Genomic DNA, 55,008 nt, shown 5'->3' with positions numbered 1-55,008 from the left:
GCCGCGGTTTTCTGCGGGCGAGTCGGGGCGAACCAGGTCAGATAGAACAGGATCGCCAGGGCGGCGAGCAGGCCGAGGAGGCCGAGCCCGGACACGAAGGGGTGGTCGGCCATCGTCGGAGCGAGGTAGCGGACGGACAGGAGGGTCGTCGCGAAGGTGACGATGCCCAGGGCGACCACGCGGATGCGGTAGTGATCCCAGCCCCGGTCCGGGTCGCGCAGTGCGGATTCCACGGTCAGGCACAGCGCGGCACCCGCGACCAGGTCGACGCCGTAGTGCGCGCCGAGACCGAGCGTCGCGATGAGGGTGCAGACCAGCCAGAACGCGCCACCGATGCGCAGCCACAGCGGCCCGCGGCGGGAGTGGATGAACAGCGACAGCGCCCAGGCCGTGTGCAGCGACGGCATGCAGTTGCGCGGGGTGATGCCGTCGAAGGGCATCGGTTCGACGGAGAACGGCAGCGGCGGAACGATACTCGGCCAGACGTCGGCGAGTTCCATGCCGTGTCCCTGCGGTCCGAAGGCGAGAATCGGGCCGACCACCGGGAAGACCACGTAGAAGAGCGGGCCGATCAGGCCGAGCGTCAGGAAGGTGCGCACCAGGTGGTGCCGGGGCCAGCGGCCGCTGGTCACGCCGCGCAACTGCCAGACGGCGACGACGATCGCCGCGACCGGGAGCTCGAAATACACCCAGCGCACCAGGCCGAACGGCACCGGCCCCGCCACGTCGAGCAGATGTCCGATGAACCAGGACGGATTGCCTAGCGCGTGGTCGGCGAGCTCGGCGTACGGATCGAGAACCGTCGGGCAGGCCCACGCGGTCACGTCCAGCCAGATCTCGCCGATCTTCGTCGCGAGGATCAGCAGTGCACCGAATGCGATGGCGCGCAGCGCGGTTCGGCGTCGCTCGCCGGACCAACGCCAAGCGGCGATCACCGCGAGCGCGGTCAGCACGATGGTCGGACCGTTGCCGACGGTGAACAGCCTGCCCTCGACCGCCCGGATCACCACGAAGATCAGGTCGATGGCGATCGCCGCCGCCAGCGCGGTCACCCGGACGCGGGTGGTGACGCCGACCAGCGCGAGCAGGAAGCCCGCCCACGAGGTGGTCGCCGACTTCGGCCTGCCGACATAGTCGCGGAACAGGCTCGTCAGCGGGCCGAGTGCGTGAATGTGCGCGGCCATGAGTTCACCGGCCACCAGCACGAGCACCGCGGCGGCGATACCGCACCAGACCATCGACGGTCGAACGCGACGTTCCTGGAGCCGCGCAGCACCCGTTTGCTCTGCGGGTGGAGGCTGGCTACCCGGTTCGTCGTGAATAAGCATTCGGACATCGTAAACACGATGTGAACATGACCATGCGACGTGGTGAACACGGGCCGCTCACGCGAGGGGCGGAGCCTACCGTGTCATAGCACCAGGACCAGTGCCGAGACGATGCCGAGGGTCGCCGTCGCGGCCGCGCCGACCGAGTTGATGATCACTACCCCGGCGGTGACGAGCGCGCAGAGTAGCGACTCGAGCCATGCTGTGTCCCGCTCCGAACGCGGCCCCTGGGCGCGATGCGTCGTTCTCGCAGTCATGGCCCCCGAGCTACCCCGCGAATTCGCGCTCAAACAGGGCAACGGCAGGGCGCACCGTGGCGCGCCCTGCCGTTGCCGGAATTGTCAGGCTTTGTCTTGGGCCGAGGAGCGGGCGGGATTCGCCTGCTTCGCGGCCTTGGGATCGAGCTCGTCCTTCTTGGCCTGCACGCCCGCCTCGATGCGGTCGCCGAGTCCCTTGTCGACGTTGCGCCAGTACTCGAACGCGCGGCCCAGTACCGGCGGTGTGACGCCGTTGAGCAGATGCCCGACGATGTTGTCCACCAATCGATCCCGGGCCGCGTCGTCGAGCACCTCGCGGACCATGGTGCCCGCCTGGCCCCAGTCGTCGTCGTCCTTGCGCAATGTGTAAGCGGTGCGGACCATTTCGCCGTCGGTATGCCAGCCGACGACCGGGCCGGAGACGGTGGCGTCGGCGTGCGGGCCGCCCTTCGAATTCGGCACGTACACCGGATCGCCCGGGTTGTGGTGGCGCATCGCGCCATCCTTCGAATACGACCGCACCGTCGTCGCATGGGCCGAATTGACCGGCAGCTCTTTGTAATTGACGCCGATCCGGTAGCGATGCGCGTCCGGGTAGGAGAACCACCGGCCGAGCAACATCTTGTCCGGACTCGGGCCGGTGCCCGGCACCGAGCTGCTCGGTTCGAACGCGGCCTGTTCGATCTCGGTGTGATAGTCGGCCGGATTCCGATTCAAGGTCATCTTGCCGACCTCGATGAGCGGATAGTCGCCGTGCGGCCAGACCTTGGTGAGGTCAAAGGGGTTGTACCGGTAGGTCTTCGCGTCCTCGAACGGCATGATCTGCATGTGCAGCGTCCAGCTCGGGAAGTCGCCGCCGTCGATCGCCTCCCACAGGTCGCGGGTGTGGTAATCGGTGTCCATCGAGGCCATCTGGTCGCCCTCGTCCTGAGTGAAGAACTCGACGCCCTGATCGCACTTGAAATGGTATTTGACCCAGAACCTTTCGCCCGCGGCGTTGTACCAGAGGTAGGTATGACTGGAGTAGCCGTTCATGTGCCGCCAGGTGCGCGGAATGCCGCGATCGCCCATCAACCAGGTGACCTGGTGCGCGGATTCCGGTGACAGCGTCCAGAAATCCCACTGCATATCGTGATCGCGCAGATTGTTGTCGGCGCGGCGCTTCTGCGAGCGGATGAAATCCTGGAACTTCATCGGATCCCGCACGAAGAACACCGGGGTGTTGTTGCCGACCATGTCGAAGTTGCCCTGTTCGGTATAGAACTTCAGGGCGAACCCGCGCGGATCCCGCCAGGTGTCCGGGCTGCCGCGCTCGCCCGCCACGGTGGAGAAGCGGGCGAGCACTTCGGTTTTCTTGCCGGGCTGGAAGACATCGGCCCTGGTGTAGGCGCTGACATCGTTGGTGACCTCGAAGGTGCCGAACGCGCCGCCGCCTTTGGCGTGCGGCTGCCGCTCGGGCACCCGTTCCCGGTTGAACGCCGCCATCTTCTCGATCAGGTATGCGTCATTGAGCAGAATCGGGCCGTCGGCGCCGACCGTCAGCGAATGTTCGTCACTGGGCACCGGGATTCCGGCGTCATCGGTGGTGTAGTTCGGATCAGACATGTCTCTCCTCTTCTACCAGCGGTAAGGAGCGCCCTGCGGCGAGCCGGTCGTGATGTCCCGACGACGGTCGAAGGCTGTTCGGTGTCCGTCTCGGTTCTCCCGATCGACTTCCCAGGTGCCTGAAGGTCAAACGTATCGCGAAGTGCTGGTTTCGTGTCCGAAATGCGCTCGCGCGGGCGGCTCAACGCGGACTCAGGCCCTGTTCGATGGCCTGTAGGGCGGCGGCCACCGCGTGCAACGCGAGTCCCTGACCCCAGGGTTGAATGCGGTCGTTTCGGATGACGCTGTAGCCGAAGGGGACGAGTTGCAGCACGGTTCCGGCGCTGACCCTGGTGAGGGTGCCGGTGGGGTCGACGTAGCCGAGTGCGCCTGCCACCGCGCGCCAGCCCGCGGGCGCGATCTCGGGCGGGCAGTCCGCGAGTACCGCTGCGGCGCGCAGCATGGCTGCGCCGAGGCCTGCGGCGGCCGATGGTTCGAGGATGCCTGCGTTTTCGGGTTGTTCGTCGACGAGCACGCTCCAGACGCCGTGTTCGGGTTGCCGTGCCGCCAGGGCGGACAGTTGCCGGGTCAGCAGGTCGATGATCCGGTTGAGCTGGTCGTTGTCGACGGAGACGTTGCCGCGTGCGGCCAGTTCGAGGAACTCGACCGCGCTGAGCGCGCACCAGGCGTTGCCGCGTCCCCAGTAGTTCCAGATTGTTTGTCCGCGGTGCGAACCGTGTGCGAAGAGTCCGGTGTCCGGGTGCTGCAGTATTTCGGCGTGGGCGATGAGCTGGTTGCCGAAGGCGGCGACCAGGTCGGGGTCGCGGCGGTATTCGCCGAGATGGCCGAGGAAGACTCCGGCCATGAATGTGGTGTCGGCCCAGACTCCGTCGGGCCAGTGTTCGAGTGCGCCGTTGGCCGCGCGGGTGGTCGAGGACGGTTCATGGAACCACTGTGCGAGTTGGTCCGCGGTGGCCGCGAGGTCGGGATGGTCGGTGGCGGCGATCAGGGCGGCGGTGCCGGGGGCGAGGTTGTTGACGTGGGTGACGCTGATGCCCGCCGAGTGTTGTCGGCGCAGCCAAGTGACGACCTCCGCCGGTATCGGGAGGTGTCTGGCCTGGGTGTAGCGGAGCATGCCGAGTAGGCAGACGCCTTCGCCCCAGAACCAGGACGGCAGGCCGGTCTGCCAGGTGCGGGTCATCAGGCGCTCGCCGGTCACGATCAAGGCGGCGAGGGACAGGTCGGTGATCGGTGGGAGCGGGGGAGCGGCGTGCTGTGCGGAGGTGAGATCGTCAGCCGACATGGTGGTCTTCCGGCGCGGTGGGTACGGCGCTCGGCGGTTCGATCCGGCGGCCTTGGGCGAGATCGAGGACGAGCCGGTGGCCGCGCCAGGTGGCCGTCAGCCGGTCGGCGCCGAAGGGAACGTGCACGGCCGGGTTGTCCAGGTGCGGTGGGTCGGTCGGTCGACCGTCGGCTGAATCGATTGCCGCACTGCCGTTTACGGTGAACGCGCCGGGCCACGACAAGGCGAGAGTGCGTCCGTCGCTGGTGTGCCACGACACCGAGTCGGGCGTGAAAACCGGTTCGGTGAGGGCGGATACGAAGTCGGCGAAGGTCGCATCGGTCGCCGCCCGGCCGACCGTCGCGACGTAGGCCAGGCCGTCACCCGCGGGTAGCCAGGTCTGGCCGCACTCGTCGCCCGTAGTGCGGGGACGGAAACCACCGGTGGTGGCGACCGCGACATAACCGTCGCCGACGCGACCGGCCAGCCAGGAACCGTGGGCCGCCCATTCGTCCATATGCGGTGTGGGGAACCACAAGTGCGTCGAACCGAACCAGTCGGGCTCCGGAATTCGGTGCAGCACTAGTACGGTGTCGCGGTGCTGGTGTGCCCTCGGCAAGATCCGTTGTCCCGCCCAGGCATTGGGGCGGGCCGACGACGAGGTGCTGTCCGCGGCGGGATGCGTCGCGAACACCTGCACCTCCGGGCCGAGTGTTGCGCCCCAGATGTGCTCCTGCAATCCGGGTAGTCCGGAGCGGTAGTCCTGAACGCTGGACAGCATCGCATCCGGTGTTCGCCATACCCGTAGATCGGATCGGTACGGTCGGTCCAGCAGATCGTGGTGCGGGCGGTACTTGCCGGAGTAGACCTGCCGACCATCCCATTCCTCGGGCAGGTCGGTGGCGACGGCTCGGATGAGCTCGGGCAGACGGTAGTGCGTCGCGGTCGCGAGCGCGGTGGCGGGCAGGACCGCTGTGTTCAATGAGCCTGCGCCCCATAGGGTCCACATGATCGGCGCGGTTTCCTCGAATCGCGACGATCGCAGCGTCGGTACGTAGGAGCGTCCGTGTGCTGCGCCGTGAATGCCGTGCCACGAGTTGCCTGCGAGGGTGAGCAGCGCCTTGTCCAGCAGGGCCTCGGCGAGCTGCCGCAGGGCATCGTTGTGGGCGAATTCGATCCAAGAGATCAGGGCGAGCGAATCGATAGCCAGATAGGCGTTGGAATCGAATTCGCTGAAACCACCCGCGATCTTGTGTCGCATCCACTCCTCGGCGAGGTGCTGCCCGTGGTCGGCGTGGACACAACCGGTCCAACCGGTGTTGGCGAATCGATCGTCTGGAAACAGTTCGCCGATAAGTGTTTCGGCCGTGTGCCAGACGAACTGGTGGTTCTCGGTGAAGTAGCACATGGCGTCCAGGCCGGGCTGGTCGATCCAGTACTTGAAGCCGAGCAGCGCGTCTCGAACCCGGTCGCGCTGTGCCGGTGACCATGCGTCGTCGCCGAGTCGCCGCCACAGGTGGACCAATCCGACCGCCTCGAAATCGGCACAGTCGGAGCGGGATTCGATCATCTGCAGTGCGGGCGCGAGATCGTCGTCGGGGAGCCTTGTGGTCGGGTCGACGGTATGCCTGGCGAGGGCGCGAGCCACGCCGGGGACGCCGTTTGCGACATGGTGCAGCAGCTCGCCCTGCCAGATTGCCGGGTCGCCAACGGGATGTGCGCGGTATACGGCAGGTACCCGTGCTGCGCGCAACTGGCGGACCACCGGCGCGGCCGGGTCGTCGACGCGGACGATCAGCACCGTCTCACCCGTGTGCAGCATGGAGGCCGTGGCGTCGGCTGTGTCGGTGAGCTCGCCCGGTAATGTAAAGCGAGCGGTCCCGTCTGTGAGTACTACTGGGGTCGCAGCGTTTCCGTCTGCCGAGACCAGGTATCGCCCACCCGCCGGACCTGTGAGCGTGACGGTGCCATCGGTACTCGCCCACGGAGTGAGTCCGACCGCGTCGAGCATGGATTCGGCCGCCGCCGAACGGGATTCGTCCGCACCGGGCACCGGGATCACGACGCGGACCGGCAGTCCCGACACCCGCAGGCAGGCGACGTGCCTGCATTCCCGGAACGCGACTTGCCAGGTGACGAGGTGCACAGCGGTCAGCCCGGAGCACAACCGCAACCGCAGCTGCATCCGGTGCGGCTCCATATAGGTGAATTCTGTTGTCAGCAAGGCCAATTCGCCGTCTACGAAGACGGCAATCGGACCCGTGCAGCCCACCTCGAACGTGCGATACTCGGCCTGGTCGACTTCGAACACCGTCGCGGCGACCGCCTGCCGATATTCCGGCGTGAAACAGAACTCGCTCCAGTCGAGCAGCCCGTCCGCGCCGGTGTACCTGCGCTCCCACTCGGCTTGCCGCGCATCACCGGGTGTCACCTGCCACGCAAACCGCCAGCTCTCCTGCACTGCGGGCAGCAGTGGATCGGTGGCAAGCGGATGGTGTTGGTAGAGAATCTGTTTCAACGGTGCCACGTCGGGACCGTTGGTGAGCATCCATCGGCCGTCTGGGCCCCACGGGCTGCCGTCCGGTTCGAGTACCTCGTGCAGATCCGTGCACGGTGTCGCGAAGGCCGCCGTGCTGAGCCAATCTCGCACATATCCGTTCCGGTCAAGGCTGTGCACTGTCCGGTCGCTCGTGGCGAACTCTGGGATGGCGTTGTTCATCGCACCGCTGCTCCTTGCGGGGGCGGCTCCCTTGCCACGGTCTTGCTTCGTACGGGATACTCCTCCGGCTTTCTCTGTGCGGGAAAGCACTTTCCGTCAGACGGGAAAGATGAGGTGGCGCCATGACCGACGTCCGTTACGCGACCAGCCCAGGGGAAATGGCAAGGCTCTCGCCGGAGGAACTGCGGGAACGATTTCTGGTCACGAATCTGTTTGCCACCGGCGAGGTTCGGTTCACGCTGTCCCAGCAGGACCGGCTGCTGATCGGCGGTGCCATGCCCGACGGTGCGGAGCTCGAGCTTACCCCGCCCGCGGAGCTGCGCGCCGAAAACCTTTGTGACCGACGCGAACTCGGCATTGTGTGTCTGGACGGAACAGGTTCCGTGCACGCCGATGAGCAGACCCATTCGGTGTCTGCCGAGGACATCGTCTACGTCGGTCAGGGCACCCGGCGCGTGACGGTGGCGGGCGACGCGGTCTTCTACATCGTCTCCGCCCCAGCGCATCTGGCGCACCCCACGACCTTGATCACCCGCGAATCCGCCGACAGCGTGCGGATCGGCGAGGCGCACAAGGCAAGTGAGCGGACGCTCCGCAAATACGTGCACGAGGACGGCGCTCATTCCTGCGAACTGGCCCTTGGTATCACGACACTCGAGCCGGGCAGCGTATGGAACACCATGCCCTGCCACACCCACGACCGGCGCACCGAAATCTATCTGTACTTCGGCCTCGACCCGGCCGAACGCGTCGTGCACCTGTGCGGCGAACCCACCCGCACCCGCAGCATCATCGTCGCCGACCGGCAGGCGGTGATCAGCCCGCCGTGGTCGGTGCACACCGGCGCGGGCACCGCGCCCTACCGGTTCGTCTGGTCGACCGCAGGCGAGAACCTCGCCTACAACGATATGGATCTGGTTGCGACGGAGTCGCTTTCGTGACCGACCCGTTCCGTTTGGACGGACAGCGCGCGCTCGTCACCGGCGCGCGCACCGGCATCGGCCGGGCCGCCGCGCTCGCGTTGGCCACTGCCGGCGCCGACCTCGTGCTGTGGGGTCGCGACCGAGACGGCTTGGCAACCGTGGCCGCCGAGATCGAGGCGCTGGGTCGCGAATGTGTCACCGTTGGAGCCGACCTCGCCGATCCGGCGGCGGTCGAGGCCGTCGCGACTTCCGTTGCCGCCGAACACCGTATCGATCTGCTGGTGAACAACGCGGGCATCATCAGCCGCGGCCCGGCGACCACGGTGTCGCTCGCCGACTGGCGACGGGTGCTCGACGTGAATCTCGATGCCGCGTTCCTGCTGGCCCGCTGCCTCGGGGCGCCGATGCTCGAACGCGGCGCGGGACGGATCGTGAATATCGCGTCGCTGCTGTCCTTTCAGGCCGGTGTCAATGTCGGCTCATATGCCGCAAGCAAACACGCGGTCGTGGGACTGACGAAAGCCCTGTCCACCGAATGGGCGGGGCTCGGCGTTGGCGTCAACGCGGTCGCCCCCGGCTACGTCGCCACCGCCAACACCGCGGCACTGCGCGCCGACGCGGCCCGCAATCACGCCATCACCGAACGCATTCCGATCGGCCGCTGGGCCGAGCCCGCGGACATCACCGGCGCCATCGTCTTCCTCTGCTCGCCCGCCGCGGCCTACGTGCACGGCCACGTTCTGGTGGTCGACGGGGGATGGCTGGCCCGGTGAACCCCGACTCCTCGCCGAGTGCGGTCGCCAAGGTGGTGCTCGTGCTCGAGGCGCTGCCGAGCTGCCGGGGAGTCACCGAAATCAGCAGGAGCACCGGGCTTTCCACCTCGACGGTGCATCGGATCCTGCAGGAGCTGGCCGCCGTCGGCTGGGTCCGCATCGACCCGGACCACCGCTATCTGCCCGGCGTGCGCCTGCTGTCGCTGGCCGGACAGACCGCAGGCATCACGCACCTGGTGCGGCCCATCCTGCAGCGGCTCTGCGCGGCCACCGGGCACACCGTGCACTTCGCGTTGCGTTCCGGCGACGAGGCCATCTATGTCGACAAGCTGGAGGGCGACCGCGCGTACGCGATGCGCTCGCGGGTCGGTTTGTCGATCCCGTTGCACTGCACCGCAATCGGCAAGGCGGTGCTGGCAGGACTGTCCCGCGCGGAGTTACGAGAGTTGCTCACCCGGATCCCGCTCACCGCCATGACACCGCGCACGATCACCGACCCCGACCTGCTGATCGCGCATGTCGGCGCGGTGGCTGCCCGCGGCTACGCCGTCGACGACGAGGAGAACGAGACGCAAACCCGATGCCTCGGCGCCGCGGTGCTCGATCACCACGGCGTGCCGATCGGCGGCATCAGCGTGTCGGCGCTGGCGTTCGATCTCGACCGCGCGAAGGTCCGAACCTGCGCGCCATTGCTCATCGCCGCCGCCCATGATGCCTCGCACGCACTCGGGCTACCCAATGCCGCCCACCCGCTGCCCGGCCCGGCAGACCGCAGACGCCGCCCAGGCGACACCGCCAAGCAGGTTCGAGACCGCTGACGCCCAACTGGGGACAACTGGGGATCGTCCTTCCCTGTGGTCCCCGCCGTCCGCGCATGGCTATCCTGACCTGGTTCAAGGCTTGATGATCAAGGTGGGTAGATATGCGGAGTAGGGACATTGAGCTGGCGGCTCGATGGTGGCAGTGGGCCTCGGCGATTCCCACCGCCACGAATCCGGTCAGCGACGAAACCGGAAAGTTCGCGGACGTCGACCAGTCCGCGGATGTCTGGTTCCTCGCCGGCACGTTCGGCGGCAAGGTGAGCCGGAAATGCTCCGTGCCGTATGGTCGCCCGATCTTCTTCCCCGCCTTCAATTACCTGCAGCGCGCGTCGCTGTTCGGCAGGCGCGTTCCGGTGGTGCCGACGGCGAGCGGTCACGCGGAACTCAACGGCGTCTCCCTGCCGCTGCGCGAAGTCGCCAACCGCAGCCCGTTCCTCATCGATGCGCATCCCGATGGACCGTTCGGCCCACCCGGCCGCTACCGGGCGAATGCCTGGGGCCTGTGGTGCAGCCTGGACGAGCTCAGCCGCGGCGACTACATCCTCACCCTCGGCGGCGAGTACGAGCCGGGCGGGTTCTGGACCGAGGTCACCTACGACCTCGAAGTTGTGTGAGGTAGTCGCAGGTTTCGTACCGCGCCCGGGGGTATCCGAGGCGTAGGAGGTGCGACATGCGAGCAAACCGAGACGACCCGTCGAAGACGGCGAACGAAGACGGGTCGGACATCGATCGGCGCCGCATCACCCTCGCCTCGGACGGTCCCGCGCTCATCGAAGGTCCGGTCGAGTTGGTGCGCCCGGACGGAACCGTGGTGTGCTCGGACCGTTTCCTCGTCGCGGTGTGTATGTGCCGGCGCAGCAAGAACTTTCCGTTCTGCGACACCAGCCATCGCAAGCGGTCGCGGCGGACGGACTGAGCTCAGCGCAATGAGCTGCGGCCCGCCCGCCAGCTGCCGAGCACGTGGTCGGTGAACCGATCCTCCAGCAGGTTCGTCACCTGGATGCCGAAGACCACGGACTCGGTGAGTGCGGGTTCGCGCGCGAGCAAACCCGCGATGACGTCGTGCCGCATCACCTGTTCGTGCACGGCGTCGGCCTCCACGTGTTCGGTGTAGAACAGTCGGCATTGCGCTGGTGCATCGAACTTGTCGAGTGCGGCGCCCATTCGGCGGGCAGCGGGCGAGGAGGTGATCTCGGCGGTGGCGAGCTGGCCGACCAGTGCGCCGCGCAGGTCTCGGTGTAATCCGAAGAGCGACATCATGTTCACGAGGGCGAGCATCGGCGCAGGTACCACGTCGACATAGTGCAGGTAGCCGTCGTCCAGCCCGGCGGCGGTGAGTAGATCGGCATACAGGCGCGCATGCATTCGGTCGCCGCGACCGCCGCCGAACTCGTCGTATTCGACCGCGACCAGCGACGCTTTCTCCTGCCCGAACAGGCGTGGGATCACCCAGGCATGGGGATCGCCCTCTTTGTGGTGATAGATCGAGCGCTGTACGAAGTACTCGCGCAGCTGCCACCACTCGCCCTCGTCGTGCAGATACTGCGCGACATCGTTCGGTTCGATCGGCTCGACCAGCAGCTCCGCCAGCTCCTGCGTCACGTCGTCGCCACCCTTGACGTCGTTGCGCAATGCTTGGCGGAACAACCGCTCCATGTTTCCGCGCAGCCGAAGCAGTTCCGGGTCCCACTCCCACCCGGGATCGACGGCCTCGAAGCCGTGATAGTGCAGTTCGTAGCAGGTGTGCAGCGCCAGTTGCAGGTCGTCACCGTACGGATCGGCCGCACCGATCTCCGGGAACCGGGTCTGTGCGGACGGTGCCGCCAGCAGGATTTCGATGACCGCTGCGGAGAGTTCGCCGCGCGGTTCGGGGAGCGCAATCGATCCGCTCGTCATCAGGCGTGGTGCTCGGAGGTCTGTCATCGATGGTCACGCTCCCTTCACGCCCCGCATACCCGCTGCCAGACGCACCAACCCGGTTGCGACGTTGCTCACCTGGCGGGATCGTGCCTGTTCAGACCCGTCGTACGGTGACGCCCTCGGCTTCGAGCGCGGCGATGTCGTCGGGCGTGGCGGACGCGTCGGTGACGACGGCGTGCAGCGCGGCGGCCGGGGCGGCGAAGGCGAGGGCGGTGCGGGAGAGTTTCGCGGCTTCCGCGACAGCGATGACTCGGCGGGATGAGGCGATCGCTGCGCGTTTGATGGCGGCGTCGTCGAGGTCGTAGGCGGTGAGTCCGTCGGTCGCGTTCAGTCCGCAGCAGCCGAGTACCGCGGTGTCGAAACGCAAGGCGGACAACGAGGCCAGGGTCAGTGGACCGGTCAACGCCAGCTCGCCAGGGCGTGGCTTGCCGCCGGGGACCAACAGGGTGAGCAGCGGTGCGCCGGTGAGTGCGTTCACCGCGTGCAGTGACAGGGGGAGCACGGTCAGGCGGCGGTGTTCGAGTGCGCGGGCCACCTCGAGGCAGGTGGTGCCGCTGTCGAGGACGACCGACTCGCCATCGGCGATCAGCCCGGCGACCTCGGCGGCGATGCGTCGCTTGATCTCCAGTCCCTCGTGGGCGCGCATGCCGAAGGGTGGTTCGTCGCCGCGCAGCAGCAGGGTGCGCGCGCCGCCGCGGTAGCGCTCCAGGACGCCCTGACCGGCCAGGGTCTCGAGGTCGCGCCGGATGGTCATCTCCGAGGCGCCGGTGCGTTCGGCTAGTTCCGCTACTCCGAGCTGGCCTGCTTCGCGCACGGCATCGGCGATCTGCTTCAGTCGGTCTACGCTCGCCACACCCGCAATAGAACATCTTTTGTGTTTGAAAGTCAATGTTTCGAACATCGAATCTGTCCGATATGTTCGGAAGCATGCACAGTTCGTTGCGGGCCGCTCGACTGGCCACGTTCGCCTATTTCGCGTTGAACGGCTTTCTGATCGGGATGTGGGTCGTGCATATCCCGGCCGTCGAGCGTCGGGTCGGGATCGGTCATCCGACGCTCGGCTGGCTGTTGTTGCTGCTCGGCGCGGGTGCGTTCGTCGGCATGCGGCTGGTGGGTCCGTTGTCCGATCGGTTCGGCGCGCGCCTCGTCGTTCCGGTCGGCGGGGCGCTGTGTGCGGCCGCGGTCGTGCTGCCCGGGTTGTCCGCGAGTGTCTGGACGCTCGGGGTTTCGCTGCTCGTGCTCGGCTTTGGGAACGGCTGCTTGGACGTTGCGATGAACGCGCACGCCGTCCAGGTCGAGCACGGTTATCAGCGGTCGGTCATGTCCGCATTCCACGCCACCTATTCGCTCGGCGGTGTCCTCGCGGCGCTGGTCGGTGCGCGCACGCTCAGTTGGGGTTGGAGCCCGGCGACCGCGCTCGGTATGGCGGCGCTGCTCGGTCTGGTCGTCGCGGCGCTGGGCGCGCCCGCGTTGCTGCGGCCCGAAAAACCGCATCCTGCTGAGGGTTTCGAGAAAGGGACGCGGCAGGCGACACCGCGACGCATCTGGTTGCTTGCCGGAATCGCGCTGCTGCTGATGCTGTGCGAAGGCGTCGCCAACGATTGGAGCGCGCTGCACCTGCGCGATGTGCTCACGGCACCGGCTGCCACCGCGGCCTTGGCCTATGGCGCTTTTGCCACCGCGATGACCGTCGGCCGGCTGGTCGCCGACCGGGTCGCGACCCGCTTCGGGCCGGTGGCCATCCTCCGCTACGGGGCGGGGGTGGGGGCGCTCGGCCTGACGATCGCCGCGCTGTCCCCGTGGGTTCCGCTTGCGCTGGTCGGCTGGACCGTGTTCGGCGCCGGACTGTCCGGATGTGTCCCGCAGCTGTTCAGTGCCGCGGGCCACACGGACCGAAATGCCGCGGGCGCCAACGTCGCTCGCGTCGCCGGGCTCGGCTACCTCGGTGTGCTCGCCGGGCCCGCGATCATCGGACCGCTGACCCACCTGGCTCCGCTGAACATCGTCCTCCTGCTGCCCGTGGCATTCTGTGTCGTCGCCGCGGGTGCAGCCAGCGTGCTACGCCCACAGTCTTCCTCGACTGCCACACCGGCCACGCAATCCGGCAGTGCCGACGGTCGTGGTGCGCTACGGTCGTGACCATCGCTGTTATCTGTAACTCGTGGTGACTCATTCCCGTTCGGCCACAACGATCATGCCGACCAGCCGCGTCGTCGCCACTGGATCACGAAGGGCTGATTTCCCATGGGCAGCAACGACATCGACGTGACCGGCAAACGGATCGTCATCACCGGCGCCACCAACGGCATCGGCAAGGAGATCGCGCGGGCGCTGGCTCGGCGCGGCGCGAACCTGACACTGGTGGCCCGCAACGACACCAAAGCGGCGGCGACCGCTGCGGAACTCGAATCAGAACCAGGCGCGCAGGGCCGCCCCGATATCGTCAACGGCGATCTGTCCGACCTCGCCTCGGTCCGGCGCGCGGGCGAGGAGATCCGTAATCGCTACGCCAGCATCGACGTGCTCATCAACAACGCGGGCATTCACGCGCTGTTCGCGCGCACGACCGTGGACGGCTTCGAATCCATGACGGCGACAAACCATCTCGGGCCGTTCCTGCTGACCAACCTGCTGCTGGATCAACTCATCGCCGCCGCACCGTCCCGAATCGTCATCACCGCCTCCGAGGCCCACCGCAACGGCGGCCGCCCCGACCTCGACCATCTCGGCGAGCCACGCAATTTCGGACCGATCGGCTCCTTTCGCGCCTACGGACAGTCCAAATTGATGAACATCCTGTTCACCCAGGAACTCGCCCGGCGACTCGACGGCACCGGCGTCACCGTGAACAGCTTCTGCCCGGGTGCCAACGCCACCGGCCTCATCAGCGACGACCGCCTCATCTCGGTCCCGTTGAAGGCGCTGGCGCGTACCCGGATTATCAGACGACCTGAGGTGGGCGCCCGCACCGGCATCGATCTGAGCACCGATCCGAAGCTGGAAACCACGACAGGCCAATTCATTACCTCGACGCCCGGCCTGCATCTGCTCCCTCCCGTTGCATCCCGTCGTGACACCGACTACCAGCACAGCCTGTGGCTCCGCAGTGCCGAACTGGTCGGCCTATAACGGACTTCGGTCAGGCGGCGAGCAACGCGCGGGCATTGCGCACCTCCGGTATTCCGATTGCCTTGGCGGCCAAGAGGAATGCCGTGACACCGATCAGCGTCCCCGCCGCGAGCGTGACGAGGTGTTCGACGCCCGGATCGGGCACCAGGTGGCGGGTGATGGCCATGATCGCCAGGCAGGCCCAGCCCGCGGTGGCGGTGGCCCAGATGACGCGCGTGAATGTCACTGCGACGTCGGAGAATCCGAGCAGGCCGTAGCGGCGGCGCAGCAGCGCGTATCCCATGATCGCGCCGACCACGTAGGACAGCGAGCTGGAGACGCTGAGCATCACCACGACGACATGGTCGGGAAAGACGTTGACGGAGAAGGCGACCACGGCGACCTTCGTGGCCACCATGGCGACGTTGATGATGGTCGGCGTGCGAGTGTTGTTGTTCGCGTAGAAGACTCGCATCTGCAGCATCACCAGCGCGAACGGCGCCAAGCCGAACGCGGACGATGCGATCGCCGTGCCGATCAATCCGGCCGCGTGCGCGTCCACGCGACCGGTGAATACGACGGCGGCCAGCACCGGGCCGAGCAGGCCCATGGCCATGGTCATCGGTACCAGCGCGACGGTGAGATAGCGTGCGCCGCGCCCGAGATCGGCGATCACGGCGGCCTGATCGCCCGCCGCGGCCGACCGGGAGATGCGCGGCATCAGCACCGTCAGCAGCGAGGCGGCGAGGATGCCGTACGGAACTTGGAACAGCAGATCCGCATAGGTGTAGATGGATACTCCGTTGTGGGAGAACGCGACTCGCATCGTCACGGCGACACCCACCTGGCTGATCGCGGCGTAGGTCAGGATCCATCCGAGCACGGGCATACCCGCGCGCACCGGACGCCAGGTGTACGGGAACGGCCGAACCCGCCATTTCCACTGGAACCCATTGCGGCGCAACGCGAAAACGACCCACACGGCCTGCCCGACGATTCCTAGGGTGGTGCCGATCCCGATCGTGAGCACCTGCGCGGACGTCATCGAGGTAGGCGTCAGCGTGACCGGCCCGGGCAGCAGTACGAAGATCCCGCACGTCAGCAACACGATCACGTTGTTGACGACCGGTGCCCATGCGGCCGCGGCGAAGCTGTCGCGGACATTGAGCACGGCCGTCAGCAAGACGGTCACGCCGTAGAAAAAGATCTCTGGCAGTAGGAGATAGGCGAACAAGGTGGTGAGCTGCCGCTGATCGGAATCGCCCACGAAAACACGCACGATCAGCGGCGCGCAGAGCACGGTGACCACCGTGACCGCGCCGAGCCCGAGCACCGCGGCCACCATCACTCGTTGGGTGAACTCCCGAGAGTGCTTGCGCCCGTGCCTTCTTGCTCTAGTCAGCAGGGGCACAACGGCACTGGCGAACACGCTGCCGAGCAGCAACTCGTAGACCATGTTCGGCAAGTTGTTCGCCCCGGTGTAGGCGTCGCCGACCGCCGCGGTGCCGAGCAACGCCGCCAGCAGGATCGTGCGGGTGAACCCGGTCAATCGGCTCACCACACCGGCCAACGCGACGTGACCACCGGCCCGCGCGAGCGCACCGCCCGACGAACGCCGCCCACCCGGCTGCATCCCTTTCAGCTGGGGCGTTTCCCGGCTGGCCGCTGGCTGCCAGTTCGTCCCCAGTGGCAGCGGTTGCGTCGGTAAATTGCCGTAGTCCGTCATGGTCCCCTTGCTTGCGCTAGTCGATGGCAGCTCGGATGCCGTCCCCCTGGACAGGCCTTCGCCATGCTGCCAGAGGGCCTGAACACGCTGGTGTACAACGTGATTGGGCACGCTGTGGGTCGAGAGTGGGTGGAGCTCGGTGGGCCGCGCGAGTGTCGGTTAGCTCACATAGTTGGACATTTCGTAGGGATTGCCAGCGATCTGTGACATGGTGGTCCAGTGAGATCAAGCTTATCGACGTGATTCGTTTGGCTCATCTACAGAAAAGAAGAAGTAAAAGTAATGGCTCAAGGCAGTGTGAAGTGGTTCAACAGCGAAAAGGGCTTCGGCTTTATCGCTCAAGATGGTGGCGGCGCTGACGTGTTCGTTCACTACTCCGCCGTGTCCGGCTCGGGATTCAAGTCCCTTGAAGAAGGACAGCGCGTGGAGTTCGAGGTCGGACAGGGACAGAAGGGGCCGCAGGCCCAGGACGTCCGCGCTATCTGATCGACATAGCGTGAAAGAGCCCCGCACCCTTTGGGTGCGGGGCTCTTGCGTTGTCCGGGACCGTCAATTCCCTTGCGCGGCAGCGGAGATCGGCTGCCACCTACGCCACAGCTCGAGCCGGGACTCGTAGTCCCTGGTGGCCATCGCGAGCGGCGCCTCGCCGAGGAAGATCCGCAACGGCGGCTCATCCGCGTCGACCACGGCCAGAATCGCGTCGCGGGTAGCGGCCGGGTCACCGCTGCGTACTGCCGAACGCTGCGCGTTCCGCGCTTCCCTTGCCGAGTCGTACGCCGGATTCGGGGTGGCATGCTTCGACGACGGGCCGGCCCAATCGGTGCCGAACCCGCCGGGCTCGACCAGCGTCACGTGCACACCGAACGGCGCGACCTCCTGCGACAGCGACTGCGAGAACCCCTCCAGCGCCCACTTCGACGCGTGGTAAGCGCCCAGGTTCCGGAACGCGGAGATACCGCCGATGCTGGAGACCTGGATGATGTGGCCGCTGCCCTGCTCGCGCAGAATCGGCACCGCCGCCTGCGTCACCCACAGCGCGCCGAACACGTTGGTCTCGAATTGCGCCCGCAACTCTGCTTCGGTGAGCTCCTCGATCATGCCGAACTGCCCGTAGCCCGCGTTGTTGATGACCACATCGAGCCGCCCGAACCGGTCGACCGTCTGCTGTACCGCGGCGAAATCGCCCGCCCGGTCGGTGACGTCGAGCCGGATCGGCTGAAAGGTGTTGGGGTACTTGGCGACCAGGTCGTCGAGCGTGCTCAGGTCGCGCGCCGTGCCTGCGACACTGTCGCCGCGCTCCAGCGCGGCCAGTGCCCATTCGCGGCCGAATCCTCGGGAAACACCGGTGATGAACCAAACTTTGCTCATGCCTTCGCCTCGCTGGCGCTCGGCTCCGGCATGCGCAAAGCGCGCTGGCACATGATTCGCTCTCTTCGTTCGCTCATGCAACAACCGTAGTCACCTGGAGTGCACTCCAAGCAAGCATTATGGTGCGAATTTCCCGCTGAGTGAAGCAGTCCACGCGATTCGCGTCCGCGCCGCGTGACGCGCCGGTATCGTCCCTGACCTGAGGCTAAGCCCCCTGCTCAGACCCGTTTTCTCCGTCGAGGAGGTCGCAATGCGGCGACGCATCTCACTCCACTCGCTGTGGCGCCACGTGCTGGGCGGCCTGATCCTGTGCGGCGCGTGCGTCGGCGGATCGGCCCGCTGCTACGTCGAGTGGGAGCGCGAAAACCCGGTCGACCGACCGTCGACGGACTGCTGGGACTGGTCCGTGCCGCACCAGTGGTACGACACGGCGCATCGCCACTGAGATCACCGCCGTCATGCGGCCGAGCCGCTCCGGTGGAAGAATCTTGTTGTCCCGGTGGCTGTCTCGCTGAGTACGCCAACACGCCGTTCGCCAGTGCGCAGAGTGCCGTGTCTCGGCGTCCACGCGCGGGGACGGTAGCGCGCGAGAGGAGTCTCCATGACCGACCCCGCCGACCTACCTGCCACCGCCTTACTGGCGGGCTACCGCGATCGGACGCTCACGCCGGTCGAGGTCATCGATGCGGTGCTGACGCGGATCGAGCAGTGGGAACCGCAGCTCAACGCCCTCTACATCCGCTACGCCGAGCAGGCCCGCGCCGAGGCGGTCGCGAGCACCGAGCGCTGGCGGCGCGGGGAACCGGCGGGCGCACTCGACGGCATCCCGCTCACTGTGAAGGAGAACATCGCCACGGCGGGTTGTCCGACGCCGCTCGGTAGCGCGGCCACGGATCTCGCGCCAGCGATAGCGAACAGTCCCACTGCCGACCGGATCCGCGAGGCGGCAGGCATCTTGGTCGGCAAGACCACGATGCCCGACTACGGAATGTCGTCCAGCGGTCTGTCGAGTTTCCATGGCATCACCCGCAATCCGTGGAATCTCGCCCGCAATCCGGGCGGCTCGAGCTCCGGCGCGGGCGCGGCGGCCGCGGCAGGCTATGGACCGATCCACTACGGCACCGATATCGGCGGGTCGATCCGGCTGCCCGCGAGCTGGTGCGGCGTGGTCGGCTTCAAGCCGAGCTTCGGGCGCATCCCTGTCGTTCCGCCATACCTCGGCCGCACCATCGGACCGCTGACCAGGACGGTGGCCGACGCGGCGCTCGCGACGGCGGCGGTGGCGATACCGGACCGCCGCGATCACACCGCCGCCCCGGAACTCCCCACCGATTGGGCGGCCGCGGCCAGGCCGCTCGCGCTCTCCGGCGTCCGGATCGGCCTGATGTCCGAGGCAGGCACCGGGTGGCCGGTGGAGCCGATGGTCAGCGCGGCGATCAGCGGGGTCGCCGAACTGCTGGAATCCTTGGGCGCCCAGGTCGAAAAGGTCGAGCCGATCATGACCGACGAAATGCTCGCCGGGCTGAACGATTTCTGGCGGGTCCGGCTGTGGTCCGACGTCCGATCGTTGCCCGAGGCGCGCAGCGAGCAGATCCTGCCGTACATCCACGAATGGATCGCCGGTGCCGAAAAATTGAGCGGTGCAGCGGTTTTCGACGGCTACTCGCAGTTCGACGCCATGTCCATCGCCGCCGACCGCAGGCTCGACACGGTCGACTTCCTCGTCTCGCCGACCTCCCCGGTCACGGCGTGGCCGATGGAACAGACCGCGCCGGACGGCGACCCGACGCTGCCGTTCCGGCACATCGGATTCACGGTCCCCTTCAACGCGGGCGGACATCCGGCGATCTCGATGAACTGCGGCCAGGCCGCCGACGGCACCGCGATCGGCGTCCAATTGATCGGCCGCCGATTCGACGATGTCCGGCTGCTGCAGCTGGCCGCAGCGTTCGAGGAGGCGCGACCGGAACAGGCACCCTGGCCGGTCGCGCCATAGCTCAACCGGTGACGCTCGGCTGACCGTTCTCGATGTGGCCACGGAAGTGGCGCTGGTAGGTCGTGTCGATGTCGACGGTCAGCGACAGGTCGTACCAGCCCTTGCCGTAGCTGAGCGCGTTCCAGGTGTCAGTGGTGGTTTTTCCCGGTGCGATCTTGTAGGTCCACGGGCCGTCGGTGCGGTAGCTGTTCGCTTTTACCGTGACGACGGCGGGTGCCGTGCCCTTGTTCGTCATCGACAGCTGCAGTTTGTTGTCGGTGGAATAGGAGGCGGTCACTTCGAGCGGGGACGTCGAGGTGCCCGTCATCCGCCAGAGGAAACGGTTCGGGCCGTGGATGGCGATGCCGTATTTCTTGTCGGGATAGCTCTGCACGTTCCAGGTATCGGAGACCGTGGCCCCCGATTTCACGTCGTAGCGCCACGGTCCATCGGTTCGCCCGTCGTTCCGGTACGCCGCCAATTGAATATCGGCGGAGCCGGTGTTCCGGAAGGTGGTGGTCAGCGCGCCACCGGCTGCCAGTGTTGCGTTCGCCACGGGGGCGTAGGGCAGGGGACGGGCGGGCCTGGTGCCCGCTTCCTGCTCCGGCGGGTGCTGGCTACCGGTGGCGGGCGGTGCGGGCCGGGGCAGTTTGCTCTGGGTCGCATCCGCTTGGGCCCGAAGGGCATTGGCGTCGGGCAGCGTCGGCACCGTGGTGTTGGCCTTGCCGAAATCGAAGCAGCCGGTCAGGTCACCGCAGATGGAGCGGCGCCAGGCGGAGATGTTGGGTTCGTTGACGCCGGTCCACTTCTCCAGGAAGCGGATCACCGAAGTGTGGTCGTGCACTTGCGAATTCACCCAGCCGCCGCGGCTCCACGGCGAGATCACCAGCATGGGCACCCGCGGGCCGAGGCCGATGGGCTGGCCGTTGACGTACTCGCCCGGCGTGCCAGGCGGTGCCATCGGCGGCGGCACATGGTCGAAGAAGCCGTCGTTCTCGTCGAAGTTGATCAGCAGGGCGGTCGAGTTCCACAGGTTCTGATTGCCCCACAACGCTTTCAGCACGGCCTGGGTGTAGGCGGCACCGTCGACCGGGCGGGCGGCCGGGTGCTCGGAGTAGCCGTAGGGGGCCACCACCCAGGAGACCTGGGGGAGGCGGTTACCGGCGCAGTCGGCGATGAAGTCGGCGAGGACGTGGTCGACCTTCTTGCCCTGCCCGGAGTCGGGCTTCCAGTTCCCGGCACCGAATACCTTTGCCCGTGAGGAGAGTTCGGTGTTCTTCGGATCGTGATAGGCGTCGAACAGCCACAGCGGGTTGTCGCCGTAGTCGCCGACGAAGGGGTGGCCGCCGTCGTCGCCCACCTCGTCGTTGGCGTAGACCTTCCAGCTGATCCCCTTGTCCAGCAAGCGTTCCGGGTAGGTGGTCCAGCGATAGACGGGCTTGTAGTCGGCCGGGTTGCTGATCGCCGGACCGCCGTATTGTCCTGCGGCATCGATGGTTCCGGTCCAGTGATAGAGCCGGTTGGGTGTGGTCGGACCGAGGACCGAACAGTAGTAGTGGTCGCAGACGGTGAACGCGTCGGCGAGGGCGCGATGGAACGGGATGTCGGCCTCGGTGAAATAGCCCATGGCCATCTCGCCTTTCGCCGCCGTCCAGCCGTCGCTCCAGCCGCCGCGCACCGCGCGATGCTGGTCGTCCCAGCCGTGCGGCAGATCGCCGAGGTCTTGGCCGTCGACCACCTTGGTGTCGACGTGGAAGGGCAGCAGGTAGCCGCCGTCGGATCGGCCCGGATCCGGCTGGTAGTAGACGTTGCGGCCGTCCGCCTTGACCACGGCGCTCGCGTCCGCGAGCCCGCGCACCCCGCGCATCGTGCCGAAATAGTGGTCGAACGAGCGGTTCTCCTGCATCAGGATCACCACATGTTCGACATCGCTCAAGGTGCCCTTGCGGCTCGGCGCCGCGAGGGATTCGGCCATGCCGGCGGGCAACAACTGCAGCCCACCACCCAATGCCGCCGCGCCGAGCGCCCCACCGATGAATCGTCGCCTTGGAAAACCAGAATCTACGTCGGGCACAGCATTCCTCTCGAGACGACATATAGCTGACGTGCAGAGTGAAAATGTTCGCTTGCTATAACCATCTGCGATGTTTTCGCTCGGAGGCAACTGGGCAATGAACATCCCGCAACTGGGAACCGAACTGGCGGGAGCCAGGCAGTACAGGTGATCGAATCGGTCCGCAGCGGTCGGGTCCGGCCCGGCCTATTCGGACAGAGTTGACGTCGAAGGGAGGCCCGATGATCTCGGCACTCAACCGGCTCGTCGACCTGGTCGAGCAGCACCTCACCGAGGAGCTCGACGTCAGCGGATTGGCAAAGGCGCTCGGCACCACCGAATACCACCTCCGGCGGATGTTCTCGTCGTTGGCCGGTATGCCGCTGTCGGAGTACGTGCGCAGACGACGGATGACCGTCGCCGCCGCGGACGTCGTGCGCAGCGCCGACGATCTGCTGAGCATCGCCGTCCGATACGGCTAAGGCTCGACCGAGGCGTTCGGGCGGGCGTTCCGGGCGGTGCACGGCGCCGGTCCCGGTGACGTCCGGCGCGACGGCGGCCCCCTTCGCACACAACCGCACGTCAGGTTTCGCCTGACTGTCGAAGGGAGCAAACCCATGGACACCCGCATCATCGAGCGACCCGCGTTCCGGCTCATCGGCCACGCGGCCCGGGTTCCACTCATCCACCAGGGCATCAATCCGCACATCCAGCAGCACATCACCGCGCTGCCGCAGGAGGAGCATCTGCGGCTGAAGGCGCTGGGAGATGTTGAACCCGAGGGCCTGCTGCAGGTCTGCGACGACCTCGATCCGGACGGCACCGAGGGCAGCGAATTGACCTATTTGCACGGAGTCGCCGTCTCCCGGGATACGCCCGTCGCCGACGACCTCGACGCCATCGAGGTACCGACCGGGACCTGGGCGGTCTTCCGCACCGCCGGGCCTTATCCGCAGTCGCTGCAGCAGGTGTGGGCCGCGACCGCGACCGAGTGGTTCCCGGCCAATCCGTGGCGGTCGCGGCCTGGTCCGGCAATTGTCACGGTGCTCGAACGCACGGACGACTTCAGTACCGCGACGTGTGAGCTGTGGCTACCCGTCGAACCCGCGTAACCGGTTACCGGGCAGAAAGGTAGCTATCGGCGACCTTCGCGAATTCGTCCAGCTTTTCCAGGGTTTCCGATTCGGGGAGGGTTGGCAGGGAGAGGGTGAGGCGCTGGACGCCGGCCTCGGCGTAGGCGTCGAAGATCGCCGGGTCCGGTGCGGCGCCGACTACCGAGATCGGCAGGTCGTTGCCGTCGAGTTCGGCCAGCTGGGCCGGTATCGCGGCGGGGTCGGCGAGGGCGAGCGGGATCCAGCCGACGCCGTGCCGGATCGCGCGCTGTGCGGCGGCCGCGCCGCCACCGACGAAGATCGGCGGGTGCGGCTGCTGCACGGGCTTGGGCCAGGCGTAGATCGGGTCGAAATCGATGAAGCGGCCGTGGTATTCGGCGAGGTCCTTGGTCCAGATCTCGCGGATGGCGGCGATCTGCTCGTCGAGCAGTGCGCCGCGGGTGCGCGGATCGGTGCCGTGATTGGCCATCTCCTCGCGATTCCAGCCCGCGCCGACACCGAACAGCAAGCGGCCGTTGGAAATTCGGTCCAGCGTCGCGGCCTGCTTGGCGGTGTGGATGATGTCGCGCTGGATCAACAGCGTGACGCCGGTGCCGACGATCAGCGTCTGGGTGACGGCCGCGACGGCGGCGAGGGTGACGAACGGATCCTCCGTGCGGTAATAGAACCGCGGCAGGTCGCCGCCGGCCGGGTAGGGGGTTTCCCGGCTCGCGGGAATGTGCGAATGCTCGGCCAGCAGTAGCGACTCGAACCCCCGCTCCTCCAGTGCTACACCGAGCTTCGGACCGCTGATGCCTTCGTCGGTAACGAAGGTGTTGATTCCGATCTTCATGTGCTGAGCAACTGTCGATCTGCCGCCGGATATTCCGGTCCGAGGGACTTGACGTGGCGAGTCAGCGCAGCTGCATTGTTCTCACCTTTCGTCAGGTTTCCAGCAGCCAGCATGGGCCGGTGGTCGGCCATCGGACAGGGCGTACGGCCCTACCTCGGTCGGGAACCTTTCCCGAACGGCTGGGAAGTCGGCCGCACTGCCGAGGTTCGGTCAGCGGTCCGGAATCTTCCCATTCGTCCCTGGTCAGAGGATTCTCAGCGGGATAGCCGTCGGGTGCGATGCGCGAATCCTGCGGCCTCGAAACCAGGACTGTGCCAGGGGGTTTGATGAGTGCGCTGCCGAAGCCTGTTCCCCAGCGGCGAACCTTCGGGGAGCTTTCGGTCATCGACGGTATCGGCGCGATGTTGACCGGGACGCACCCGCTGACCGTGGTGCTCGCCGATGACCACGCGGTGGTCCGGGCCGGGCTGCGGTCGCTGCTCACCTCCGTCGACTGGATCACCGTGGTCGCCGAGACGGGCTGCGACGGCGCGCTGCGCGAGGCGGTGCTGAACCGGCCGGACGTGCTGATCCTCGGCCAGTGGCGACAACCCGAAAGCGGTGCCGTCATCAGCGAATTGGCGCGTTGTGCGCCGGGCGTCGCGGTATTGGTGTTCAGCGTCGCCGAGGACGACGAGTCGGTATTCGCCGCGATCCGGGCAGGCGCGGGCGGTTACCTGCGCAATGCCGCAGACCGCGACGACCTGCTGCGCGCGATTTGCGCGGTCTCCGCAGGCTGGGTGGTGCTCAGCCCGCACATCGCCGGCAGGCTCGCCACCATGCTGGCCACCCCCAACCGGCACACCCGCCCGTTCCCGGAGCTGACCACCCGCGAATTCGACGTGCTCACCCTGGTCGCCGCTGGACTGCCGAATGCCGCCATCGCAGCCGAACTCAACTTGGCGCCCAAAACAATCAGCAACTACCTGTCCCGCATCTTCACCAAACTGGGTGTCGCAGACCGCGCCAACGCAATCGTCCGCGCCAGAGACGCGGGCCTGGGGTGAGTACTCGACCGGCGCGGGCGGCGTTGCCGGCTGTCGGTTGTTCGACCGACATGCGTACCTGCGGTATGTATTCCGGTGTAGAGTTCAACTACTTTCCTCGGGTCCCGAAGCGCGGCTCGCTGCGTATTGGTGCCGTCTCTGGAGTTGTGCATGCCGATGAGTAGCGATAAGACCGATTTGCGCTCGGCGCGCAAACGTTCCGAATACCGGCCGATTACGGCCGCGCCCAGCCTGGGCAGCGGGTCGGGCAAGCTGGAACCGGATCTGGTGTGGCAGTGGGTGAAGTCCATGACGGCCAGTCGGGTCACCGCGCAGCGGCTCGGCGGGGAATTCCCGACGGTGTCGCCGAATGTGATCCAGGCCGCCGTCGCGCAGGCTCGCGCCGAACTACACCCGCTTCTGGCCGACTCGCTCACCGAAATGACCGAATTGCTTGCGCGCGAACGAATCCGGCGCGTTACCCGCGCGGTGAACGGTCGACGGAGCTGAGAAAGCCGCGGGCTCGGCAGGGCAGATCCAGGTCTGCACGGCCGAGCCCGACTCGGCGCTTCTGGTGGAGTTACATGCTCGCCTTCTTGTAGGCGTCCACCACCTCGGCCGAAATCCGCCCGCGGCTCGATACATCAATACCCTTCTGGCGTGCCCATTCACGGATGACACCCGTCTGCTCCCGCCCGGCCGACGGCTGCGAGCGAGTGCTCGTACCGCGCGGCGCGCGACCGACCTTGCGGGCGGTCGGCGTCCACTCCGCGAAAATGCCGCGGAGTTGCTTGGCGTTCAATGCCGACAGATCCATCTCGTAGGCCACGCCGTCCAAGGTGAAGTGCACTGTTTCTTCGGCCTGGGACTTGCCGTCATAGTCGTCGACCAGTGTCACAACGACCTTGCGTGCCATGGAGTTTCCCCTTCGTAGATGCTCGAATGTGTAGAAGCGACAATCGTAGACCTTCCGAACAACGCGTGGACTTCGCGGTATCCGGGTACGAACAATCGAACTGATAGGAACCTCTCTGTGGCCGACACGCCGACGACCGACGCCGTCCGTAGGCACGACCCCGCCGTGCGCGGATTCGCCAGCGACAACAACGCTGGGATACACCCCGAGGTGCTCGCCGCGCTGGCGCTGGCCAACGGCGGTCACCAGATCGCCTACGGCGGGGACGATTACACCGCCCACCTCCAAGACGTCTTCGCCGGGCACTTCGGCGAGCGCGCGACGGCCTATCCGGTCTTCAACGGCACCGGCGCAAATGTCGTTGCGCTGCAGGCCCTGCTGCCGCGGTGGGGTGCGGTGATCGCGGCCGAATCCGCGCATATCACCATGGACGAATGCGGTGCGCCGGAGAAACTCGCCGGAATCAAGATTCACACCGTGCCGACCCCGGACGGCAAATTGACCCCCGAACTGATCGACCGCCAGGCCTACGGGTGGGGTGACGAACATCGCGCCCAGCCGTTGGCCGTGTCGATCACGCAGAGCACCGAACTCGGCACCGTGTACACCGCCGACGAGATCCGCGCGATCTGCGAGCACGCCCACGAGCGCGGCATGCTCGTGCACGTCGACGGCTCCCGGCTGGCCAACGCGGCCGCCTCGCTCGGCGTGCCGTTGCGCGAGATCACCACGGATGTGGGGGTGGATGTGCTGTCGTTCGGCGGCACCAAAAATGGTCTGCTGCTTGGTGAGTGCGTCGTCGTGCTCAACCCGGATGCCGTCCGCGACCTCGTCTACCTGCGCAAGATGTCGATGCAGCTGGCCTCGAAGATGCGTTTCGTCTCGGTGCAGTTCGAGGCGCTGCTCGGTGGTGATCTCTGGCTGCGCGGCGCCGCGCACGCCAACGCCATGGCCAAGCGGCTCGAGGCGGTCGTGCGCGGCATCGATGGGGTGCGGCTGGTGCGTCCGGTCCAGGCCAACGCGGTCTTCGCGATCCTGCCGCGCCCGGTGACCGAGCGGCTGCAGAAGCGGTATCGGTTCTACCTCTGGGACGAGCACACCGGCGAGGTCCGCTGGATGTGTGCGTTCGACACCACCGAGGACGATATCGACGGTTTCGCCGAGGCGATCGCCGGCGAGATGAGCCGGGGCTGAGCGCCTAGCTGCGGGTGGGCGCGACGTCGGCTGGGGCGGTGCGCCGCTGAGCGTGGCTGGGCAACAGGGCGTCCAGCGCGAAGGCGCCGGGGCCGAGGATGGCGACGAGGAAGAACGACCAGCAGAACATCACGGCCGCCTCGCCGCCATTCTGGATCGGCAAGATACCGCTCTTGAGGTGCACGAACAGGAACGCGTACGCCATCGACCCCGAGCAGATCAGCGCGGCGATCCTGGTGCCGATGCCGAGCGTGACGAGCCCGCCCGCGACGAGTTGGATCAGCGACGCCCACCAACTCGGCCAGCTGCCGATCGCCGCGACATGGCCACCGTGCGGCGCGACCGGCCAGGCGAACAGCCCGGAAAGCCCGTGGATGGTGAACGAGAGGCCGACGAGAATACGAAACAAGCCGAGCACCACCGCACCACGACCACCCGGCGCGGGCCCGGCGTTCGGTTCGGAAGACAACAGATGCATGACACAACCTCGAATCCGGAGGGTTTCGGATGATCGGAAGCGCCACCCGTATTCATGACTACGATCCGCAGCGGCGAATTGTTCAGCAACTGGCGACCGAGGCTATCCTTAGCTAACGGGGTCCCCACTTGGTTCGCTGCCCTCGGGTACACCCGTTCTGAGGTCTACATGGGTTGTACCGGCGTCGCTATAGTCGGAAATCGTGCTGCACCCGGACTATCCGATCGTTACCGAGCGACTCCTGCTTCGCCCCGCGACCGCGGCGGATACCGACGCCATGTTCGCCTACAAATCGCAGCCGGATGTGTGCCGGTATCTGCCGTATGAGCCGATGTCCCGCGAGACGGTGGCCGAGCGCATCGCGGGGGTGTGGGGCAGGACTGAACTGACCGAGGTGGGGCAGGGGCTCTATCTGTGTGTCGAGGAGAAGGCGTCCGGCCGGTTGCTCGGCGACGTCGTCCTGTTCTGGCGTAACGCCGAAAACCGTACCGGTGAAATCGGATACGTGTTCTCGCCCGATGCCGTGGGTCATGGCTACGCGACCGAGGCGGCCAGTGTGCTGCTGCGGTTGGGCTTCGAAGGACTGTCGCTGCACCGGATCATCGCCAATCTCGACCCGCGTAACCACGCCTCCGCCCGCGTCCTGGAGCGGCTCGGGATGCGTCGCGAGGCGCTGCACCTGCAAGACCTGTGGTTCAAGGGCGAGTGGGGCGACACCTTGATCTATGCGATGTTGGAACAGGAATGGCGTGGCCAGAGTGTGCGGCAGCTGGAGTCGGACTCGCTGACAACGTCGGCTGACTGACTCTGCTCGTCGACGGTCGGGGCGGGACGGGATTACCGTGGCGAGTGTGCAGATTGCGATTGTGCTTTACCCGGGGATGACCGCGCTCGACGCGATCGGGGCGTACGAAGTGCTGCGGTGGGTCCCGGACTCGCGGATTCGATTCGTCTGGCACGAGACCGGCCCGATCGTTGTCGACAGCGGTGTGCTCGCCTTGGGCGTGACGCACACCTTTGAGGAGACACCGGCACCGGACATCGTCCTGGTGCCCGGCGGTATGCCGTTGGCGGTTGCCACCGACGCGACGTTGCACGCGTGGCTGCGCAAGGTCGACAAGACGACCACGTGGACCACCTCGGTGTGCAGCGGGGCGACCGTGCTCGCCGCCGCGGGCCTGCTCGACGGTCGCTCCGCCACCACCCATTGGATGGTCCAATCGGGTTTGGCGGCGCTCGGCGCGAAGCCGATGCGAGACCAGCGCGTCGTCCAGGACGGGAAATACGTCACCGCCGCCGGTGTCTCCGCGGGAATCGACATGGCGCTGTGGTTGCTCGGCGAAATCGCCGGCCAGGAGCGCGCCGAGACCGCCCAGCTCCTAATGGAATACGACCCGAAGCCACCCTTCGACGCGGGCCATCCGAGCAAGGTGTCCGACGCCTTCCGCCGCAAAGCGATGGTCGAGATTGCCCGCTACGGTGCCGACTCCGCGGACGCAGGCATGCTCGTCGGTGAAACGATCGCCGTACCGAAACTGTTGTGGCAGCAGACGATCAGGCGTATCCGTGCTCGCTGGAGCAAGTCGACCTAGGGCGAAACGGGGTCGGCGGTCAGCGCCGATGGATCTCGATCGCGGCGCGGACGCCGCTTTCCAGGGCGCCCTCGATCCAGGCGGTGTTGAGGCTGGTGTGGTCGCCGGCGAAATGTACTCGGCCCTCGACTGATCGGGTCGCGATGTGGTGTTCGTGGAGCTGGCCGGGGGTCGGGATGGCGGCCTCGCCGAGGGCGTAGCGGGCGCGGACCCAGCTCTGGGTGAGGCCGACGCCGGTGAATTCGGAATCGACTCGTGCGCCGAATAGTTCGCGCATGCCGGCCAGCGCGAAGTGGATGCGTTCGCCCTCGGTGAGGGAATCCCAGCGCATCGCTTCGTCGGCGAACGTGTAGGAGGCGAGCACCACGCCGCCGTCGGAGCCCTCGACGTGCGACGGGAAGTAGAGGGAGCGGTTCGGGGCGTCGGTGACGCAGCGGCCGCCGCGGAAACCGGTCGGGCCCTGCTCCCAGAAGCGACTCTTGAACTCCAGTAACACTTTTGTGGCCGCGTCGTGGTGCATTTCGATGATGGCGCGGCGCTTGTCGTAGGACAGTGGCGGGTCGAAGGTGCAGAACCTGGCCGCGGTGAGTGGTATGGCCACGATCGCGTAGTCGGCGTCGAAGGATTCGGCCGGACCGGTCGGTTGACCGTCGGAGGCTTCGTCGCCGGTCTCGCCGGTGGTCCAGATCCGCACGCCGTGGTCGGTCTGTTCCAGCCGGGTCATCCGCTTGCTCATCAGGATGGCCGGTCCGAGTCGCTTGGCCATGGCATCGGGGAGCGATGCCATGCCGCCCGCCAGCTCCCAGTAGGTGGCATCGGACGGGATCATGGTGTGGTCGACGAGCGGGAAGATGACGCTGTGTCGTACTCGGGCGGTGACACTTTCGAGGGTGCCGACGGCCTCGATGCGTTCCTTGGGCCAGCCCTGCTCCATGAGATAGCCGCGCAGGGAATGGTTTTCGTAGGCGGACAGCAGTTCGGTCCAGCCCTCGACTCGGCGTTCGATCGACTCGCTCTGCAGCACTTCGGCTTTACGCAGCGCGGTATCGAGGGCCGCGCTGCTGGACGTCGTCAGCCGGCAGCCGAAGCCCGCATGCACCGCACCTGGGTTCGCGGTGTATTCGGCTCGGGTGACGGTGGTTCCGTTGACTCTGATCAGGCCGCGCCCGGCCGCGGGGGGAGGCACGTACTGCTGCTTCGGCCCGTTGGACCACTCCTCGCCGGTGCAGGAGCGGTAGTACACGGGAGGTGTTGGCGGCGTGCGGGTTTCCGCGAGCACGTCGGAGCTGTAGAACGGCCTGCGCCGCACACCGAGCTTGTCCGCGAGCGCCAGCGCCATCGGGTGCACGCTGGACAACCGCATCGCCCCGGCCTCGGCGTAGAGGGCGGGATCGGTGAAGACGCCGCGAAAGGTCTTGACCCGCCCGCCCGTTCGACTCCCGTTGGCCTCCAGCACCGTCACCTGATGTCCGGCATCGGCGAGCAGGTTCGCGGCGCTCAGCCCGGCCGGACCGGCCCCGACGACCACGATCTTCTTGCGCTCTGCGGACGCGGGCAGGCCGGTATCGATGAGGACCTTCAGATACGACAGCGTGAGGTCGGCACCGTTCTCGTCGACTCCCAGTAGCTCTCGGGCCAGCAGTTCGCTGCGATCGCGCGAACGATCGTCGGTGGTGGCCGGGGCGCACCCCGTCGCCGCGATCGCGCCGGAGGCGACGGCCCCGGCGGCCAACGTGCCGAGCAAGCGACGCCGAGAAACCCTGCTGTCCGAAATTCCCGAAACCTCCCGAAACGAGGGGCAACGGCCCCACTTCGCCACGACGGCCGCAGACGGTACCCGAATTCTCGGAACGCACTCGAGAACTCGGGTTACCGGCCGGTGGTGCGGCGATTCGCGCGGGGGGAGGTGTGGCTACGACAGGATTCAGGGCCTGGTCGAGTCCGCGGCGGTCAGTAGCAGGCTGGTGAGCTGGGTGATGATCGCGTCGCGGTTGTTGTCGAAATCCGGACCGGTCAATCCGGCCTCGGGCAGCCCCTCGAGTACCGGGGTGTGAATGTGGCCGCCGGGCAGGCCCGCGCCCGCGACATCACGCAATAGCGTTGCGCGATAGGCACTTTCGTTGGAGAGGTAGCTGCCACCGCCGCCTGCCCACGCGGTCGAGTCCGCCGGCGGGCCATCGGGCATCGGGACGCCGGGGATGGCCGGGACGCGGCAGTCGGTGATGACAGGCAGTGCGGGAAAGAACGGCAGCAGTGCGGTGTCCACCGAGGTGCGCACCTTGACCGGGAACGGCCCGGGAACGGCCGCCATCTCCGGCAGCGGCAAGGTCGATCGAGTCCACTGCGGTGCGGGACCTGCGGCGGCGGTATTGGGCACGCTGCCCAGGTAGCAGACGGATTCGTTGTCGGCCTTTCCGCCGCGCCAGGCACCGTTGTTCTGCTCCAGGTCGAATTCGCCCGGACTGCCAACGCTGAGCGTGGCGAACAGGTTCACCTGATCGGCTCCGTTGGTCAGGAACGGTCGCAAGGTCTGTTCGACGACGCCGTTGCCGAAGTCACGCCAGCGGACCGGGAACATCGCGGTGGCGAATTCGACACGGCCCTGGGCGGTTTGGACGACCTTGCCGTTCAACGCCAACGCCGTTGCACCCGAAGGGTTTCCGCCTCGGATATCCGAGTCCAACTTGTACGGGTCGAAACCGGTGATCAGGACATGCCGGGTAGTCGAACGCGGCGTCGAGTAGCTGATGGAATCCTGGCCACGACCGGTCCGGTCGATCGCCGCGACGATGTCGGCGCGTTGCTGTTGCGACAATCCGAACGACGGCTTCCACTGCTGCACCGCAGCCACTTCCGCCAGCCGAGCCCAATACAGCGGCCGATCGTCACTGGCGGACAACGATCCGCTCGGCTGCCTGCCCTGAGCCCGATCCACCGCGTGCCGCCACAGCTTTTTCGTGTCGGTGGTGGCCAGCGAAACCGCCGACGGGTAATCCGCCGTCGAACAAAGATCCGACACGAACGACTGCACAAGGTCGGTGAAGCCACCACCCTCGATCAACTCAGCCGGTTCCGGCCTGTTCAGGCGCGCTTCCTCCGGACCGAGTTGGATCGACCGATCGATGCACTCGGCAGTGGGAATCCCGGCTGTGCCAACATCATTGGCGTCCGCCTCAGCTGTCGCAGGAACACCGATTACGGTCATCGCGGTCAGCGGAACGACAACGGCAACCAGCGCACTGGCTGACCACGACCTCATCATTCAATTTCCTTCCGATTGGTACAGACACTGAGTGCAAGTCAGGCTAGAGCCGGGCAGGCGATGCCACAAGCCGCCGAACCCCACTCCAACACCGCCGCAGGCGCCCGACGACAGCACACCATCGGAGATCTCTCAGCACACGATCCCGGATCAGTACACCCAGAGATCCTCGGAAAGGTGCACTTATCCGGGCAAGTGCTTCTTAGACCTCCGCACGTGGGCAGCTCATAGAAGCTGAAGACCTATCCACGTTTTCCCGTGAGTAGTGCTGGGCGCGTCGCCTGCCGTACCCGACTTTAGGTGTGCGTCAGGTGCACGATGTCGCGTTGTCGAGGTGGTCATCTGGCTGTGGTTGCGTTACAAGCGCTTTGGACAAGAGCGGGGGTGGTCGAGTGGGGTATGGAGGTTCTGTGAGATCGGTGGGCAGGCTCGGGCCGGCTCCGATCTGCGCCGCCGGTGTCGGCTGTCAGCGCGCGAGACATACCCAGCGAGCGTGCGGATTCCACCGTCCGCCCCGGCTCACGGCTGTTGCCTGAAATCCGCACTCGCACTCGGGACACGCACTCGGAATAGGGCCCTAGAGCGAGTGCAGGTCCCGAGAGAGTGCGCAGATTCTGGGTTCGGCTTGGTGGGGTGGGCGCTGAGCGCGTCAGGTGGGGTACGCGGCTTTAGGTGTGCGTCAGGTGCGCGGTGTCGCGTTCTGGAGGTGGTCATCTGGCTGCGGTTCCGTCACAAGCGCTTTGGACAAGAGCGGGGGTGGTCGAGTGGGGGTGTGGAAGGGGTTTCACAGAGCGTGGATACCCCTCACAGCAGTTATAGCTGCCGTGAGGGGTATGGAGGTCCTGTGAGATCGGTGGGCAGGCTCGGGCCGACTCCGATCTGCGCCGCCGGTTCCGGCTGTCAGCGCGCAAGACATACCCAGTGAGCGTGCGGATTCCACCGTCCGCCCCGGCTCACGGCTGTTGCCTGAAGTCCGCACTCGCACTCGGGACACGCACTCGGAATAGGGCCCTAGAGCGAGTGCAGGTCCCGAGAGAGTGCGCAGATTCTGGGTTCGGCTTGGTGGCCGCGTGGGGAAATGGGAGCTGCTCACCCTTTGTTTCAGCTGCACACCGGGTATAGCGGGTGTCCGGCTTACACGGAGGGTGAGCGGTTCTGCGTGATCCTCTGATTCAGAGGCCTAGCGGATGGGATGACAGCCATTCGGCATGTCGGGAACGCAGTTGATCGCGCTCCTCGGTGGTGCTCAGGATGACGTCGGCGCCACCATCGTAAGGATGGTAGATCCGCTGTAGTGCGATGTCGGTGATCAGTACCCCGGCGAGGATGTCGTCCGCGACGGTCCTCAGCAATTCATCGAGACAGCCACGCTCCCACGGTGTTTGGCTGACGTACAAGTGGGTGTAGGTGAGGTACTCGGGATCGGGCTCTGAGCAGACGGATGTCCAGTACTCGGCTGATCCCGGGTGCCAGCGCGCTGGCTCGTGCGGATGCGATGGCGGAAGCGGAGTGTCGGACCAGTCCACTGTGATGACATAGACGACTTCGCCACCGAAGAGCTCGTCCAAGACGGTGTTGTACCGGTCCAGCACGATCGCATACTCGTCCTCGGTATCGGCATACCGCTTGGACTTCGGCAAGCTGTGAAACCGCACCCACTGCTCCCGATAGGCGTACCTCAACCAATGGGCAATCGGCGGCCCCTCCACCCAACGCTCGCCCCAGCGTCGCAGCAAATCGTCCCCACTCACCAGTCCACGCTATCTCGCAGGCTTGCTCGGCGCATCACCGTAGAGATCCGCTGCAATCTCCATAGCCATGAAGACGTCATCGACGTAGCGGCCTTCGAGTAGGAACTGGCCGACGAGTCTGCCTTCGACGTGAAAACCGTTGGCGAGGTAGAGCGCCTGAGCCCCGGTGTTCGTGCCGAGGACGCGCAGGGTGATGCGGCGAGCGCGGCGCTCGATTGCCAGTTGCCTGGCGGCATCGAGGAGTAGGCGGCCGATGCCGCGTCCCTGGTGCGCTGGAGCGACGGCGAGTCCGTTGATCTCTTGGACGTGCCCGTTGGCAGCCGGAATCGGGCACGGCCGCAGTTTCACGTATCCGAGGATGCGGTCGTCCTGGTGTGCGAGCAGCACGTTCTGCGGTGCGGCACCCTCGGTGAAGAAGGGCTTGTCCAGCGGCCAGAGTGGGAGGGGATGCACCTGCGGTGACCAGGTGGCGTGGTCGATGACGGCGAGTGCTCGGTCGTCGCCGTCGACGGCGGTCCGAATGCCGATTCCAGGAAGGCCAGCCATGTCTAGTGATCTTTGTCGTCAGCTGCGCTGGGTGACAAGCGGTTTCGCTAGCGTGGCAGCTATGAACGTTGCGACTGTTGCCGCATTGCACACCTATCCGGTCAAGAGCTGTGCTGGGATTGCTCTTGATGACGGTGTGCTCACTCCGGCGGGGCTGGTGCACGATCGGAGTTTTCTGGTCGTCGACAGTGACGGGGGTTTTCGTTCGCAGCGGAGCGATCCTCGGTTGGCCTCGATCAGGCCTGAAATCAGTACTGATGGAACGCAACTCGCGCTACACGCACCGGACATCGATCCGTTTCGGCTCACGGTCGACCCGGCCGGTCCGCGCCGCGCGGTGACTCTGTTCGGTGCTCCGTTCGAGGGGCTGGACCAGGGGCACGAAGTGGCGGAATGGATCTCGACCGTGCTGGGGGCCTCGACTGGATTGGTGCGGGTGCCGCCGGACCATCACCGGGTTACCGATGGACTGACGCCGGGGACATCCGCCTATGCCGACAGCTGCCCCGTTCACATTATTTCGTTGTCCTCGGTTCGCGATCTCAACCAGCGCATCGCCGCTCGCGGCGGGCAGCCGGTACCCGTGGACCGGTTCCGGCCCAATCTCGTGCTCGACGGTGTGGACCAGCCTTACCTCGAGGACGAACTGCGCCGGATCACCATCGGGGACACCGAACTCGGCTACGCCAAACTCGCTATCCGTTGCGCCATCACCATGGTCCACCAGCAGACCGGAAGCAAAGCCGGTCACGAACCGCTGCGGACCCTCGCCGGGTATCGGCGCACCGCAGGCGGCGTCGCGATCGGCGCCAAATTCGCCGTGGTGCGGCCAGGGAAGATCAGCGTCGGCGATCCGGTGGACGTGATCGACTGGGGCCGAACGGAACTGTGACGGCGGGTGGCGGTCAGGCCGGGTCGTTGACGAGGTGGTGGTAGGCGGTGTCGAGGGGGATGTCGACGGCGAACCAGGCCGCGGGGCGGTCGTCGTCGCGGGGACACCAGGCGGAGGCGATGCAGAGCCGGGCCACTTCCGAGGTGGACAGGCCGGGCAGGTGCCAGGCGATTCGAGCCGGATCTGTGTAGCGCACACCGTATTCGGTGGTGCTGTCGTCATTGCTCGCGCGCAGCGGGCGGGCCCAGCTGGTGGGCATCAGCCTGCCGTCGGCGGCCTGCATGGCGAGCAGTTCGGTATCCGGGCCGCCGATCGACACCATGAAGTCTGGGTTTTCCATGCTGACGGCGGCGAGGCATTCGCCGGAGTCCCGGCCGCCGTAGGCATCGACGGGAATGTCGGTCAGCTCCGCCGAGATGATCAGTCCCGGTAGCTTGGCGCGCGCCTGCACCTGCCAGATGCCGGCCCAGATCGGCACCGGCGCGCCGCCGTCCCAGGCCGGTTCGTCGACGCTGCCGATCAGCAGATCGACCGTCGCGCTGCGATGCCGCCACCGATGCAGATACGTACCATTCGGCAACCGCCACAGGGTATTCGGCTCGGCAGGTAGCACGTCCGTGCCGAGCGCGACGGAGAACCCGATGGTGCCCAGCGGCGTGTCGATCACCGCTGGGCGACGATCTGCCTGAGCCAGATGGTCGGTGGGAAGCATCCGCCCATCATGCAGGTGGCGGTCAGCGGGGGAAGGCTGCGGGTCTCATCGCGCCGTTTGCAGTATCAGTACTGCGGCCGTGCGGGGCAAGCTCAGATGATGATGACCCGCCGCCCGCGCGTGTGACCGGCATGGCTGTCGATGTGCGCCGCCGCGGCGTCGGCGAGCGAGTACGACTTCTCAACCGGGATGTGCAGCTTTCCCTGTGCGATGAGGTCGGCCGCCTCGGCGAGCGCGTCCGGGACGCTCCCGGCGACGCCGGAGAATCGGACACCGAGTTGCGGCGCACCGAGATCGGCGATCGAGATCACCTTCTGTGGATCGCCGGTCAGCTCGACGAGTTCGCGGATCACGCCCGAGCCCGCCAGATCGAGCGCCGCGTCGATAGCTCCGAGCTGTCGCACCCGCTCGACCCAGCCCGCGCCGTAGGTCGTGGCGACGGCACCCAAGCTGCGGAGATAGTCCTGGTTCGCGGCTCCGGCCAGGCCGATCACGGTGATGCCGTGTACGCGGGCGATCTGCAGCACCGCCGATCCCACTCCACCGGACGCACCGCTGACCAGCAGCGTCTGTCCGGACTGCACACCGACCTCACGGATGACGCGCAGTGCGGTCTCCACCACGGACGGATAACCGGCCGCCTCTTCGAACGACAACTCCGCGGGCATCACGGCCCACGCCGACAGCACGGCGAACTCGGCGTAGGTGTTCGAGCCTTCGCCGAACACGTTGTCGCCGACCGCAATCCCGTCGACTCCCGCGCCGACCTCGTCCACCACCCCGGCCGCGTCGATCCCGACTCCGGCGGGCAACTCGAGCGGATGGGCTTGCAGTTTCTGGCCTTCACGGACCCGCCAGTCGACGGGGTTCACGCCCGCCGCCCGCACGGCGATGCGCACCTGACCTGGCCCCGCGTGGGGCTCCTCGGCGTCTTCGAGTCGCAGCACGTCCGGACCGCCGAACTCGGCGAAGCTCACTCTCTTCATGCGATCGAACATAACACTAACGGTTAGTGTTTAACAACGGTTAGTTTTTCCTACCTGATAGCATCAACGGATGACCGAGCCGCTCGGACGTCGTGAACGTAAAAAGGCCGCGACCCGCCAGAAGATCGCCGACACCGCCCTGCGACTGTTCCTGGAACAGGGATACGACGCGGTCGGCATCCGCGAGATCGCCGCCGCGGCCGACGTGGCCGTCACCACCCTCTTCTCGCACTTCGCCGCCAAAGAGGCGCTGATCTTCGAGCAGGATGAGGACTTCGAGCACCGCCTCGCGCAGGCGGTCGCCGACCGCGCGCCACACGAACCGCTCATTCCCGCGCTGCGCCGCGAGATACACGCGATGGTGCGACATTGCGCGTCCGACGGCGGCGCGCCGATCTGGCGGATGATCGACGAATCACCTGACCTGCGGGCGTATGAGGAGTCGATGCGGCTGCGTCATGCGGAGTCGCTGGCAGCGGCCATCATTGCCGATCCCGAACTGCCGCAGAGCGAGACAGCCTGCCGGACAATCGCGCGGTTCGTCGTCGACGCCCATTCGCTGGCCCGCGAGGCGGCCGACCCGGATGCCGCGGTCGATGAGATATTCCAGATGATCGAGGCGGCGTGGGAGGTGGCCGATCGGGCTGTTGCGAGTCGCTGACCGTTCGAGCGTCATGCCCGAGGTGCCTATCGGGCCGAATCTGTTGTGGCCAGCGCGGCATCCAGGAAACGCCGGACCGAACGCGGCGGTGGCGGTGTGCGCCGCCAGCCGAGGTAGAGGGGAGAATCCGGGATGTCGGGCAGTTCGCGATAGACCACATCGGGATGGGGCGCACGGTGTTCGGCGATGGCGGGCACCGCGCCGATGCCGCGGTCGGCGGCGATGAGTTCGATCCATTCGTCGAAGTTGCCGCAGGTGACGATCTCGCGGTCCGGATCGGGATCGGGCCAGCAGTCGGGAGTAGTTGTGCCCGATTGGGTATTGACGACCAGCGGATGATGGGCGAGGTCGGCCCAGCGCAGCCCCGCGGCGTGTGCCAGGTCCGAGCGCGCGGATACCGCGAGGACTCGCTGTTCGGTGCCGATGCGACGCCAGGTGATGGCGGCGGTGGGCTGAGTGAAGTTGCGGGCGACGGCGATATCGATGGTGCCTTGGTGTAGCGCCGCGGCGGGATTGTCGTTGCGGTGCATGGTGATCTGGCCGCCGAGCTCTTCGTAGCGAGCGCGGGTGGCGGCGAACCAGTCGCTGGGCAACAGCCACGCGAAGCCGACCCGGACTTGGCTGCGTGTGCGCATCTCTGCTTGCAGCTCGTTCACCTCGGTCAGGATGCCGCGGCTTCGCTGCAGGAAGAGCTCACCGTTGGCGGTGAGTTCGAGCTTGCGGGCGGGGCGGGCGACCAGGTCGCATTCGAGGACCCGTTCGAGGTCTTGGATCGTGCGGGTCAGCGACGGTTGCGTGATGTGCAGGCGGGCTGCGGCGCGCGTGTAGGTGCCTTCCTCGCACAGCGTGACGAACGCGGTGAGGTGACGCAGCTGCAAGTCCATAGTTTCAGCGTATACCGCATGCTGAATGGGTATTTTACGGCCGGTTCGTGCGGTCGTAGCGTAAGCAGGGTCCCCTCGACCTTCAGGAAGTGCAGCGATGTTCGATTTCCGATCCCTGACCGTCCCAGTGGTCGGCGCTCCGATGGCCGGTGGGCCCTCGACCCCGGAACTGGTGGCTGCGGTGTCGTCCGCCGGCGGGTTCGGGTTCCTGGCCACCGGTTACGCCACCGTGGCGAAGGTGCGCGAAGACATCAGCGAGTTGCGGCACCATACCGACGTGTTCGGCATCAATGTGTTTGTGCCCGAGCCGATCTCACCGGACAGGCCGTTGCTCGATGCGTATCATGCGTTGCTCGCCGACCGCGCCGCCCGGTTCGGGGCACCGCTGCCCGACGAAATCCCGTTCAGCGACGACGATTTCGATGCCAAGGTCGATCTGGCGATCACCGAATCGGTGCCCGTGGTGTCCTTCACCTTCGGTATCCCGTCCCGTGCGGTGATCGCTCGGCTGCACCAGCACGACATCTGCGTTGTCATCACTGTCACCACCATCGCCGAGGCGCGGCTCGCCGACGAGGCCGGTGCCGATGTGCTGTGCGTACAGGGGCCCGAAGCTGGTGGGCACCGCAGTACCTTCCATATCGCGGACACTCCGGAGGAGGTGCCGCTGGATCAGCTTCTGGCACAGGTGCGCACGGTGACCGAGCTGCCGTTGCTCGCCGCGGGCGGCATCGCTACCGCGGCACGTGCGGTCGCGATGCTGGCACTGGGCGCGGTGGCCGTGCAGGTGGGCACCCTGCTGCTGCGCACCCCGGAAGCCGGGACCAAGCCCGCGCACAAAGACGCCCTGGCCGACCCGCAGTTCACCGAAACCGTGCTCACCCGTGCGTTTTCCGGCCGCCCGGCCCGTGCGCTACGCAATTCGTTCATCGACGAGTTCTCCGCCGCCGCGCCCGCGGCGTACCCCTACGTCAACACCCTCACCGCCGCGTTGCGCAAAGCCGCCGCAGCCGATCCGCACTCCCTGAACCTTTGGGCCGGAACGGGATACCGCCACGCAACCACCGAACCCGCTGCCGTCGTGGTCGCGCACCTCGCTGCGCAGATCGCCGAACTGCGGTGCATGCCAGTACATTCCGCGCTGTCCTGACCGTTTCTTCAGAACCGATCGGAGCCATCCCATGCCACTGGTACGTATCGACTACAACGACTCCCGCACGTCTGCGCAAGCCCGCGAGATCGCCGACGCCGTGCATGAGGCGCTGGTGGCCGTACTCGGCATCCCTGCTCGCGACCGCTTTCAGATCCTGACTCCGCACCGGGGCGGGGAGATCATCGCACTCGATGCGGGTCTGGGATTCGAGCGGACCTCAGGTGTGGTGATCGTGCAGATCTTCACCCAGGGCGGGCGCAGCGCCACCGTCAAACAGCAACTGTTCCGATCCTTGGCCGAGCATCTCGAACCGGTCGGAGTGCACGGGCCCGACCTGTTCATCGGCATCAGCGAAAATACGCCCCAGGACTGGTCTTTCGGCTTCGGTGTGGCCCAGTACGTGACCGGCGAACTCGCCGCGTTGTCGGCCGGTGAATAGGACCACCCGCTACGGTGCGATCGCGTTCTCCGACGCCAGCGCCGCCCGCCAGCGCACCACCGGAAGCGTCAACTGGTACGGCCACCAGATGGCCGACGGCGAAAACATGGGCGTACCCGAAGAACTCGACGGACCGACTGCGGCGCTGATCGGCTCGACCGACTCGTTCTTCATCGCCACCGTGACTCCGTCGGGCTGGCCTTACATCCAGCATCGCGGCGGGCCACCGGGTTTCGTCCACGTCCTGAACCCTGCGACGATCGCGCTCGGCGACTACTCCGGAAACCAGCAGTTCGTCACCCTGGGCAATCTCGACCGTGACAATCGGGTCGCATTGTTCTTCATCGACTACCCGACCCGCACCCGCGTCAAAGTGTTCGGCCGCGCCGAAATCATCGAGCGCGCAGCCGATCCTGAACTCATCGACCGGCTGCTCACCACACCGGATGGCGTCGTGCGAACCCGCTGCGATCGTGCGTTCCTGATCCACGTCGAAGCGTTAGATCGCAACTGTCTCAAGAACATTCCGGTCAAATACAGCAGCGAACGGATGGCCGAATCCCTGCGCCTGGCCCGCGCCCCGCTCACCGATGAGATCGAAGACCTGCGCCGACGCAATCACGAACTCGAACAACAGATCGCCAGCCTGCAAGGAATGTAGGACGCCGAAAACCTCACGCGGAGGGCCATTATGAGCATGCAGAATCGGTTGACCCACAGGTTCGGCATCACCTATCCCATCGTCCTGGTCCGGTCTATCGATAGCCGCGTTTGAGCAGGAACTTGGCGCCCGCCTTGAAGCCTGCGGGGCTGGGCAATTCGAAGTCGAAGGCGTCGGCGAGGTGGTTGGTGATGTCGAACGCGGCGCAGACTGCCAGCGCGTCCTCGACCTGCCGTGGTGTGACGCCCGCCGATAGCACTGCGCGCATGTCCTCGGCGCCAACGGTTCCCGTCCTGGTCAGCGTGCTGAGCATCCGCAGTGTTGCCCGCAGGCCGTCCTCGATGGGGGCCGAGTCCAGGTCGGTCAGCACTGCCAGGACCTTCGCCTCGTCCCGGTAGGCCTGCTCCGCGGTCGCGGTGTGCGCACCGACGCAGAACGCGCAGTCGTTGACCTGCGACACGACGGCGGCCATCAACTCACGATCGCCCACCGACCAGTCGGACGCTCCTCGCATTGCCGCGTGGGTGAACTTCTTCGCGGCCGCACCGTAGAAGTCAGGCCGGTAGAAGACCAGCTTCGCGGCGTCGGGTAGCGGATGTCCGGAGAATACCCGGATGATCGTGAACAGGACCTTGGTCCCGGGGCGGTATCCGTCGTTGAGGATGTCGAGTCGCATCAGCCGACCTCGCCGATCGCTTCGGTCAAGGCCGCCAACCCCGCGTCGTACAGCCGGGTGGACCGGCCGACCGCGGCGGATACCACCAACTCGAACAGTTGGTCTTCGCTGTAGCCCGAGGCCTTGGCCGCGGCGAAGTCCGCGTCGGTGAGTTGGGTCGGTCTGGTGACGACCTTGTCGATCAGCGTGCGCAAGGGCGGAGGCACGTCCGTGTTGTGGAAGGCGCTGGCGCGCTGGTCCGCGGTCGCCGTGCCCTTTCCGTGCAGGACTCGGTCCACCAAAGCGCGGTGCGCTGTTTGCTTTTCGTCCTCAGCCGGCACAACTCTCCTCCAGTTCGGATTCGTCCCGGTGCCACGATAGGCGGATTGCGTCCTGGTGGGGCGCGCTCAGGGCTTGTCGGTGTCGGTGAGATAGGAGAGGAACTCGTCCTTGCGATCGTGCACGTTCTCTTCCAGCCAGGCGACTGCTTCGTCGTAGGGCATGGGATTGCCCTCGTCGTCCAAGACGACGAGTTCTGCGGAATGGCGAAGCTCGCCGTGGGCTACCGCCGGTTCCGCAGCGTCGGCCTCGCTCGCCGGGGCCTCGGGTAATTCCTCCGTCATGTTCGCCTCCAGGGTGGTATTCGGCGGTTGTCGGAAATGATTCTGACAGTCGGCGACCCGGTCAAATAGTGAACAATGAATGACTCAGATTGATCGGGAGCATCGGTACGGATTATTCGGCTGGGGGAGTGGTGGTCTCGTGTAGCGAGCGCCACAGATATCCGTGGTCGGTGTTGAGCAGGATCGCGGTGACCAGGCGACGGCTGCGGATATCGCCCTGTAGGTTCTCGGCGGTGAAGCGCACGGTGAGGATGCTGCCGCTCTGCGCGATCTCCTCGATGTCGGTGATCTCGATGGTGAATCCCGGCTGCGCGTTGCGCGCCGACCACACCCCGGCCAGCAGCGTGTCCCGGTCGATGACCTGACCGACGGTGGTGACCGAGGAGAACTCGTCGTGCAGCGCGTTGGCGAACCGGTCGAACACCTTGGGTGGCGCGTTCGAACCCATCCATTCGGCCAGGTCCGAGTGCAGGGCCTCGATCACGTCGGCTAGGTCGGGGTGTGCAGGCATAGCGGCAATCTCGATCTCGGTCGGCGTGGTCGGCCCGTGCCGAAGATCATATTCAGCGTCCGGATGCAGTCGTGGCCGAAGATACCGTACCCGGGCGAAATGGCCAGTCCACCAATAGGATCGTCGAGGTGGTGGGAGATGAAGCAAAGAATGCAATGACCAACCGGCGTGCGGCGATCGTCGGCACCGCGTCGGCCGTCGCGGGTGTCGGGATAGGGGTGGCCGCCGGGAGAATCGCCGAGGCGGACGCGGACACGTCGACCGTGGACGGCCCGTTCACGGTGGTCGATCGCCGTGGCAAGCAGCGTTTCCTGCTCGCGACGCGCAAGCCACCGATCATCCTCGGCGGCAAGACCTATCCCGAGGAGACGCGGGGCGGTCCGGACGACGGCACGTACCTGATCTTCAACGACGACAACGGCGACGAGAAGGGCGGCATCGTCGCGAGCAGTGACGGCGCGCTGGTCTCGCTCGACTATCCCAACGGCGACGCCATCCACCTGCAGGCCAGATGGCAGGACAAAGCCGGCGGTGCCGCGCTGACCATGACGCATATCGGGGATCCGGCTGCGCCGATCGAGGAAGCGAAACATCCACTGGGAGTGCGGCTGTACGCCGACACCGAGAACGGAACAGGGCTGACGCTGTGTGATCCGGAGGGGCGGCCGCGAATTCAGTTGCGCGTCGCGATGGACGGTACGCCCTCCATCGCGATCCTCGACGAACACGGCGCGGTCGTCAAACAGCTCTGAGCGGGATTGCCGCAGGCGGTCAGCAATCCCGCTCACCTACCGAATATCAAGCAGTGCAGTTCTTTTGGGCGTCGGTGCGGACCTTGCGGCCGGTGAATTCCTCGACAATGGAGATGTTCTCCGGGGCGTAGTTCTTCTCGGTGATCTTGTCGGCGTTGGGGCCGCCGAGCTTGCCGGAGTACGGCGCGGACTTCTCCAACCAGTAAGCGGTGCGCAGGAATTGGGTCAGCACCAGGTCGCGCAGCTTGGGCTCGTTCTTGATCTTCGCCCAGTAGTCGGGGTGCTTGTCCTTGGCCACCCGCAAGTACAGCAGCAGGTACCGGAGGTTGGTCGCGGCGATATCCCTGGCATTGCTGGCGCCGATGCCCTTGATGTACTCCTGCACCACGGTGACCGCGGGCAGGCCCATCAGGCCCGCGTTCAATTCCGCTGTCACGCCCTGCAAGTGATAGTCGCCCTGCTGCTGATCGCGCAGATAGATGCCGTCCATGTCGTCACTGAGCTTGTCCTTGATCAACGGCAGGATTTCCTTGCGCGGGAAACCGGCGTACAGCGGGATGTTCGTCATTTGCTGCGTGGCGTTGATCCACGAGGCGGTGTACTTGTCCCACTCGGTGCGTGACCCGTCGAGGTCCCACATGTGGGTTTCCTCGTGGATGGCCACCATCATCGACTCGGCGAACGCCTCGAAACTGCCCGTTTCCACGAACTGATTCCAGTACTGATCTTTGGCCTGGGCGATCGCCAATTTCTGCCCGCTCGGCCAACGTCGCTGGTACATGGCCTGCAGGGTAGGCATCCAGTTCGACTTGTTGAACCGGGCTTTGAGGTCGCTGATATCGGCCTGCGGGGTAGACGGCTCTTCGTAACAGAAGGGCGCGGCGTCGGCGGCCTGGGGGCTGGCGGGGGCTGCCACCGCGACGGAGCCAGGCCCGAGGGACAGGACTAAACAGGCGGTGACAATGGGTAAGAGACGTTTGCGATTCATGAGGTGCTCACTTCGGGCTGGGCGTGCGGGGCGGAGTGCTGAACAGTCAGACGAACCCATTACCGCCGGCGCTCGGAACTTTCCCATTACTCGCCGCGAGCGGTCGCCGCAGGGTATGGCCGAACGAGAACCGAGAACTGTTGCGCGAGAGGATGTCCCAGTCGACGGCTATGGGGTACGCCGCCATTTTCTGAACAACTGTTTGAATAGTGACATGAAAGACATCGGCAGCCTCTCCCCAGTGGAAGTGGGGATAATTGAAAGGATTATCTATTGAAATATAGAAAATCGTGAGGTTGCGTCCAGGCGGCCGAGCTGCCATCCTCGTACCCATGATCACCTACGGAAAGGGCGTCCTGCGCCCGGGCTGTTGAGCCCCCGCGAGGCCACCTTTGTGGCCCACGCACTCTCTCTCGCCGCTCTGCACGGTCCCGGCCCTTGGCCGCGCGACGGATATCCGCTCCCGGACGAAGAGCCCCGCAAGGCAGACGAATTCGTCTTTCCCAGCGTCGTCTACGACGGTGTCAGCACCCACCACTTCGGGACCGGATCGCAGCCGGTCGCCGAACTGACCGACCGAATCCTCCGGCATCTCGACGATCCGGCTTACCTGCTCGGGGTGTTCGCCGAGGTGCAGGCCGTGCGCGTCGCCGATGATCTGGTGGGCGGGTTGCGATCCCGCCCGGTACCGCGCGAAAAACTGCGTACGGCGGCCAGATTCGTCGCCGAGAACGCCACCCGCCGCGAAGTCGCCAAACTCGGCATCGTGCTGCTCGGCGTGAGCGGCGACGAACGGGACCGCGAACTGCTGCAACTGCTCGGAACACTCGACGAGTTCGCACTTTTCGCCGTCGTCGCGCTGATGAACACCCAACCCGACAGGCAGCGTGCGGTTTTCGAGCTGGCGCAGCGTCTCGACGGATGGGGCCGCATTCACGCGGTCGAACGCCTGAAGGGCTGCCCCGACCCGGACATCAAAGCGTGGTTGCTGCGCACCGGCTTCCGCAACGGCGTGATGAACGAATACCTCGCCCACCTCGCCGCCACGACCGGCGGTCTCTACGAAGCTCTGCTCGAACACGAGGTCGACGACACCTTGCTCGCCGGTGCGGCGGGCATCCTGCAAGCACTCGCGATCGGCGGCCCCGCGGAAGACATGCACGACTACGACGACGCAGTACCCGCCATGCACCGGTTCGCCGAACTCGTCGCCGTGGCCGAACCTCGCCTCGACCTGCTCGACGCGGCGCTCACCCTCGAAAAACTGGTCAACGACGACGATTTCGACTGGCCCGACGGCGAGCCCGCACGGCTGCGCGCCCGGTATACGGCCTTGCTCGCGCAACCTCGGTGGCGCGAGGTGGTGCTGCGCGAACTCGTGCCACGCGGCGAAGACGCCGAGTCGCGGTCCCATACGTTCGCGACAGCGCTGTCCTGTGCGGGACGACTCGGTATGGACGCACTGCCACATGCCCTGGCGCGCTTACGCATTGATCGCTGCAACGCCTACATCTGGCAGTGGGCGATTTACCACGCCGACGCGGACACCGTCGAACAGGTCGTAGCTCTCGCCGAAGAACTCCTCCCACTCGAGGAACTGGCGTCGGGCCCAACCGAATCGCTAGGCCTGGGGCCGGGTTACGAGGCGGACATGGCCCTGGAGATCATCGTCCAAAAGCTACGCGATCACCCTGGCATCGGCCAGAACCTGCTGCCGGTCGCCCTCAGCAGCCGAGTAATCCGAGCTCGCCGAGGCGCCCTCAACACCCTCGATTCCTGGCCGCCGGAGACCCGCCCGGCAGCCACCCGCGGCTGGATCACAGCAGCCGCGGCATGCGAGCCCAACACCGAACTCCGCGAGCGCATGCTGGCGTTCCTGGCGAGGTGAGCCAGCCCCGGTGCCTGCACCCGCATGCCGTCAAGCGCTACGGTGGCTTGGTGAATTTCGGAGATGGGGGCCCGGTGATTGATCAGCGTCCACTGACCGGCTGGAGCCGGACTGCCTCGACTGTCGCGCGGGTGTTGTCCACGCCTGACATCGATCTGGTGGCGAAGAGTGTGCAGGAGGCGGGGCCGCGCGGGGTTATCGCGCGCGGCCTCGGCCGCAGCTACGGCGATCCGGCGCAGAACGGTGGCGGGCTTGTCGTCGATATGACGGTGTTCGACCGTGTGCACAGCATCGATCCGGACAGCGGTGTGGTCGATGTCGATGCGGGAGTCAGCCTCGACGCGTTGATGCGGGCGGTGCTGCCGTCCGGTCTGTGGGTCCCGGTGTTGCCGGGTACACGGCAGGTGACGGTCGGTGGGGCGATCGCCTCCGACATCCACGGCAAGAACCATCACTCCCACGGCAGCTTCGGCAATCACGTGTTGTCGATGGAGCTGTTGACCGCCGACGGGTCGGTGCGCACTATCACACCGGAAGGTGTTGATGCGGAACTGTTCTGGGCCACCGTCGGCGGAATGGGGCTGACCGGGATCATCATTCGGGCGCGAGTGCGGATGAAGCACACCGAGACCGCGTATTTCATCGTGGACAGCGACCGCACCCGCAACCTCGACGAGACGATGGAGCTGTTGACCGGCGGCTCGGACGAGGGTTACGAGTACTCGGTCGCGGTGCCCGACACGATCAGCACCGGCGCGAAACTGGGCCGTGCCGGGTTCAGCCGCGGGAACCTTGCCAAACTCGATGAATTGCCTGCCAAACTGCGCGGCAATCCGCTGCATTTCAGTGCGCCGCAGTTGTTTACCGTCCCCGACATTTTCCCGGGCGGCATGGTCAACAATCTGACCACGCGGCTCGGCGGTGAGGTCACTCACCGAACCTTCGCGAAGGAGGGGCGGGGCCTGATCCAGAACATCACCCAGTTCCTTCATCCGCTGGACCTACTCGGGGAGTGGAACCGGGGCTACGGTCGCCGCGGGTTCATGCAGTACCAGTTCTCGATGCCGTTCGGTGCTGAGGAGCAACTCGCCGACGCGGTGCGAGCCATCGCGCACTCAGGACACCGGTCGTTCCTGAATGTGTTCAAGCGCATGGGCCCTGGCAACCAGGCACCGCTCTCCTGGCCGCATCCCGGTTTCATGCTCAGCCTGGACTTCCCGCTCAAGCCGGGGCTCGGGGAGTTCTGTGCCGAACTAGATCAGCGCGTACTGGCCGCAGGCGGACGTCTGTACTTCGCAAAGGATTCACGTACGACGCCCGAAATGGTCCGAGCGATGTATCCGCAGCTGGACGAATGGCGTCGGGTTCGCGATGCTGTCGACCCGGAGCGGGTGTTCGTCTCCGACCTGTCCCGTCGTCTCCGCCTCGTCAGCGACGAGTTCGCTATCAGTCGTTGATCCGACGCCGGGCGAGCAGCACCCATACTGCTCGCCCGGGATCGGATTACGGGCGCCCTGAACCGCTTTCGAGGAATTCACGGATGAAGCAGAGCGGGCAGATCGGGTCGAACGGTGCAGTGACCGGAGCGGTCGTCGCGGGTGCTTGTGGTGCGGGGGCGGCTGCGGCGAGCGCGGGCTGCAGGGCGATCGCCAGAGAGATAGCTCCGGCGGCAACAAGATTCAGCATGGGACGGTTCAAGAGATCCTCCACGTTGATGATGAGCCGTGAGGGTAGCAAGGTCGCCGCGGTGACGCCCCGAGTTCGGCCCTACCCGAGCGCGTGCTGTTCGACGGGTGTGCTCAGGTTCGTGCCGTTGAGGTCCAGGTACAGCGAGCGTTCGGTGATCGACAGGGTTGCGGTGTTGCGGCGGTCGATCGCGGCGACGGCGGCATCGATGAAGTCGCGATCGAAGCTGTACAGGGGGATGGCTTCGGCGCGGTGGATGCGCTTGCCCGCGAGTTGCGCCAGGACCTTGGCGGGGTCTCGGTGGGTGTAGATGGCGGCGCGGCCGGCCAGCTTGCTGCCGCGGTGCAGGCGTTCCGCGTCGGGGGCGCCGACCTCGATCCAGGCGGTGAGGCGGCCGGTGAGGTCGCGGACCAGGACTGCGGGCTCGTCGGTGGAGGAGATGCCGCCCTCGCTGAAGGCGATGCCCTCCTGGTATTCGAGGCAGTAGGCCAGCAGGCGGGTCACCATGAACTCGGCGGTTTCGGACGGGTGGCGCGCTATCCGCAACTCCAGGTCCTGGTAGACGTCGCGGTCGACGTCGGCCAGTTGGACGGCGAAGTTGTGCAGTGTTGCGGGGAGTGCCATAAGGCCAGGAGCTTAGGCGAACCTCGCCGGTGGTCCTGCCGCGCGGCCTGCGTCAGGGGATGAACCTGGTGTCCGGGTAGCGCGGATTGTTCCCGTCGAACAGGTCGGTGGCGATGTGTTTCAGGTGCAGGTCGAAGAACGCTGCGATGTAGTCCTGCTGTGCGCTCACCGAGCGGGCCGGGTGGATCGTGCCGACGGTGCGTTGCCGCGCCTCCTCGGTCAGCACGCTGGCACACTGCGGCACCGCGACCTGGAGATCGGTGAAGCTCATGTGGGCGGCGCCGTCGAAGTGCAGGTCGCGTTTCCACGCCTGCTGCTTGGTCCAGAACTGGCCCCAGCTCGGGTCGAAGTCGGCCAGGTGCGAGTGCTCGAACTTGCGCCCGGTCGCCGGATCCACGCCGTCGGCACCCACCAGCATGAACGGCCGGTCCACGCCGTGCTGCACGATCTCGCCGACCTTGCCGGCGGCCATGCTGCCGTCGAGATTGATGCCCGCGCCGATGCGCTGGTCCTGATACATCGCCTCGCCCGCCGCGTAGCCGCCCAGCGAATGGCCGAACATGCCGACCGTCGACAGGTCCAGCGCGCCCGGCAATCCCGTGGGGAGCGTGCGATTTTCCGCGTCCGGGTTCTCGCCGCGGTTCAGGCGGGTCAGCTGGTCGAGCACGAACCTGGTGTCGGCGACGCGGGCATCGACCGAGGTCGCGAGGTACTGCAGATCCGGGCGAGCGTCGCTGGTGACCAGGCGTCCACCGGGGAACTCGACCACGCTCGCGTCATAGGTATGGGAGATGGATACGACGACGTAGCCGTGACTGGCCAGGTCGTCGGTGCGGACCGAATTGAGCTCGCGCTCCACGCCGAAACCGTGCGAGAACAGCACTACCGGCCAGGCACCGCCGGTGCGGTCCACCTCGACCGAGGTGCTCGCCTGGCGTTTGGTGTCTGCCCAGTCGATCGTGCCCGGTTTCAGGCCGTTCTCGGGCGAGCTGGCCGCGAGCTGGTCGACGGCGGCCGCCACTCCCGGCGACATCCAGGCGGCGCGTTCACCGGTGCGTTGCGCGGGGTAGGTCACGGTGACCATCAGTTCCCGCTTGTCGGCCGGATGCCACGGGTCCGGTCGGGTGTCCACCAGATGCAGGTCGGTTGTGCCGACCGGGTAGCGCCCGCTCAGCGGCGGCAGGGTGATCTTCGCCGCGGCCGAAGTGGTCGGCTCGGGCGCGTCCTGCTCGCACGCGGTGAGCAGGACGGTCGCGGCCATGGCAGCGGTCAGCGCCAGCGCGCAGCTGCGCAATGTGATCACTTCGGTGGTCCTCCTCGACGTTCGGCTCGAGCCCATGATGGCAAGAGTCGCGTCGCGAGCGCGTCAGCCGGGCGGACGACCCGGTGTAGCCCGGGATGCGTAGGGGAGTACACCCAGGGGACCAGTCCTTATCGCCAGGGAACCTCGGGGTCCGGTCACCGGTCTGCTTAGACTGTCGAACGAGAGGAAAGGACACCCCTGATGAAGCGAAACCTGAACTGCCCCTGCGGAGAAGCCATCGTCGGCACCGACGAGGACGATCTTGTCGAGAAGACGAAGGCCCACCTGGCCGAGAATCATCCGGGTCACGAGTACTCGCGCGACGAGATCTTGTTCATCGCTTACTGATTCGTCGATCGGATCGGCTCAGGCCAGAGCACCTGGTCCGGCAGGCACAGGCTGGCCGAGCGGGTGGTCGGCACCGGGCCGGTACCGGGGGTGAAGGTCCACTGGGCGATCGGTCCGGCCGCCTTCCAGCGCAGCGCACCCGTCGCGTCGGCGACCACCTCGTACACGGACTCGCTGCCATCGACGAGCTGGGTACCGACGCAGTAGTCGTTGTACTCGGTGCCCGGTTGCTGCGCGCCCGCGCTGAAGTTGCCCGCGGGAGCGGTGGTGGCGCCGGGATTGGCGACCGTGCTCGGCGTGCGGACGGCCGCGCCCCGCTGCCACCGCGGTGCGCCGAGTTGATCTGTCGCACAGGTGAAAGCGCGGCCGCCCGCTACGACGGTCGTGCCTTGCGCATGGCCCGTGCCCGCCCACAGGCAGTCGCCGCCCGGTGCGGCACTGGCGCTTCCGGTCGCCGCGCCGATGAGGCCCGCGGTGGCAACCGCCGCCACGGTGAGGGCGATCGTGCCGCGCAACCAGGTAGGACGCACGGGGGCGTCGTGAGCAACTGAAGCGGGTTCGTTGTTGAGCATGTCCCGACCGTAGAAATCGGCGACCCCGCCGAGCATCACGCCGCAGTGCCATTTGCCGTCAATACCGCAGTGCTAAGGGGGATTCCGGACCGCGCGGTGGGCCGGACTCGGGGTCGGCCGCCGGTGCGATCAGGCCTCGCCGCCTGTCCGATTCGGCCAGCGACGGCAGGTGTCACAAGGACGCCGATTCCGTGCTCACCGGATGGGCCGGCTTGAAACCAGCAAGAGGGCGGCGAGTGGACACTCGAGAAGTTCTTCGGTGACGGCTACCGGATATCACCGAAACATGTTCTCCTGTATGGACTCTCGAAGGGTGAACTAACCCGGGGAATTTCGTTCGTCGCGCTGCTGAGCGGGAGGTCCGATGATAGGATGGATCGGAACTGAGGGATGTTCGGGCAGATAAGTTCCTCAGCTGAAATCGTTTGGAACAAGGCGGAACCCGCCTTGTTCTTCGTGTGCGAGAGGGGACTTGAACACGAACGCGGTATGGGTGTGCGTGAGGCACGTGGTGTAGGTCGAGCGGTAATTCCTTTCGGTCGGAATACCGTCCTTTTGTTGCGTCCGGAGCCGAATTGTTCCGGATTCTGTTTGTTGTCGCGGCGATCAGGGTGGTCGTCGTGTTCGGAGCTTTGTTCCGCCATATACCCTGGCGTACAAGCATGTCCATCGCGCCCTTCGCGGCCGACGGGCAAGTCCAACTCTTAAGCGTATCCACGCTGACTGCGGTTTCGGGCTGGAACTGGTACTTTCCGAAATGTTTCCGAAAGGCGGAGCGGGGGATCTTCGGGTTAACACCTTTCACAAATAACGCCACGAATCACGCTGGCGTTCCGCAGATTGCGAATGCAGGGGCGTTTCGACACCGTATCGTTGCCGGAACTCTGCCAATGTGAAATATTGCTGTCCGCGCTAGTTAGTCACTGCTGACCCGGCACAGCGCCGTGCCTACCGCATCGATTCGTCCCGCTTGTTGTGGTGGTTCGGATCGGTACTGGCAGCGGGGCGAAGTGTGCTACGGAATGATCTCGGCTTCGACGCAGGAGTACCGCCGTGAGTGAACACAGGTTGAACGTGGACGACGATGCGAGAGTCGGAGTTGCCGACGTAGTCATCGAGATTCCTATCGAGTCGATAGACATCAGCGGCGCACTGCGCGTGCGTGCTGAGGACTCGGCGCATACGCAGGTGCTAGCGACGACCGAGGCGGAGTTGCCGCCGATCCTGGTGCATCGAGAAACCATGCGGCTGATCGACGGCGTGCACCGTCTGAAGGCCGCGAAATTGAAGGGGGACAGCGTCATCCGGGCACAATTCTTCGACGGCACCGAGGAAGAGGCGTTCGTGCTCGCGGTACAGGCCAACATCGCGCATGGCCTGCCACTGTCGATCCTCGATCGCAAGGCCGCCTCGCTGCGCATCATGCGGATGTACCCGCTGTGGTCGGACCGCAAGGTGGCCGAGGTCGCTGGGCTGGACCACAAGACGGTGGGTGCGGTGCGCAGGCAGTCGTCTGGGGATGTTCCCCAGACGAGGCACCGATTAGGGCGCGACGGCCGGATGCGCCGAGTGCGCCGCCCGGACGTCGAACACCAGCGCCGTAAGAAGCCCTGCGACGGCTCCGACGGCGCGCCGCTCGCACCGGATCCGGCACCGCCGGAGCGGGTTTGCCCCTCGTCGGTATTGCAGAGCCTGCGCCGCGATCCGTCGCTGCGCCTCACCGAAACCGGGCGCACGGTATTGCGCTGGCTCGACGCGAGCCCGCGCACGCCGACCCAGTCGCTCGATCTGGCCGATCGCATCCCGGAACACTGTCTGAATCTCGTGCTCGATATGGCCCGGCAGAACGCGGCCAACTGGCAGGACTTCGCGACGCGTATCGGCGATCGACTACACAGTAAATGACCGTGCATTTTACCTCGCGATACGGTGCGTGACTTGCGAATCGAACGTTGTCCGCAGGTTGCGCGTCGGCGAGCCTTCGGTGCCGCGACCCACGGCGCACACGCCAACGGCGTCGGCGCTATTCGGCACGGAGCAGATGTTGCTCGAGTGTGCCCAGTCGATTGCGGCACCGAAGGTCCGTCGGAGCACACCGTCGCGTCGCGGCGCGATCGTGCTGCCGGTCCGGCTCGGGGGCTTGATATTTCGTCGCACTTGCGCCGAAAGTGATGCTGCTCGAGTGCATGTGCGGGACACTTCGCCGAATTGCGGAGCGGGGAAAGTTAATTAAGTCGTAATACAAACTCCCCAGTACGTCCCCAGTCGAAAATAACGCCCGCAGTGTGGTTCTACTTGGATATGAAATACCCACATCGAAGGGCGGCTCGCTACACCGCTACCGTGGTGTTCGTTTTAGCGGCAACGGTTTTCACGGCCAGCTCCGGTGCGCTCGCCCAGCCCTCGTCAACACCAACGCCGACCACCCCTTCGACGTCGTCCCCGACGACCACCTCGTCCCCGACGACCGAATCGACGACCTCGACCGATCCGACGACGTTGGCACCGACGACCGAGCCGACGACCTCGGCACCGACCACTTCGCCGACGACCGATCCAACGACGTTGTCGCCCACCACCTCGCCGTCGCCGACGACCTCGTCGATACCGACCACCACCACCCCGCCGCCCACCAAGCCGGGCATCTTCGAACTGCCCTCCCTGCCGCGGAACATCTTCACCGATCCCGACGGCATCGCCATGCAGGTGATCTTCAAGAACCCGCTGCCGATCCCGCCGGGCACGCCGGCCGAGGCCCCGGCCATTGCGCAGGCCCAGGCGCAGACGGTCCAGCAGGTCTTCGGTGCGGGATCGGTCGGCAGCCTCGTCGTAGACAAGGTGTCCCCGGCTGCTCAGGGTTCGACGGTGCAGCTGCGTCAGGAGATCGACTCGGTGCCGGTCTACGGTGCGACGGTGGCGCAGTCGCTGGCCGCCGACGGCAAGCTCGTCTCGGCCAGCGGCGCACTGTCGCAGCAGGCGAAGGGCAAGTACCCCGCCGGGACCACCACGGCCAGCACACCGCCCGCCGCTGTGGCGGCCACCGCGCTGCGCGCACTCGCCGAGCAGACCAAGCAGCCGCGTGACAAGTTCGCCGTCTCCGCGACGGCCGCCAGGTGGTTCGACCCGAAGCTGGCCGCCAAGAACTCGACGGCGCCAAGCGTCGCGGTCCCCGCGTTTCAGGTCTCGGTCAAAGGCGCCGCCGCGCAAGGCAGGCAGCCCGTGCAGTGGGTCGTGTTCATCGACGCCAACAACACCGGACGTGTGCTCGGCGGCTGGAGCAGTCGCTGAACGCCTAGCGGCTCATCGCTTTACCGGATCGGCCTGGTTGCTCCGAGCGAGCCGCCAGGCCCGCCCGGGCAGTACCTGCAGATTGCCGAGTTGGCATTTCCTGCAGTCGATTACAGATCCGATCGGGCAACGACACGTTCGCGCGACCGAGCTCGCTCATCGGGTCGCCTACCAAAGAGGTTGTGCACCATGCGAATTCATAAGTGGTCAGACAGAGGCAATCCGATCCCCGTCGCGCTGAGGGCGCGGCCGGTCGCGGTGTCCGCGTTGGCTCTCGCGTTGAGCCTGTCGGCCGGCGTTGCCGCGGTCGCCGCGCCGCCGCCGGCTTCGCCGAACGGTACGGCCGCGAGCGCGGCCGATCCGACGCCGGGCTCGGACGGTCTCGGCGACCCGTACTACCCGCAGGACGGCAACGGCGGCTACGACGCGATCCACTACGACGTCGCCATCGACTACACCCCGTCGTCGCACAACCTCAAGGGCAAGGCCACCATCACGGCGAACGCCACCCAGAACCTGTCGGCATTCAACCTCGACTATGCCGGTCCCGCAGTCGGTTCCGTCGCCGTCAACGGTCAGCCCGCGCAGTTCAAGAAGACCGGCGAGCACGAACTCGTCGTGACGCCGAAAGCGGCACTGCCGCTGGGACAACCGTTCACCGTCGTCGTCGACTACGCGGGCACCGTGCCCAACACCAACGGCAACGGCTGGACCTACTCGCCGTCCGGTGGCGCCTTCGCGGCGGGCGAACCGCATTCGGCGACAACGTGGTACCCGCTCAACGACACACCGCTGGACAAGGTCACCTTGACGGTGAAGGCCACGGTGCCGACCGGC

Annotated in this window: 58 protein-coding genes (2 of these 58 cut by a window edge); 29 read left to right on the top strand and 29 right to left on the bottom strand. The window is 66.3% G+C overall.

What is annotated here, in order from left to right; genetic code table 11:
* The 5 genes from ACIBK2_RS04760 to ACIBK2_RS04740 all read right to left on the bottom strand — a co-directional run.
* Window positions 1–1,328, bottom strand: partial view of a DUF5933 domain-containing protein gene (locus ACIBK2_RS04760; protein WP_396963675.1) — the 5' portion only. Its footprint begins 46 nt before the window's first position; the window shows 1,328 of its 1,374 coding nt (coding positions 1–1,328); its start codon is at window positions 1,326–1,328; the stop codon falls past the left edge of the window.
* An 83-nt stretch (window positions 1,329–1,411) separates the two neighbouring features.
* Complete coding sequence (locus tag ACIBK2_RS04755; protein ID WP_396963673.1) at window positions 1,412–1,585, bottom strand: hypothetical protein; 174 nt, start codon at window positions 1,583–1,585, stop codon at window positions 1,412–1,414.
* Window positions 1,586–1,669: 84 nt separating this feature from the next.
* A complete protein-coding gene (locus tag ACIBK2_RS04750; protein ID WP_396963671.1) occupies window positions 1,670–3,190 on the bottom strand; it encodes a catalase in 1,521 nt (506 codons plus the stop codon).
* A gap of 181 nt (window positions 3,191–3,371) precedes the next feature.
* On the bottom strand, window positions 3,372–4,472 hold the full coding sequence (locus ACIBK2_RS04745; protein ID WP_396963669.1) for a glycoside hydrolase family 88 protein: 1,101 nt from the start codon (window positions 4,470–4,472) through the stop codon (window positions 3,372–3,374).
* A complete protein-coding gene (locus ACIBK2_RS04740) occupies window positions 4,462–7,170 on the bottom strand; it encodes a hypothetical protein (protein WP_396963667.1) in 2,709 nt (902 codons plus the stop codon). Before ACIBK2_RS04740 ends, ACIBK2_RS04745 begins: the two co-directional genes overlap by 11 nt.
* A 122-nt stretch (window positions 7,171–7,292) precedes the next feature.
* Here ACIBK2_RS04740 and kduI point away from each other — a divergent pair, with 122 nt between their 5' ends.
* The 5 genes from kduI to ACIBK2_RS04715 all read left to right on the top strand — a co-directional run bounded on the left by kduI (window position 7,293) and on the right by ACIBK2_RS04715 (window position 10,603).
* Complete coding sequence (kduI, locus tag ACIBK2_RS04735) at window positions 7,293–8,111, top strand: 5-dehydro-4-deoxy-D-glucuronate isomerase (RefSeq protein ID WP_396963665.1); 819 nt, start codon at window positions 7,293–7,295, stop codon at window positions 8,109–8,111.
* Complete coding sequence (locus tag ACIBK2_RS04730) at window positions 8,108–8,866, top strand: SDR family oxidoreductase (protein ID WP_396963663.1); 759 nt, start codon at window positions 8,108–8,110, stop codon at window positions 8,864–8,866. The genes kduI and ACIBK2_RS04730 overlap by 4 nt, the downstream gene beginning before the upstream one ends.
* Complete coding sequence (locus ACIBK2_RS04725) at window positions 8,851–9,684, top strand: IclR family transcriptional regulator (protein ID WP_396963661.1); 834 nt, start codon at window positions 8,851–8,853, stop codon at window positions 9,682–9,684. The genes ACIBK2_RS04730 and ACIBK2_RS04725 overlap by 16 nt, the downstream gene beginning before the upstream one ends.
* 104 nt (window positions 9,685–9,788) lie before the next feature.
* Entirely contained in the window at window positions 9,789–10,301 is a 513-nt protein-coding gene (locus ACIBK2_RS04720; RefSeq protein WP_396963659.1) for a hypothetical protein, read from the top strand.
* Window positions 10,302–10,357: 56 nt separating this feature from the next.
* Complete coding sequence (locus ACIBK2_RS04715) at window positions 10,358–10,603, top strand: CDGSH iron-sulfur domain-containing protein (protein WP_396963657.1); 246 nt, start codon at window positions 10,358–10,360, stop codon at window positions 10,601–10,603.
* A gap of 2 nt (window positions 10,604–10,605) precedes the next feature.
* Here the strand turns inward: ACIBK2_RS04715 and ACIBK2_RS04710 are convergent, their stop codons facing one another.
* Window positions 10,606–11,610, bottom strand: a complete 1,005-nt coding sequence (locus ACIBK2_RS04710) for an iron-containing redox enzyme family protein (protein ID WP_396963655.1) — start codon at window positions 11,608–11,610, stop codon at window positions 10,606–10,608.
* A gap of 91 nt (window positions 11,611–11,701) precedes the next feature.
* The gene (locus ACIBK2_RS04705; protein WP_396963653.1) at window positions 11,702–12,460 is read right to left on the bottom strand and encodes a DeoR/GlpR family DNA-binding transcription regulator; all 759 of its coding nucleotides are present in this window, start codon (window positions 12,458–12,460) and stop codon (window positions 11,702–11,704) included.
* A gap of 74 nt (window positions 12,461–12,534) precedes the next feature.
* Here ACIBK2_RS04705 and ACIBK2_RS04700 point away from each other — a divergent pair, with 74 nt between their 5' ends.
* A complete protein-coding gene (locus ACIBK2_RS04700; RefSeq protein WP_396963651.1) occupies window positions 12,535–13,746 on the top strand; it encodes an MFS transporter in 1,212 nt (403 codons plus the stop codon).
* A gap of 105 nt (window positions 13,747–13,851) precedes the next feature.
* Window positions 13,852–14,736 (top strand): SDR family NAD(P)-dependent oxidoreductase, encoded by an 885-nt coding sequence (locus tag ACIBK2_RS04695; RefSeq protein WP_396963649.1) that lies wholly within the window; start codon window positions 13,852–13,854, stop codon window positions 14,734–14,736.
* A gap of 10 nt (window positions 14,737–14,746) precedes the next feature.
* Here the strand turns inward: ACIBK2_RS04695 and murJ are convergent, their stop codons facing one another.
* The gene (gene murJ / locus ACIBK2_RS04690; RefSeq protein ID WP_396963647.1) at window positions 14,747–16,441 is read right to left on the bottom strand and encodes a murein biosynthesis integral membrane protein MurJ; all 1,695 of its coding nucleotides are present in this window, start codon (window positions 16,439–16,441) and stop codon (window positions 14,747–14,749) included.
* Window positions 16,442–16,723: 282 nt separating this feature from the next.
* Here murJ and ACIBK2_RS04685 point away from each other — a divergent pair, with 282 nt between their 5' ends.
* A complete protein-coding gene (locus tag ACIBK2_RS04685) occupies window positions 16,724–16,927 on the top strand; it encodes a cold-shock protein (protein ID WP_107655522.1) in 204 nt (67 codons plus the stop codon).
* Window positions 16,928–16,990: 63 nt separating this feature from the next.
* Here ACIBK2_RS04685 and ACIBK2_RS04680 read toward each other — a convergent pair whose 3' ends face one another.
* Window positions 16,991–17,809, bottom strand: coding sequence for an SDR family oxidoreductase (locus tag ACIBK2_RS04680; RefSeq protein ID WP_396963644.1), 819 nt, complete (start codon window positions 17,807–17,809; stop codon window positions 16,991–16,993).
* Between the two features lie 250 nt (window positions 17,810–18,059).
* Between ACIBK2_RS04680 and ACIBK2_RS04675 the strand changes: the two genes are divergently transcribed.
* Entirely contained in the window at window positions 18,060–18,254 is a 195-nt protein-coding gene (locus ACIBK2_RS04675) for a hypothetical protein (RefSeq protein WP_357390193.1), read from the top strand.
* A 156-nt stretch (window positions 18,255–18,410) separates the two neighbouring features.
* Window positions 18,411–19,805, top strand: coding sequence for an amidase (locus ACIBK2_RS04670; RefSeq protein ID WP_396963641.1), 1,395 nt, complete (start codon window positions 18,411–18,413; stop codon window positions 19,803–19,805).
* Window position 19,806: 1 nt separating this feature from the next.
* Here ACIBK2_RS04670 and ACIBK2_RS04665 read toward each other — a convergent pair whose 3' ends face one another.
* A complete protein-coding gene (locus ACIBK2_RS04665) occupies window positions 19,807–21,858 on the bottom strand; it encodes a phosphocholine-specific phospholipase C (protein WP_396963639.1) in 2,052 nt (683 codons plus the stop codon).
* A 221-nt stretch (window positions 21,859–22,079) separates the two neighbouring features.
* Between ACIBK2_RS04665 and ACIBK2_RS04660 the strand changes: the two genes are divergently transcribed.
* Together ACIBK2_RS04660 and ACIBK2_RS04655 are read left to right on the top strand one after the other, a co-directional pair.
* Window positions 22,080–22,319, top strand: coding sequence for a helix-turn-helix domain-containing protein (locus tag ACIBK2_RS04660; protein WP_396963637.1), 240 nt, complete (start codon window positions 22,080–22,082; stop codon window positions 22,317–22,319).
* Window positions 22,320–22,454: 135 nt separating this feature from the next.
* A complete protein-coding gene (locus ACIBK2_RS04655) occupies window positions 22,455–22,949 on the top strand; it encodes a GyrI-like domain-containing protein (RefSeq protein ID WP_396963635.1) in 495 nt (164 codons plus the stop codon).
* Window positions 22,950–22,953: 4 nt separating this feature from the next.
* On the opposite strand, the gene ACIBK2_RS04650 is transcribed toward ACIBK2_RS04655, so the two are convergent.
* Window positions 22,954–23,781 (bottom strand): LLM class F420-dependent oxidoreductase, encoded by an 828-nt coding sequence (locus ACIBK2_RS04650; RefSeq protein ID WP_396963633.1) that lies wholly within the window; start codon window positions 23,779–23,781, stop codon window positions 22,954–22,956.
* A gap of 326 nt (window positions 23,782–24,107) precedes the next feature.
* On the opposite strand from ACIBK2_RS04650, the gene ACIBK2_RS04645 reads away from it, so the two are divergent.
* Complete coding sequence (locus ACIBK2_RS04645) at window positions 24,108–24,827, top strand: LuxR C-terminal-related transcriptional regulator (RefSeq protein ID WP_396963631.1); 720 nt, start codon at window positions 24,108–24,110, stop codon at window positions 24,825–24,827.
* A gap of 156 nt (window positions 24,828–24,983) precedes the next feature.
* Window positions 24,984–25,316 (top strand): hypothetical protein, encoded by a 333-nt coding sequence (locus ACIBK2_RS04640; protein ID WP_396963629.1) that lies wholly within the window; start codon window positions 24,984–24,986, stop codon window positions 25,314–25,316.
* A 70-nt stretch (window positions 25,317–25,386) separates the two neighbouring features.
* Here ACIBK2_RS04640 and ACIBK2_RS04635 read toward each other — a convergent pair whose 3' ends face one another.
* The gene (locus ACIBK2_RS04635) at window positions 25,387–25,722 is read right to left on the bottom strand and encodes an Lsr2 family protein (RefSeq protein WP_396963627.1); all 336 of its coding nucleotides are present in this window, start codon (window positions 25,720–25,722) and stop codon (window positions 25,387–25,389) included.
* A gap of 117 nt (window positions 25,723–25,839) precedes the next feature.
* On the opposite strand from ACIBK2_RS04635, the gene ACIBK2_RS04630 reads away from it, so the two are divergent.
* Window positions 25,840–26,916 carry a threonine aldolase family protein gene (locus ACIBK2_RS04630; protein WP_396963625.1) on the top strand — a complete coding sequence of 359 codons (1,077 nt, stop codon included), beginning with the start codon at window positions 25,840–25,842 and terminating at the stop codon, window positions 26,914–26,916.
* 4 nt (window positions 26,917–26,920) lie between these two features.
* Here the strand turns inward: ACIBK2_RS04630 and ACIBK2_RS04625 are convergent, their stop codons facing one another.
* Window positions 26,921–27,394 carry a DoxX family protein gene (locus tag ACIBK2_RS04625; RefSeq protein ID WP_396963623.1) on the bottom strand — a complete coding sequence of 158 codons (474 nt, stop codon included), beginning with the start codon at window positions 27,392–27,394 and terminating at the stop codon, window positions 26,921–26,923.
* 202 nt (window positions 27,395–27,596) lie between these two features.
* Here ACIBK2_RS04625 and ACIBK2_RS04620 point away from each other — a divergent pair, with 202 nt between their 5' ends.
* Window positions 27,597–28,199, top strand: coding sequence for a GNAT family N-acetyltransferase (locus ACIBK2_RS04620; protein ID WP_396963621.1), 603 nt, complete (start codon window positions 27,597–27,599; stop codon window positions 28,197–28,199).
* Window positions 28,200–28,245: 46 nt separating this feature from the next.
* Complete coding sequence (locus ACIBK2_RS04615; protein WP_396963619.1) at window positions 28,246–28,986, top strand: DJ-1/PfpI family protein; 741 nt, start codon at window positions 28,246–28,248, stop codon at window positions 28,984–28,986.
* A gap of 19 nt (window positions 28,987–29,005) precedes the next feature.
* Here ACIBK2_RS04615 and ACIBK2_RS04610 read toward each other — a convergent pair whose 3' ends face one another.
* From ACIBK2_RS04610 to ACIBK2_RS04595, 4 genes are all read right to left on the bottom strand, one after another.
* Window positions 29,006–30,730: an FAD-dependent oxidoreductase gene (locus ACIBK2_RS04610; protein ID WP_396963617.1), complete on the bottom strand. Its 1,725-nt coding sequence runs from the start codon at window positions 30,728–30,730 to the stop codon at window positions 29,006–29,008.
* 180 nt (window positions 30,731–30,910) lie between these two features.
* A complete protein-coding gene (locus ACIBK2_RS04605) occupies window positions 30,911–32,245 on the bottom strand; it encodes a hypothetical protein (RefSeq protein ID WP_396963615.1) in 1,335 nt (444 codons plus the stop codon).
* Window positions 32,246–33,420: 1,175 nt separating this feature from the next.
* Window positions 33,421–33,999, bottom strand: a complete 579-nt coding sequence (locus tag ACIBK2_RS04600; RefSeq protein WP_396963613.1) for a hypothetical protein — start codon at window positions 33,997–33,999, stop codon at window positions 33,421–33,423.
* 9 nt (window positions 34,000–34,008) lie between these two features.
* A complete protein-coding gene (locus ACIBK2_RS04595; RefSeq protein ID WP_396963611.1) occupies window positions 34,009–34,545 on the bottom strand; it encodes a GNAT family N-acetyltransferase in 537 nt (178 codons plus the stop codon).
* Window positions 34,546–34,606: 61 nt separating this feature from the next.
* On the opposite strand from ACIBK2_RS04595, the gene ACIBK2_RS04590 reads away from it, so the two are divergent.
* Window positions 34,607–35,437 (top strand): MOSC domain-containing protein, encoded by an 831-nt coding sequence (locus tag ACIBK2_RS04590; protein ID WP_396963609.1) that lies wholly within the window; start codon window positions 34,607–34,609, stop codon window positions 35,435–35,437.
* Between the two features lie 13 nt (window positions 35,438–35,450).
* On the opposite strand, the gene ACIBK2_RS04585 is transcribed toward ACIBK2_RS04590, so the two are convergent.
* Together ACIBK2_RS04585 and ACIBK2_RS04580 are read right to left on the bottom strand one after the other, a co-directional pair.
* The gene (locus ACIBK2_RS04585; protein ID WP_396963607.1) at window positions 35,451–36,149 is read right to left on the bottom strand and encodes a hypothetical protein; all 699 of its coding nucleotides are present in this window, start codon (window positions 36,147–36,149) and stop codon (window positions 35,451–35,453) included.
* Between the two features lie 92 nt (window positions 36,150–36,241).
* On the bottom strand, window positions 36,242–37,135 hold the full coding sequence (locus ACIBK2_RS04580; protein ID WP_396963605.1) for an NADP-dependent oxidoreductase: 894 nt from the start codon (window positions 37,133–37,135) through the stop codon (window positions 36,242–36,244).
* 70 nt (window positions 37,136–37,205) lie between these two features.
* Here ACIBK2_RS04580 and ACIBK2_RS04575 point away from each other — a divergent pair, with 70 nt between their 5' ends.
* Entirely contained in the window at window positions 37,206–37,796 is a 591-nt protein-coding gene (locus ACIBK2_RS04575; protein WP_396963603.1) for a TetR/AcrR family transcriptional regulator, read from the top strand.
* Between the two features lie 26 nt (window positions 37,797–37,822).
* Here the strand turns inward: ACIBK2_RS04575 and ACIBK2_RS04570 are convergent, their stop codons facing one another.
* Window positions 37,823–38,680 (bottom strand): LysR family transcriptional regulator, encoded by an 858-nt coding sequence (locus ACIBK2_RS04570; protein WP_396963601.1) that lies wholly within the window; start codon window positions 38,678–38,680, stop codon window positions 37,823–37,825.
* 97 nt (window positions 38,681–38,777) lie between these two features.
* Between ACIBK2_RS04570 and ACIBK2_RS04565 the strand changes: the two genes are divergently transcribed.
* From ACIBK2_RS04565 to ACIBK2_RS04555, 3 genes are read left to right on the top strand one after another with little or no spacing between them, the layout of a single operon-like run.
* Entirely contained in the window at window positions 38,778–39,830 is a 1,053-nt protein-coding gene (locus ACIBK2_RS04565; RefSeq protein WP_396963599.1) for an NAD(P)H-dependent flavin oxidoreductase, read from the top strand.
* 31 nt (window positions 39,831–39,861) lie between these two features.
* Window positions 39,862–40,272 (top strand): tautomerase family protein, encoded by a 411-nt coding sequence (locus tag ACIBK2_RS04560; protein WP_396963596.1) that lies wholly within the window; start codon window positions 39,862–39,864, stop codon window positions 40,270–40,272.
* Window positions 40,265–40,933, top strand: coding sequence for a pyridoxamine 5'-phosphate oxidase family protein (locus ACIBK2_RS04555; protein ID WP_396963594.1), 669 nt, complete (start codon window positions 40,265–40,267; stop codon window positions 40,931–40,933). The genes ACIBK2_RS04560 and ACIBK2_RS04555 overlap by 8 nt, the downstream gene beginning before the upstream one ends.
* Window positions 40,934–41,027: 94 nt before the next feature.
* Here ACIBK2_RS04555 and ACIBK2_RS04550 read toward each other — a convergent pair whose 3' ends face one another.
* The 4 genes from ACIBK2_RS04550 to ACIBK2_RS04535 all read right to left on the bottom strand — a co-directional run bounded on the left by ACIBK2_RS04550 (window position 41,028) and on the right by ACIBK2_RS04535 (window position 42,722).
* Complete coding sequence (locus ACIBK2_RS04550; RefSeq protein WP_396963592.1) at window positions 41,028–41,609, bottom strand: carboxymuconolactone decarboxylase family protein; 582 nt, start codon at window positions 41,607–41,609, stop codon at window positions 41,028–41,030.
* Window positions 41,609–41,929 (bottom strand): hypothetical protein, encoded by a 321-nt coding sequence (locus ACIBK2_RS04545; protein ID WP_396963590.1) that lies wholly within the window; start codon window positions 41,927–41,929, stop codon window positions 41,609–41,611. The genes ACIBK2_RS04550 and ACIBK2_RS04545 overlap by 1 nt, the downstream gene beginning before the upstream one ends.
* Window positions 41,930–41,995: 66 nt before the next feature.
* Window positions 41,996–42,211 carry a hypothetical protein gene (locus ACIBK2_RS04540; protein ID WP_396963589.1) on the bottom strand — a complete coding sequence of 72 codons (216 nt, stop codon included), beginning with the start codon at window positions 42,209–42,211 and terminating at the stop codon, window positions 41,996–41,998.
* A 112-nt stretch (window positions 42,212–42,323) separates the two neighbouring features.
* Complete coding sequence (locus ACIBK2_RS04535) at window positions 42,324–42,722, bottom strand: hypothetical protein (protein ID WP_357390239.1); 399 nt, start codon at window positions 42,720–42,722, stop codon at window positions 42,324–42,326.
* 155 nt (window positions 42,723–42,877) lie between these two features.
* Here ACIBK2_RS04535 and ACIBK2_RS04530 point away from each other — a divergent pair, with 155 nt between their 5' ends.
* Window positions 42,878–43,474, top strand: coding sequence for a hypothetical protein (locus ACIBK2_RS04530; RefSeq protein ID WP_396963586.1), 597 nt, complete (start codon window positions 42,878–42,880; stop codon window positions 43,472–43,474).
* A 46-nt stretch (window positions 43,475–43,520) separates the two neighbouring features.
* Here ACIBK2_RS04530 and ACIBK2_RS04525 read toward each other — a convergent pair whose 3' ends face one another.
* Window positions 43,521–44,462 carry a hypothetical protein gene (locus ACIBK2_RS04525; protein WP_396963584.1) on the bottom strand — a complete coding sequence of 314 codons (942 nt, stop codon included), beginning with the start codon at window positions 44,460–44,462 and terminating at the stop codon, window positions 43,521–43,523.
* A gap of 394 nt (window positions 44,463–44,856) precedes the next feature.
* On the opposite strand from ACIBK2_RS04525, the gene ACIBK2_RS04520 reads away from it, so the two are divergent.
* Both ACIBK2_RS04520 and ACIBK2_RS04515 read left to right on the top strand, forming a co-directional pair.
* On the top strand, window positions 44,857–46,350 hold the full coding sequence (locus ACIBK2_RS04520; RefSeq protein ID WP_396963582.1) for a hypothetical protein: 1,494 nt from the start codon (window positions 44,857–44,859) through the stop codon (window positions 46,348–46,350).
* A gap of 74 nt (window positions 46,351–46,424) precedes the next feature.
* Entirely contained in the window at window positions 46,425–47,807 is a 1,383-nt protein-coding gene (locus ACIBK2_RS04515) for an FAD-binding protein (RefSeq protein WP_396963580.1), read from the top strand.
* A gap of 310 nt (window positions 47,808–48,117) precedes the next feature.
* On the opposite strand, the gene ACIBK2_RS04510 is transcribed toward ACIBK2_RS04515, so the two are convergent.
* Both ACIBK2_RS04510 and ACIBK2_RS04505 read right to left on the bottom strand, forming a co-directional pair.
* Window positions 48,118–48,660: a YaeQ family protein gene (locus ACIBK2_RS04510; RefSeq protein WP_396963578.1), complete on the bottom strand. Its 543-nt coding sequence runs from the start codon at window positions 48,658–48,660 to the stop codon at window positions 48,118–48,120.
* Window positions 48,661–48,712: 52 nt separating this feature from the next.
* Window positions 48,713–49,963, bottom strand: coding sequence for an alpha/beta hydrolase family protein (locus ACIBK2_RS04505; protein WP_396963576.1), 1,251 nt, complete (start codon window positions 49,961–49,963; stop codon window positions 48,713–48,715).
* A gap of 201 nt (window positions 49,964–50,164) precedes the next feature.
* On the opposite strand from ACIBK2_RS04505, the gene ACIBK2_RS04500 reads away from it, so the two are divergent.
* A complete protein-coding gene (locus ACIBK2_RS04500; protein WP_396963574.1) occupies window positions 50,165–50,311 on the top strand; it encodes a DUF1059 domain-containing protein in 147 nt (48 codons plus the stop codon).
* Here the strand turns inward: ACIBK2_RS04500 and ACIBK2_RS04495 are convergent.
* Window positions 50,305–50,883, bottom strand: a complete 579-nt coding sequence (locus ACIBK2_RS04495; protein WP_396963572.1) for a hypothetical protein — start codon at window positions 50,881–50,883, stop codon at window positions 50,305–50,307. The genes ACIBK2_RS04500 and ACIBK2_RS04495 overlap by 7 nt on opposite strands.
* A 1,053-nt stretch (window positions 50,884–51,936) precedes the next feature.
* On the opposite strand from ACIBK2_RS04495, the gene ACIBK2_RS04490 reads away from it, so the two are divergent.
* Window positions 51,937–52,788, top strand: coding sequence for a ParB/RepB/Spo0J family partition protein (locus ACIBK2_RS04490; RefSeq protein WP_396963570.1), 852 nt, complete (start codon window positions 51,937–51,939; stop codon window positions 52,786–52,788).
* A gap of 425 nt (window positions 52,789–53,213) precedes the next feature.
* On the opposite strand, the gene ACIBK2_RS04485 is transcribed toward ACIBK2_RS04490, so the two are convergent.
* On the bottom strand, window positions 53,214–53,585 hold the full coding sequence (locus ACIBK2_RS04485; protein ID WP_396963568.1) for a hypothetical protein: 372 nt from the start codon (window positions 53,583–53,585) through the stop codon (window positions 53,214–53,216).
* Here ACIBK2_RS04485 and ACIBK2_RS04480 point away from each other — a divergent pair.
* On the top strand, window positions 53,584–54,171 hold the full coding sequence (locus ACIBK2_RS04480) for a hypothetical protein (protein ID WP_396963566.1): 588 nt from the start codon (window positions 53,584–53,586) through the stop codon (window positions 54,169–54,171). The genes ACIBK2_RS04485 and ACIBK2_RS04480 overlap by 2 nt on opposite strands.
* Window positions 54,172–54,360: 189 nt before the next feature.
* A protein-coding gene (locus ACIBK2_RS04475; RefSeq protein ID WP_396963564.1) for a M1 family metallopeptidase crosses the window boundary here: on the top strand, window positions 54,361–55,008 show its 5' end (the start). The gene runs 909 nt beyond the window's last position; only the first 648 of its 1,557 coding nucleotides appear in the window; the start codon lies at window positions 54,361–54,363; the stop codon falls past the right edge of the window.

Origin of the sequence: Nocardia sp. NPDC050175 (genome assembly GCF_044459885.1) — a bacterium.
Classification (GTDB): Bacteria; Actinomycetota; Actinomycetes; order Mycobacteriales; family Mycobacteriaceae; genus Nocardia.
The sequence above is the reverse complement of the archived record's forward strand: the minus strand, read 5'-3'. Positions and strand labels throughout refer to the sequence as shown.

Bases quoted from the DNA above. Each gene is read 5' to 3' on its own strand.
- ACIBK2_RS04495 (WP_396963572.1), bottom strand. From the start codon at position 50,883: ATGCTCAACAACGAACCCGCTTCAGTTGCTCACGACGCCCCCGTGCGT.
- murJ (WP_396963647.1), bottom strand. From the start codon at position 16,441: ATGACGGACTACGGCAATTTACCGACGCAACCGCTGCCACTGGGGACG.
- ACIBK2_RS04725 (WP_396963661.1), top strand. From the start codon at position 8,851: ATGGCTGGCCCGGTGAACCCCGACTCCTCGCCGAGTGCGGTCGCCAAG.
- ACIBK2_RS04660 (WP_396963637.1), top strand. From the start codon at position 22,080: ATGATCTCGGCACTCAACCGGCTCGTCGACCTGGTCGAGCAGCACCTC.
- ACIBK2_RS04535 (WP_357390239.1), bottom strand. From the start codon at position 42,722: ATGCCTGCACACCCCGACCTAGCCGACGTGATCGAGGCCCTGCACTCG.
- ACIBK2_RS04580 (WP_396963605.1), bottom strand. From the start codon at position 37,135: ATGAAGAGAGTGAGCTTCGCCGAGTTCGGCGGTCCGGACGTGCTGCGA.
- ACIBK2_RS04565 (WP_396963599.1), top strand. From the start codon at position 38,778: ATGTTCGATTTCCGATCCCTGACCGTCCCAGTGGTCGGCGCTCCGATG.
- ACIBK2_RS04750 (WP_396963671.1), bottom strand. From the start codon at position 3,190: ATGTCTGATCCGAACTACACCACCGATGACGCCGGAATCCCGGTGCCC.
- ACIBK2_RS04500 (WP_396963574.1), top strand. From the start codon at position 50,165: ATGAAGCGAAACCTGAACTGCCCCTGCGGAGAAGCCATCGTCGGCACC.
- ACIBK2_RS04745 (WP_396963669.1), bottom strand. From the start codon at position 4,472: ATGTCGGCTGACGATCTCACCTCCGCACAGCACGCCGCTCCCCCGCTC.
- ACIBK2_RS04695 (WP_396963649.1), top strand. From the start codon at position 13,852: ATGGGCAGCAACGACATCGACGTGACCGGCAAACGGATCGTCATCACC.
- ACIBK2_RS04575 (WP_396963603.1), top strand. From the start codon at position 37,206: ATGACCGAGCCGCTCGGACGTCGTGAACGTAAAAAGGCCGCGACCCGC.
- ACIBK2_RS04685 (WP_107655522.1), top strand. From the start codon at position 16,724: ATGGCTCAAGGCAGTGTGAAGTGGTTCAACAGCGAAAAGGGCTTCGGC.
- ACIBK2_RS04710 (WP_396963655.1), bottom strand. From the start codon at position 11,610: ATGACAGACCTCCGAGCACCACGCCTGATGACGAGCGGATCGATTGCG.
- ACIBK2_RS04640 (WP_396963629.1), top strand. From the start codon at position 24,984: ATGAGTAGCGATAAGACCGATTTGCGCTCGGCGCGCAAACGTTCCGAA.
- ACIBK2_RS04485 (WP_396963568.1), bottom strand. From the start codon at position 53,585: ATGGCGATGCCGTCGGGATCGGTGAAGATGTTCCGCGGCAGGGAGGGC.
- ACIBK2_RS04525 (WP_396963584.1), bottom strand. From the start codon at position 44,462: ATGAATCGCAAACGTCTCTTACCCATTGTCACCGCCTGTTTAGTCCTG.
- ACIBK2_RS04550 (WP_396963592.1), bottom strand. From the start codon at position 41,609: ATGCGACTCGACATCCTCAACGACGGATACCGCCCCGGGACCAAGGTC.
- ACIBK2_RS04635 (WP_396963627.1), bottom strand. From the start codon at position 25,722: ATGGCACGCAAGGTCGTTGTGACACTGGTCGACGACTATGACGGCAAG.
- ACIBK2_RS04530 (WP_396963586.1), top strand. From the start codon at position 42,878: ATGACCAACCGGCGTGCGGCGATCGTCGGCACCGCGTCGGCCGTCGCG.
- ACIBK2_RS04680 (WP_396963644.1), bottom strand. From the start codon at position 17,809: ATGAGCAAAGTTTGGTTCATCACCGGTGTTTCCCGAGGATTCGGCCGC.
- ACIBK2_RS04670 (WP_396963641.1), top strand. From the start codon at position 18,411: ATGACCGACCCCGCCGACCTACCTGCCACCGCCTTACTGGCGGGCTAC.
- ACIBK2_RS04755 (WP_396963673.1), bottom strand. From the start codon at position 1,585: ATGACTGCGAGAACGACGCATCGCGCCCAGGGGCCGCGTTCGGAGCGG.
- ACIBK2_RS04605 (WP_396963615.1), bottom strand. From the start codon at position 32,245: ATGAGGTCGTGGTCAGCCAGTGCGCTGGTTGCCGTTGTCGTTCCGCTG.
- ACIBK2_RS04715 (WP_396963657.1), top strand. From the start codon at position 10,358: ATGCGAGCAAACCGAGACGACCCGTCGAAGACGGCGAACGAAGACGGG.
- ACIBK2_RS04540 (WP_396963589.1), bottom strand. From the start codon at position 42,211: ATGACGGAGGAATTACCCGAGGCCCCGGCGAGCGAGGCCGACGCTGCG.
- ACIBK2_RS04560 (WP_396963596.1), top strand. From the start codon at position 39,862: ATGCCACTGGTACGTATCGACTACAACGACTCCCGCACGTCTGCGCAA.
- ACIBK2_RS04570 (WP_396963601.1), bottom strand. From the start codon at position 38,680: ATGGACTTGCAGCTGCGTCACCTCACCGCGTTCGTCACGCTGTGCGAG.
- ACIBK2_RS04650 (WP_396963633.1), bottom strand. From the start codon at position 23,781: ATGAAGATCGGAATCAACACCTTCGTTACCGACGAAGGCATCAGCGGT.
- ACIBK2_RS04655 (WP_396963635.1), top strand. From the start codon at position 22,455: ATGGACACCCGCATCATCGAGCGACCCGCGTTCCGGCTCATCGGCCAC.
- ACIBK2_RS04675 (WP_357390193.1), top strand. From the start codon at position 18,060: ATGCGGCGACGCATCTCACTCCACTCGCTGTGGCGCCACGTGCTGGGC.
- ACIBK2_RS04740 (WP_396963667.1), bottom strand. From the start codon at position 7,170: ATGAACAACGCCATCCCAGAGTTCGCCACGAGCGACCGGACAGTGCAC.
- ACIBK2_RS04625 (WP_396963623.1), bottom strand. From the start codon at position 27,394: ATGCATCTGTTGTCTTCCGAACCGAACGCCGGGCCCGCGCCGGGTGGT.
- ACIBK2_RS04720 (WP_396963659.1), top strand. From the start codon at position 9,789: ATGCGGAGTAGGGACATTGAGCTGGCGGCTCGATGGTGGCAGTGGGCC.
- ACIBK2_RS04510 (WP_396963578.1), bottom strand. From the start codon at position 48,660: ATGGCACTCCCCGCAACACTGCACAACTTCGCCGTCCAACTGGCCGAC.
- ACIBK2_RS04645 (WP_396963631.1), top strand. From the start codon at position 24,108: ATGAGTGCGCTGCCGAAGCCTGTTCCCCAGCGGCGAACCTTCGGGGAG.
- ACIBK2_RS04700 (WP_396963651.1), top strand. From the start codon at position 12,535: ATGCACAGTTCGTTGCGGGCCGCTCGACTGGCCACGTTCGCCTATTTC.
- ACIBK2_RS04590 (WP_396963609.1), top strand. From the start codon at position 34,607: ATGAACGTTGCGACTGTTGCCGCATTGCACACCTATCCGGTCAAGAGC.
- ACIBK2_RS04480 (WP_396963566.1), top strand. From the start codon at position 53,584: ATGCAGGTGATCTTCAAGAACCCGCTGCCGATCCCGCCGGGCACGCCG.
- ACIBK2_RS04595 (WP_396963611.1), bottom strand. From the start codon at position 34,545: ATGGCTGGCCTTCCTGGAATCGGCATTCGGACCGCCGTCGACGGCGAC.
- ACIBK2_RS04585 (WP_396963607.1), bottom strand. From the start codon at position 36,149: ATGCTTCCCACCGACCATCTGGCTCAGGCAGATCGTCGCCCAGCGGTG.
- kduI (WP_396963665.1), top strand. From the start codon at position 7,293: ATGACCGACGTCCGTTACGCGACCAGCCCAGGGGAAATGGCAAGGCTC.